The sequence below is a fragment of the Prevotella sp. P6B4 genome, from assembly GCF_000619985.1.
Taxonomy (GTDB): domain Bacteria; phylum Bacteroidota; class Bacteroidia; order Bacteroidales; family Bacteroidaceae; genus Prevotella.
The window spans coordinates 57,672-115,342 of record NZ_JHVE01000002.1 but is presented as its reverse complement, the minus strand read 5'-3'; the positions used below and the strand labels follow the sequence as shown (position 1 = coordinate 115,342).

The 57,671-nt window shown below is 46.9% G+C and carries 40 protein-coding genes and 1 tRNA gene (2 of these 41 cut by a window edge); 19 read left to right on the top strand and 22 right to left on the bottom strand.

The genetic code is table 11. The features are described from left to right. The 4 genes in view from T491_RS15460 to T491_RS0101655 are tightly spaced (at most 58 nt apart) and all read right to left on the bottom strand, a layout consistent with a single transcriptional unit that may run on beyond the window. A protein-coding gene (locus T491_RS15460; protein WP_051522913.1) for a starch-binding protein crosses the window boundary here: on the bottom strand, positions 1-130 show its beginning. The gene continues 980 nt to the left of window position 1, outside the view; the window shows 130 of its 1,110 coding nt (coding positions 1-130); it begins with the start codon at positions 128-130; its stop codon lies off the left edge, out of view. A gap of 34 nt (positions 131-164) precedes the next feature. Then, positions 165-1,979, bottom strand: coding sequence for a RagB/SusD family nutrient uptake outer membrane protein (locus T491_RS0101665; RefSeq protein ID WP_028902337.1), 1,815 nt, complete (start codon positions 1,977-1,979; stop codon positions 165-167). A 19-nt stretch (positions 1,980-1,998) separates the two neighbouring features. Next, complete coding sequence (locus T491_RS0101660; RefSeq protein WP_028902336.1) at positions 1,999-4,947, bottom strand: SusC/RagA family TonB-linked outer membrane protein; 2,949 nt, start codon at positions 4,945-4,947, stop codon at positions 1,999-2,001. A 58-nt stretch (positions 4,948-5,005) separates the two neighbouring features. Beyond that, positions 5,006-6,997: a glycoside hydrolase family 97 protein gene (locus tag T491_RS0101655; protein ID WP_028902335.1), complete on the bottom strand. Its 1,992-nt coding sequence runs from the start codon at positions 6,995-6,997 to the stop codon at positions 5,006-5,008. 269 nt (positions 6,998-7,266) lie between these two features. Here T491_RS0101655 and T491_RS0101650 point away from each other — a divergent pair, with 269 nt between their 5' ends. After that, entirely contained in the window at positions 7,267-8,874 is a 1,608-nt protein-coding gene (locus T491_RS0101650; protein WP_028902334.1) for a DUF6377 domain-containing protein, read from the top strand. 7 nt (positions 8,875-8,881) lie between these two features. Here T491_RS0101650 and T491_RS15455 read toward each other — a convergent pair whose 3' ends face one another. The 7 genes from T491_RS15455 to T491_RS0101615 form a co-directional block, all read right to left on the bottom strand. Continuing rightward, a complete protein-coding gene (locus T491_RS15455; RefSeq protein ID WP_231480156.1) occupies positions 8,882-11,752 on the bottom strand; it encodes a TonB-dependent receptor in 2,871 nt (956 codons plus the stop codon). A 42-nt stretch (positions 11,753-11,794) separates the two neighbouring features. After that, on the bottom strand, positions 11,795-12,328 hold the full coding sequence (locus T491_RS0101640; protein ID WP_028902333.1) for an ATP-binding protein: 534 nt from the start codon (positions 12,326-12,328) through the stop codon (positions 11,795-11,797). Positions 12,329-12,341: 13 nt separating this feature from the next. Further along, positions 12,342-14,888, bottom strand: a complete 2,547-nt coding sequence (locus T491_RS0101635) for a glycoside hydrolase family 9 protein (protein WP_028902332.1) — start codon at positions 14,886-14,888, stop codon at positions 12,342-12,344. A gap of 35 nt (positions 14,889-14,923) precedes the next feature. Continuing rightward, positions 14,924-15,922, bottom strand: a complete 999-nt coding sequence (locus T491_RS0101630) for a LacI family DNA-binding transcriptional regulator (RefSeq protein WP_033149220.1) — start codon at positions 15,920-15,922, stop codon at positions 14,924-14,926. A 330-nt stretch (positions 15,923-16,252) separates the two neighbouring features. Further along, complete coding sequence (locus T491_RS16875) at positions 16,253-18,352, bottom strand: PP2C family protein-serine/threonine phosphatase (RefSeq protein ID WP_051522912.1); 2,100 nt, start codon at positions 18,350-18,352, stop codon at positions 16,253-16,255. Between the two features lie 23 nt (positions 18,353-18,375). Further along, positions 18,376-19,881: a succinate CoA transferase gene (locus tag T491_RS0101620; RefSeq protein WP_028902329.1), complete on the bottom strand. Its 1,506-nt coding sequence runs from the start codon at positions 19,879-19,881 to the stop codon at positions 18,376-18,378. Between the two features lie 82 nt (positions 19,882-19,963). Then, positions 19,964-20,611, bottom strand: a complete 648-nt coding sequence (locus T491_RS0101615) for a hemolysin III family protein (RefSeq protein WP_033149267.1) — start codon at positions 20,609-20,611, stop codon at positions 19,964-19,966. A gap of 211 nt (positions 20,612-20,822) precedes the next feature. On the opposite strand from T491_RS0101615, the gene T491_RS0101610 reads away from it, so the two are divergent. The 13 genes from T491_RS0101610 to T491_RS15430 all read left to right on the top strand — a co-directional run bounded on the left by T491_RS0101610 (position 20,823) and on the right by T491_RS15430 (position 33,889). Then, positions 20,823-21,443, top strand: coding sequence for a hypothetical protein (locus tag T491_RS0101610; RefSeq protein ID WP_028902327.1), 621 nt, complete (start codon positions 20,823-20,825; stop codon positions 21,441-21,443). Positions 21,444-21,453: 10 nt separating this feature from the next. Then, positions 21,454-22,356: a hypothetical protein gene (locus tag T491_RS15450; protein ID WP_155949988.1), complete on the top strand. Its 903-nt coding sequence runs from the start codon at positions 21,454-21,456 to the stop codon at positions 22,354-22,356. Between the two features lie 13 nt (positions 22,357-22,369). Then, a complete protein-coding gene (locus T491_RS16870; RefSeq protein ID WP_051522910.1) occupies positions 22,370-25,012 on the top strand; it encodes a hypothetical protein in 2,643 nt (880 codons plus the stop codon). Positions 25,013-25,024: 12 nt separating this feature from the next. Next, positions 25,025-26,233 carry a hypothetical protein gene (locus T491_RS0101595; protein WP_028902326.1) on the top strand — a complete coding sequence of 403 codons (1,209 nt, stop codon included), beginning with the start codon at positions 25,025-25,027 and terminating at the stop codon, positions 26,231-26,233. After that, positions 26,230-26,874 (top strand): hypothetical protein, encoded by a 645-nt coding sequence (locus T491_RS0101590; protein WP_028902325.1) that lies wholly within the window; start codon positions 26,230-26,232, stop codon positions 26,872-26,874. Before T491_RS0101595 ends, T491_RS0101590 begins: the two co-directional genes overlap by 4 nt. Before the next feature lie 142 nt (positions 26,875-27,016). After that, positions 27,017-28,672 (top strand): transporter substrate-binding domain-containing protein, encoded by a 1,656-nt coding sequence (locus T491_RS0101585; RefSeq protein ID WP_197018771.1) that lies wholly within the window; start codon positions 27,017-27,019, stop codon positions 28,670-28,672. Between the two features lie 263 nt (positions 28,673-28,935). Then, positions 28,936-30,204: a site-specific integrase gene (locus T491_RS0101580; RefSeq protein WP_028902323.1), complete on the top strand. Its 1,269-nt coding sequence runs from the start codon at positions 28,936-28,938 to the stop codon at positions 30,202-30,204. Between the two features lie 3 nt (positions 30,205-30,207). Further along, positions 30,208-30,591: a hypothetical protein gene (locus tag T491_RS0101575; protein WP_028902322.1), complete on the top strand. Its 384-nt coding sequence runs from the start codon at positions 30,208-30,210 to the stop codon at positions 30,589-30,591. A 6-nt stretch (positions 30,592-30,597) separates the two neighbouring features. Beyond that, the gene (locus T491_RS0101570) at positions 30,598-31,239 is read left to right on the top strand and encodes a hypothetical protein (RefSeq protein ID WP_028902321.1); all 642 of its coding nucleotides are present in this window, start codon (positions 30,598-30,600) and stop codon (positions 31,237-31,239) included. A gap of 93 nt (positions 31,240-31,332) precedes the next feature. Continuing rightward, positions 31,333-31,719 carry a helix-turn-helix domain-containing protein gene (locus tag T491_RS0101565; RefSeq protein ID WP_231480155.1) on the top strand — a complete coding sequence of 129 codons (387 nt, stop codon included), beginning with the start codon at positions 31,333-31,335 and terminating at the stop codon, positions 31,717-31,719. Then, the gene (locus tag T491_RS0101560; protein ID WP_028902319.1) at positions 31,716-32,243 is read left to right on the top strand and encodes a hypothetical protein; all 528 of its coding nucleotides are present in this window, start codon (positions 31,716-31,718) and stop codon (positions 32,241-32,243) included. Before T491_RS0101565 ends, T491_RS0101560 begins: the two co-directional genes overlap by 4 nt. A 21-nt stretch (positions 32,244-32,264) precedes the next feature. Further along, positions 32,265-33,230 carry a hypothetical protein gene (locus tag T491_RS0101555; RefSeq protein ID WP_028902318.1) on the top strand — a complete coding sequence of 322 codons (966 nt, stop codon included), beginning with the start codon at positions 32,265-32,267 and terminating at the stop codon, positions 33,228-33,230. Positions 33,231-33,568: 338 nt separating this feature from the next. Next, complete coding sequence (locus tag T491_RS15430) at positions 33,569-33,889, top strand: hypothetical protein (RefSeq protein ID WP_051522909.1); 321 nt, start codon at positions 33,569-33,571, stop codon at positions 33,887-33,889. A 297-nt stretch (positions 33,890-34,186) separates the two neighbouring features. Here the strand turns inward: T491_RS15430 and T491_RS0101540 are convergent. Then, positions 34,187-34,271 (bottom strand) — tRNA-Leu (locus tag T491_RS0101540). A gap of 154 nt (positions 34,272-34,425) precedes the next feature. Between T491_RS0101540 and T491_RS0101535 the strand changes: the two genes are divergently transcribed. Then, positions 34,426-35,523 carry a mannose-1-phosphate guanylyltransferase gene (locus T491_RS0101535; protein WP_028902316.1) on the top strand — a complete coding sequence of 366 codons (1,098 nt, stop codon included), beginning with the start codon at positions 34,426-34,428 and terminating at the stop codon, positions 35,521-35,523. On the opposite strand, the gene T491_RS0101530 is transcribed toward T491_RS0101535, so the two are convergent. The 4 genes from T491_RS0101530 to T491_RS0101515 form a co-directional block, all read right to left on the bottom strand. Next, on the bottom strand, positions 35,524-35,916 hold the full coding sequence (locus tag T491_RS0101530) for an HIT family protein (RefSeq protein WP_028902315.1): 393 nt from the start codon (positions 35,914-35,916) through the stop codon (positions 35,524-35,526). A gap of 40 nt (positions 35,917-35,956) precedes the next feature. After that, positions 35,957-36,424 (bottom strand): transcription elongation factor GreA, encoded by a 468-nt coding sequence (gene greA / locus T491_RS0101525; protein WP_028902314.1) that lies wholly within the window; start codon positions 36,422-36,424, stop codon positions 35,957-35,959. A gap of 150 nt (positions 36,425-36,574) precedes the next feature. After that, on the bottom strand, positions 36,575-37,531 hold the full coding sequence (locus tag T491_RS0101520; protein WP_028902313.1) for a phosphatase PAP2 family protein: 957 nt from the start codon (positions 37,529-37,531) through the stop codon (positions 36,575-36,577). Further along, positions 37,522-38,517, bottom strand: a complete 996-nt coding sequence (locus tag T491_RS0101515) for an NAD(P)-dependent oxidoreductase (protein WP_028902312.1) — start codon at positions 38,515-38,517, stop codon at positions 37,522-37,524. Before T491_RS0101515 ends, T491_RS0101520 begins: the two co-directional genes overlap by 10 nt. Before the next feature lie 106 nt (positions 38,518-38,623). On the opposite strand from T491_RS0101515, the gene rnr reads away from it, so the two are divergent. The 4 genes from rnr (at position 38,624) to pulA (ending at position 47,717) form a co-directional block, all read left to right on the top strand. Beyond that, on the top strand, positions 38,624-40,765 hold the full coding sequence (rnr, locus tag T491_RS0101510; protein ID WP_028902311.1) for a ribonuclease R: 2,142 nt from the start codon (positions 38,624-38,626) through the stop codon (positions 40,763-40,765). Positions 40,766-40,888: 123 nt separating this feature from the next. Then, positions 40,889-43,582, top strand: coding sequence for a 4-alpha-glucanotransferase (locus tag T491_RS0101505; protein ID WP_028902310.1), 2,694 nt, complete (start codon positions 40,889-40,891; stop codon positions 43,580-43,582). A gap of 4 nt (positions 43,583-43,586) precedes the next feature. Further along, entirely contained in the window at positions 43,587-45,800 is a 2,214-nt protein-coding gene (locus T491_RS0101500; protein WP_028902309.1) for a glycoside hydrolase family 97 protein, read from the top strand. A 12-nt stretch (positions 45,801-45,812) separates the two neighbouring features. Continuing rightward, complete coding sequence (pulA, locus tag T491_RS0101495) at positions 45,813-47,717, top strand: type I pullulanase (protein WP_036915088.1); 1,905 nt, start codon at positions 45,813-45,815, stop codon at positions 47,715-47,717. Between the two features lie 14 nt (positions 47,718-47,731). Here the strand turns inward: pulA and T491_RS17985 are convergent, their stop codons facing one another. The 6 genes in view from T491_RS17985 to T491_RS17310 are tightly spaced (at most 30 nt apart) and all read right to left on the bottom strand, a layout consistent with a single transcriptional unit that may run on beyond the window. Further along, positions 47,732-49,504: an alpha/beta hydrolase gene (locus T491_RS17985; protein WP_231480154.1), complete on the bottom strand. Its 1,773-nt coding sequence runs from the start codon at positions 49,502-49,504 to the stop codon at positions 47,732-47,734. Beyond that, positions 49,501-50,688 (bottom strand): hypothetical protein, encoded by a 1,188-nt coding sequence (locus T491_RS15420; protein WP_051522908.1) that lies wholly within the window; start codon positions 50,686-50,688, stop codon positions 49,501-49,503. Before T491_RS15420 ends, T491_RS17985 begins: the two co-directional genes overlap by 4 nt. After that, positions 50,685-52,178: a carboxylesterase/lipase family protein gene (locus tag T491_RS0101475; RefSeq protein ID WP_028902307.1), complete on the bottom strand. Its 1,494-nt coding sequence runs from the start codon at positions 52,176-52,178 to the stop codon at positions 50,685-50,687. The genes T491_RS15420 and T491_RS0101475 overlap by 4 nt, the downstream gene beginning before the upstream one ends. Positions 52,179-52,208: 30 nt before the next feature. Then, positions 52,209-54,362 (bottom strand): TIM-barrel domain-containing protein, encoded by a 2,154-nt coding sequence (locus T491_RS0101470; protein WP_036915086.1) that lies wholly within the window; start codon positions 54,360-54,362, stop codon positions 52,209-52,211. A 15-nt stretch (positions 54,363-54,377) separates the two neighbouring features. Beyond that, positions 54,378-56,276 (bottom strand): alpha/beta hydrolase-fold protein, encoded by a 1,899-nt coding sequence (locus T491_RS16865; RefSeq protein ID WP_081773194.1) that lies wholly within the window; start codon positions 56,274-56,276, stop codon positions 54,378-54,380. A gap of 26 nt (positions 56,277-56,302) precedes the next feature. Further along, positions 56,303-57,671 carry the 3' portion of a sialate O-acetylesterase gene (locus T491_RS17310; RefSeq protein ID WP_081773193.1) on the bottom strand. It continues 383 nt past the right edge of the window, so the window shows 1,369 of its 1,752 coding nt (coding positions 384-1,752); its start codon lies beyond the right edge, outside the window; the stop codon is at positions 56,303-56,305.

Here is a 57,671-nt window from a genome sequence, read left to right as displayed (position 1 = left end):
TACGGTCGGCACGCGTTTCAAACTGCTGACGCTCGTGGTCAAACACGATGTCCTCATTGCTTGAGCAACTGCTCATCAGGCCAGAAAAGGCCAGCAGCGCCAGTAACAGACTATATATTTTCTTGTTCATAATTATCAATTGTCAATTATCAATTACAAATTACTTAATAGTTCGGGTTCTGAATCAGGCCCGGATTGACAGAGATGGCTGTCTGAGGCAATGGATACCACTCGTATTTGCGGTCGCGCTTAGCCGGCAGGTCGATACCATCCTCGGTAGCACGACCCCAGAACCACCACTGACCCTGCGTAAACTTATCAAAGCGACGCAGATCGGTACGACGGCGGTTGCCCTCGCCCAGATACTCCTTACCCCACTCTGAAAGCATCCAGTCCATATCGAAACTGTCGAAACCTGGACCAGGAACACTCAGTGCGGCAGTACGGTCAGCGCTTTTATAATAACGGGCACGTACGACATCTACATAGCTCTTAGCCTCGGCGCTGTTACCCTTGCGCATCTCGCACTCGGCCACATTATAGTATGCCTCGGCCAGACGGAACTGCACATCGTCGATGCTCTTGAAGCCGCCGTTCTCGTCGTTAGGATAGAGCGGATACTTGACCAGACGTACACCAGAGTTGGTCTCGCCCCAACGAGGACTCATCACCGGCTCCAGGTCGCGCCCCTGATTCAGGAAGGTACCCAACTGGTCGACAAACACTAGGTCCTGACCATCGCGGTCGGCATCGGCCTTCAGCACATCGCCTGTACCGAAGTTAGCACGCATGACACCCTTGAGGAACATGCCGGGACCGTGGGTCTTGGTAGCTGCATCGTAGGTATAGTTCTGCTTACGGATGTCGCGATCGTCGAAACGCTCGTAGGGAGCGCCCAGCTTATCGCCATAGTCTAAGAAGCACTTAGCACCGATAGAACCGCCTGTTGACTGAACTGTACCCGAGTTATCGAACGAAGGAACCAAGCATACGCAGTTCCAGGCACCAATGCCATCGTAGCTCTGTCCGAAGTAGTCGGCATAGCCATACCACATGCCCACCATGGTGCGCACGTTAGAGATGGCATTAGCTGCACCCTGTCCATCTTCAGCAGCCAATGCGAAGATCACCTCAGGACTCTTGACATTATCCATAGAATAGAGGTTACGATAATTATCGTCAATCGCATAGTCACCATAGACACCATTGATAATCTCCTTGGAAAGTGCCTCACACTCATCAAAATGCTTCTCGCCGATAAACACCTCGGCATTGAGCAGCAGACGCGCCTTGAGCAGACGGTTCATGGCCTGATTGGCACGATTCACCATCGAGTGGTTAGCATCGTCCTTAGCCAAAGCGCTCACAGTCTCATCGAGTTCGGTAGCAATGAAATCGTAAATCATCTTGCACGATGTATCCCAATCGGGATCGGCAGAGCCTGGTACCACGCTGCTGGCAGACGTGTTCAATGGCAGAGCACCACCCCAGAGCTCGAAGATACAATAATAGTTCCAGGCACGGATGGTACGGACCTCGGCTACATACTGTGCCAACTGTGCATCGGTCATGCCAAGCGCAGAGGCGTTCAGGCCTTCAAGGTCGCTCAACAAGAGGTTTGCCAGTCCGATAGCCGTCCAGGCACCATTCCAGGCATTGTTGATAATCGTAGACTCAGATGTCCAGTTGTGCCAAGAGAGTACGGTCTTCATGGCCTCATCCCAGCCCCACAGTCCACCATTCCATACACGCCAGGTGATCTGGTCGGATGGGTATTCTGAGAGATGGAAGAAGTTCTCACCAGCCAAGGTCTGTGAGGTCTGGCCATAGATGGCAGCCACAGCACCCTTTACACTGGCCTCATTCTGGTAATAGACACCGGCGTCGATACGGTCGTACACCTTCTCGTCGAGGTCGGTACATGCCGTAAGCCCCATACCCAGTGCCATCGCTAATATGCTATTCTTTATTGCTTTCATAATAATTATCAGTTTTCAATTAGTGGAAACGAAGTGTAACGCCCAGACTTACCTGAGTGGCCTGTGGATAGGCACTGTTAGAATCGATACCAGGAGTGATACCTGTTGAGGTGACGATAGAAGGATCGTTGCCCTTGTAGCCTGTCAATGTGAAGACATTCTTGGCAGTAAGGTAAACACGCAGGCTCTCAACCAGTTGACGGTTCTTAGGAGCGTAGGTATAGCCCAAGGTCACATTGTCGAGCTTAACGTAATCGCCCTTTTCGAGGAAGTAGCTGGAGATGATACCACCACTTGAGTTCACATCGGCATAGTCGGTATAGGCCGTACGCAGCACATTATCAGTACCAGCACCCTTCAAACCCATGCCATACTTGCGCATATTGAAAATCTCGTAGCCAAGTGCACTGCGGAAGAGCAGACTCAGATCCCATTTCTTATAGGTGAACGAGTTGCTCCACGACAGGAAGTGCTTAGGAGCACCATTGCCGATAGTACGTTTGTAAGAAGGATCGGCCTGAGCGGCAGGCACTTTATTACCATCGTTATCGTAGATGAGCAGCAAGCCGTTCTCATCGATGCCGGCATGCTCATAGCCATAGAACTGACCTATCTTGCCACCCTCCTCCACACGGAAGAAATACTCGCTGGTGCCAGGACCGGGCTTCTGATACAAATCGAGATAAGCCATCTGATAGGCATCACTCGAAAGCTTGGTCAGCTTGGTATCACCCATGCTCCAGTTAACACCAGTGGTCCACTTAAAGGCCTTCTTGGCAATCACATCGTAGTCGAGAGCCACCTCGATACCGGTATTCTTGGTAGTACCTACATTCACCAGGATGGTGTTGTAGATGAATGGAGGCTGGGGAGCGGTGTAGTTGTAGAGCAGATCCTGCGAACGACGGTCGAAATACTCTATGCTACCACGCAGACGACTCTTCAATGCCACGAAATCAATACCCACATTGAATGCCGTTGATTTCTCCCAAGCCAGATCGGGGTTAGCATTCAGCGATGGTGCATAACCGTTAATCCACTGATTGTCGATGAGATAAGCGCCACGAGTACTATAGGTAGCGATACTCTGATAGGCATTAAAGTCGGAACGACCTGTCACACCATAGCTCACACGGGGTTTCAAGCTCTGGAAGGTCTGCTGCAAGCTCTGTGCAAACGGTGTATTGACGATTTCCCATGCCAGTGAGGCTGATGGGAAGCTACCCCACTTCTTGTTGGCACCGAACTTAGTGCTACCCTCACGGCGCATAGAGGCCGAGGCATAGATCATATCGTTGAAATTATAATTCACACGTCCGAAGAAACCGATCAGTGTTGATTCGGATGAACCAGCCCAGAGGTTAGCCTTACCATCGCGCAGGTAGCTACCGTTACCAATGCCATGATACGACAGGGCATCGTAGACAAAGCCCATATTCTCGTTACCGCTCTGCTCCCACATACTACGCTCCCATGAATAGCCAAGCACTGCCTTTAGCTGATGGTGCTTGAGGGTCATGGTGTAGTTGATGAGGTACTCCAAGCGGTTGGTCCACCACTTCTGGTAGTTGATGCGGGCACGACCATCATAGCCGTTCCAGTACGACTCACTTGAGGTGGAGGGGGTGTAGAAGTTCTCCTTTAGATCGTTGTACTGCAGAGCGTAACTCAACGATGTGTTCAGATTGTGCTGCTCCAACTGCAGGATATTCAGCTTTACATCTGCATTACCCAGAAGGTAGATACGATCGCCCTGACTTACGTTCTCCTTCAGGTCGTTCACCGGGTTATGGATATCTGTAGGAGAGTTGGGCTGATAGTAAGTGCCATCAGGATTCTTTACCGGGATAGTAGGATTCATGGTGAGGGCAGTATCAAACAGACCATCGTTACCCCACTTCTCATGTACCTTACGGGCAGAAAGTGATGAGTTGAACTGCAAACGGTTGTTGAGCACACGCTGCTCGCCAACAAAGCGACCACCGTACTCCTCACGACCGGATACAATATCCAAGCCATTACCTTTCTTATAATTAACCGACAGACCGAAATAGCCGTTCTTGGTGGAAGAATCGAGAGAGATATACTGATTCAGACTGTAGCTGACAGGGCGCGTAATCTCGCCCCACCAATCGGTATCAGCACCATAGTCCTGACCACGACGTGAACGACGGAACTCATCGGTAGAGAGAATATCCACACGGGGTTTCTGAATATTGAGAGCAATATAGCTGTCGTAGGTTACGTTGGTGACACCAGCCGAACCCGAACCTTTCTTGGTTGTAACCAGAATCACACCATTAGCACCACGGGTACCATAGATGGCAGCAGAACCAGCATCCTTCAGTACGGTGATTGACTCAACATCCTGCGTAGCAATGTTACGCAGATCGCCACCAGCGATACCATCAATCACAACCAGTGGACCGTTGCTGGCTGTCAACGAACCAGCACCACGCACCTGGATATCGGTCATGGCATTAGGGTTGGCATCAGCTGTGGCAGCCACATTCAGACCTGCCACCTTACCGGCAATCAGCGCCATGGGGTCGCTGGCTGCACCCTGATTGAACTGGTCCTTACTGATCTGAACCACAGAGCTCGAGATCTCTTTCTTAGCCATCGAACCATAACCTACAACGACCACTTCGTTCAACTGAGCCACATCCTCCTTCAGCGTAATCTCCATACCATTCTTGGCAGGCTGCTCCTGAGGATTGTAACCGATGTAGGTGAACACCAACGTTGCGCCGGCCTGACATTTCAGGCTGAACTTTCCGTCGAAGTCTGTCACTGTACCGTTTGATGTTCCTTTGACTACAACCGAGGCGCCAATTACGGCGTCGCCCGTTTCATCCTTCACATGACCATTAATGGTGGTCTGTGCCGAAACATCCAAGGCGAAAAACATTACCGCCAGCAACATGAGCAGGCGATAACAAAGATTTTTCTTTCTTTTCATCTTCATTGGTTTTGTTAAAATTAGAGTTATAGAAAAATAGTTACTGTTTCAGATCATCAACCTTTTAAAGCTTTTCAATCCTAATGGCAACACCACCGCTACGAGCCAGTCGCAGGTGTAAGGTATCGCCTTTAGTCACTGTGATCTGGCGTATTGTCATCTCGTAAGGATGACGTTCAAAGTCGGCCTCAGGACCATCCTCATAGATGACTGCACGATAAGTGGTGGCTTCGTCCAGGAAATCGAGCACGACATCCAGATGGCGCGCTTCCTCGTTAGTGATACTACCGATAAACCACCTGTCGCCGCCACGCTCCTTTCGGGCTATGGTGATATACTTACCAATCTCGCCATTAGGCACCAATGTACGACTCCAGGTTGTAGGACAACTCTCGATAAAACTGAGTGCCGGCTGACCTTCGTAATTCTCGATGGCATCGGCCGCCATCTGCAGCGGACTGTAGATGACAACAAACTCGCCCAGCTGCTTGGCCAGCGTAGAGTGCGGATGTGTACCCGGCACAATCTCAGAGAAATTGAAGATGGCGGGGGTAAAATCGGTAGGACCAGCCAATCCACGGGTAAATGGTAGCGTAACAGTATGTGATGGCGGATTACCGCCACGACGGTCCCAGGCATTATATTCCTGACCACGAACACCCTCTTGCGTCATCAGGTTGGGCCAGGTGCGCTGGATACCTGTGGGCATAGCAGGCTCGTGGTTATCAATCATGATATGGTGCTTGGCAGCGCATTCTATCACACGACGGTAATGACGGATGCCATACTGCGACTTAGCCAGTTCCTTACCATCAAAATAGCGTCCCACGTAACCTGTCTTCACGGCACGAATGCCCAATCGCTCAAACCAGCTGAAAGCCTGCTCCATCTGGTTCTCCAACAGTGTGGCATTACCCCAGGTCTCTGTATGACCGATAAAGCGCACACCTTTCTGCAAGCCATAGCGAGTTACCTCGTCCATATCAAAATCAGGGTACGACTCCAGATAGCTGATCTTCTCGCCCTGTCCCCAACCTGGATTCCAGCCCTCGGCCAGTACACCACTGAAGCCATGACGGGCAGCAAAGTCCATGTAGCGTTTCACATTCTCGGTTGTAGCACCATGTGTGGGACCCAGCTCCCAGGTATTCTGCTTTTTATGGATGCTCCACCAGATACCGATGTATCGACCTGGCTCTATCCATGACATATCTTTAATTTGCGATGGTTCATTCAGATTCAGCATCAGGTTCGAGGTCAACAAACCACCAGCCGTCCTACTGATAATCATAGTGCGCCAAGGACTCTTCAGCTCACCCTGTGCATAGACCTTTACACCATTACGCCAAGGGGTGAGGGCCGTAAGCAGACGCACTGCACCGCCATCGCCAAAACGTGGTGTGAGGTTGATACTGGCGCAATCCTCAAGCGCAGCTTCGTGGATGGCCAGAAAAAGATCCTTCTCATACTCTATAGTAAGCGGTGTACAAACAGTATCCTTCTTACTCAGCAGGTCCTTCTTGTATATACCCTCGAAATACTCAGTGTGGTTTGAAGGAATAGACCATGCTTGGGCATCGTGCGACAGAGTCAACTCTGTCAGTTCATCCATGATCTGATATGCCTGTCCTTTACGACTATCTGGAAGAATATAGCGGAAACCAAAACCATCATTGAAAACACGGAATACCACCAGCATAGGATGTCCTGTCTTCTCACGGAAACTAACAGTCAACTCGTTGTAGTGGTTACGAGTAGTTTCGCATTCACCCCATGGCTGTGTCCAAGTCTCATCTTTTGAGGAACGGACCACTTTCCCCATCTTGGCATGGGCTCCCAACTCTCCATCAGCAATCAAGTAGCCTAAGTGAGACGGTGCAACAAGCGGCTTGCCTTCGTAGTCAACCATATAAAATGGACGATGGTTCTTCACACCGACGGTGACTATCACAGCACCGTCGGGCGAAGACACCTTAACATTCTCAGCGTTACCTGCTGTAACACCAAACAGTACGAAACCAACTAATATAACAAATCTAACAACTAACTTTTGCATAGTTTTGGAATTTTTGCGGCAAAGGTATGGATAACTATCAACCCTTCCAAGCGCAACTAACAAATATCTAAACCGATAAAAATGCAATACACTCATAATCAAAGATATACATTTTACACTCTTCTTAAAAATCTAAATCAAATCAACCCAAAATCAGCACAAAACAGCCTATTCTATTTGGTTCTTTCAGAATATTTTTATAACTTTGCCCCAGCGTTTTACAAGAACATTACTAACTTATGATAAGACGATTGCTTATTTTGATCCTAATGGTTTACGCGACAGACATTTCTGCCCAACGGACAAGTAACCAGCAGCTCTACCAGACACTTGATAGTCTGATAGCCAACTACGATCAGCTCACCGCTGAGAAAGAACATCGTGTAGCCGACATCAAAGAAGGGGTAAAAGGCATTAACCTCACACCTGAACAGCAATACGATCTGAACCAACGTCTCTATGATGAATATGTGGCCTATAAGTTTGACTCAGCTTTCTTTTATATCGATAAGAACGTGAAAGCACTCAGCGGTTCAAAAGACAAAGACCGTTTTGCTTCCAGTGCCGTCCGTATGGCACATATCCTGGCCGTGACAGGCCTCTTTGACCGTGCCCGCAGGTTACTTGACCAAGTGAATCCGGATTCCATCAGTGACCAACAGAAAATAGCCTATTATAACCAACAAAGCGAACTGAACATCTATCGGACAGAGATGGCACAATTCACACCTTACGTGCATGACTATATACAAAGAGCACAATACTACCGACAGTTGGTGATAAAGATAGCACCTGAGGACAGCTATGACCACATATTCAATCAAGCAACCTACACATGCGAGGAGGGAGATATTGACCAAGCCATCCAGATGCTTGAAGGCTATCTGCCCAAGCTACAGGAAGGCACACGTTCCTATAGCATCGTCACCAGTACACTGGCCTTTTTCTACCAAGCCAAACAGATGTACGAGCAACAGGAGCGATATCTGCTTCTGAGCGCCATCAGCGATGAACGGAGTGCCATCAGGGAAAACAATTCACTACGTTTGTTAGCCGAAATACTGATGGCACGTGGCGATAATGACAATGCTTACCGCTATCTCTATCAAGCCATCAGCGAGGCCCGGTTCTATGGCAGTCGCATTCGTATGATGCAAGTAAGTCACATGGCCCCACAGATATTACAGTTATATGATACAGAACGTGCGCAGACGCAACGGCGTACTACGCTCCTTCTCATCGTGATATCCATCATCTCTCTTTTTCTTGTAGGCATCTTCATCTACACCCTTATACTCTATCGGAAGAAGCATGCTGCGGGATTACAGATTATTGAGATGAACAAAATGCTGGCAAAGCACACTGAAGAGATTGAGAGTGTGAACACACAGATGAAAGAGGCCAACCGCATCAAAGAGGAGTATATCGGACGATTCCTTGAACTGAACAGTATGCTCCTTTCAGACACAGAACAACGGTTGAAGCAACTGAACCGACTGGCCAGAGAGCACAAACTGGAAGAACTGTATGCAGAACTAAAAACTATGGAACCTGTGAATAAGGGAATTCGCACGTTCCATAGTCATTTCGATACAGCCTTTCTTAATATCTATCCCCACTTTATCAGCGAGGTCAACAAACTGCTGACTGACAGCAACCAGTTTACCATAGAGAGTAATGCCACGCCAACCAAACGGTTGACGACGGAACTACGCATTCTGGCCCTGATACGCCTTGATATCACAGACAATCAGGAGATTGCCGACATTCTCCGATCCAGTATCACGACCATCTACACCTATCGGTCAAAACTCAAATCAAAAGCTATCAATAAAGATTCCTTTGAAGATGACGTCAGGCGGATAGCCACCTACTGATAACGGTCTATCTCCGCCAACCACCACGGTAGCCACCACGGTTATCGCGGCCACCCCACTTCTTATCGTAACGTCCATCGGTGTCAATCTTTCCACCGAACATATTGATACGATAACGCACATGAAGCATGGCATACGAGTTGATGCTGTTATAACGGGTATCGCTGCGGCCTGTGGCGTTGACCCAGCGCTCATAGTTGCTCTGCTGGCCTAACAGATCATAGAAATTCAATGCTACAATGAGCGATTTTGACTTCAGAAAAGCCTTAGACACCTGTCCATTCCAAAGAAACTCGTTGGTGTTCATCGACGAGTCGTTATAACCTCGACGACTGCGCTCATGAAAGTTACTGCTGATTTCAAATCCTGACGGCAGTCGAACCAGGAACTGTCCACCATAATTGAATTGCCAGGTATCGAGATTGGCAGTAGGTTGCAGTTCATTACGCGAGTGCTGATAATTGAGCTGACCATCCAGGGAAATCTCCAGCCAGTCATTGCGATAGCCCAGCGAGAGTCGCTCGTTCAGATTAGTAGTGCGAGTGGTGTTTTTGGCTGCATCGGCCTTATCCTGAGCCACATAACTCACCAGATTATTATAGCGAACACGCGTATCGGCACCTACATTCCAATGAGCAGTACTGTCGAGCGCAGTATTAAAGGTGACACCAGCATTCACATTCCAGTTGCCATTGATGTTCTCCGGACGGGTTTCGCTACCACCTGTTTCCGGGTTATAGCGGACCATGTTAGAGATGGCATTGCGGACATGACGATAATTGGCATAGACCACGATGCTACGCTTATAGCGGACAATATAGTTATTATAGTAACCATTAAGCGAGTTGGTGAACTGTGGTTTCAAACCAGGATTACCCTTAGTGATATAGAGTGGATTGGAGTCGTCGGTGATGTCGAGCAGCTGCGTCATCTCTGGCTGACGGGTATCACCACGATAATGTAACCACAGATTACTCTGATCGCTGAACTTATAATGGAAATCGAATGTCGGTGTGAGATTTGTTACCTGACGCACAGTATCTACATAGACACCACGATAGTTCTGAATAAAGTTTGAGTGCTGCGGCTGAACCAGGAAACCGATGTTATAATCATACTTCTCCTCATGGTGACGCAGATTAACACGCATATTGTGAGTATAGTTCTTATACTCTGAATAACGACTGAGATCACGCTCAAGATAGTTATCGAGCGTAGGATAGACGCTATGAAGCCAAGGATCCCAGGTGCGATACTCAGGGGTAACATCCGCAAAGATATTCTGTGGCAAATCACTAAAGTCGTAAGTCAGACGGTCGCTCTTGTTCCGGCTATATCGCAGTTCGTAACTTAACTGCAGATGTGCTCCCTTCCACAGCGGTTCGCTATACGAAGTACGTACCACATAGTCGTAATTGTCGGTCGGTGTGGTATTATAGCGAGCCGTATAGTATGTAGAATCATTTCCATATTGATCCTGTTTACGGAAAAGACGGACCTCATTGTCGCTCACATTCTGGCTTTCGCTATTGCCAACACTGCCTTCCAAGCGCAAGATGATATTGCGCCCGCGTGAATTCAATCGACGATACAACTGCATCATAGCCCAGGCGTTTTTGTTCTCGCTATAGGTCAGATTGGCATTCAGATTATGGTTTATCAGATAGGGGCCAAGCGATGAGAGCTGATTCAGAGGATCGGCTACATACAGATAAGGGTCGGCATCGAAAGTTGCTGCTACCGACTGGGTTGTTCCATCGTTGGTACCATAGCTGCCGTTGGCACGAACAAGGATATTAGTCAGACTATCGGGTTTCCACTCAAAGCGCATATTACCCCACCAGTTGTTGCTACGGGTGTAATTGGCAGTAAGGGTATTTGAAAAGGTACTACCCTCGCTATAGAAATCCTCCTTAGCATTCTCGGTTTGATTATCGCCACCGCGATGGTTCCAGCGGATGCTGGCATCGAATTTTACGGTATCGTTATCGAAGTTGAAATTAGAGCCCAACATCTTCCGGGCATTCAGTCCACGGCGATTCCACCAACCTGCATTCTCTTCTTTATTATTGAAATTGCCTAATAAGACAAAGCGTACCTTATCAGTGAACATACTTCCCATTCCACGTGAAGCATAGCGGTGCTTGGTTCCACCAGCCAAGTCGAGGTTGGTCATAAAGCCACGGTTCATACCTTTCTTTATTGAGAAGTCTAACACCGTTTCTTTCTCACCGTCTTCGATACCTGTAATACGGGCCTGATCACTCTGCTGGTCATAGAACTTCATGTTCTGAATGATATTAACGGGTATATTCTTCAGAGCCGTCTCTACATCGCCCAACATAAACTCTTTGCCATCAATCAGGATTTTCTTGACCTCCTTGCCATTGATGGTGATATTACCATCCTCATCGACCTCGGCACCGGGGATACGCTTAATCAGTTCCTCGATAGGCGAACCTTCAGGTGTACGATATGCCTCGGGATTATAGACAAGTGTGTCTTTCTTTACAATAACTTGTGCAGCACGACCTGTTATCACAGCCTCTTGCAGCATAATACTCTCAGACTCCATCAACAGATTGCCGATATCCTGATTCTCGTTACGTCGTAAGGTAATCTCTCGTTCGATGGTGAGATATCCCACCGACGATATCCGCAATCTGTAGGTGCCATTACGAGGAGCCACAATAAAAAAATTCCCATGGTCATTACTAACCGTTCCGCCAACAAAAGTACTATCAGAGGCGGTAAAAAGCTGGATGGTAGCCTGCATCATGGGTTCTTTCAATTCTGCATCAAGTAACTGGCCACGTACAGTAAGTTTACGATCCTCTGGTTCAGGCTGTGCCCAAGTAGAGAGGAAAAACTGGATCATTAAAAATATAAAAAATAGTTTTTTGTATTGCATATTGTTTTGTTAAAATGGGACAAAGATGGTATCGCGTTTGTCAAATGGAATGCCCATGCCCGTATCAGCAATGGCAAACTGAACGTGCGTCTCGTTCTTGCTGACGGATAGCTTAATGAAACCCTCAGAAGTGAACCGACAGGGAATGAAAGCCGATTTGCGCTCATCTGCCTCAACGATATAGCTGCTAAGCGGACCATCATTATCAGCAGAGACAACTAATTGGGCATGGGAAAGCGACTGGATAAAACTCTCAAAATATCGATTCTCCTTGATCAGTCGTTCTACCAGTTTCTGGTCAACTGCAAAAGTGCGATGTTCGAGAAAGGCCGTCATTTCTGCCTGTCGAAGTGTATTATCTATCCTCAGAGCAGTATTCTCGAGTGCCTGCATGGTGGTTTCGATAGTTTCGGCTATCACCACCTGTTGCGAAAAACGGACTAACAGGAAGATGACTACCCCATAGATTACAATAACAAATCCAGCCACCCAAAGTGTGAGCTGGGTGGTGAATGAACTGCGGATTCTATGGAATAAAGTCATTGATACAGCACACTTATTTAGGAGTGACAATATTTTTAAAGGATGAACCAAAGATGACATACTGTGTATTGCCGGCAATGGTACCCTCGTTCTGGCCCCAAAGGAATGGCCAGTCATCATAGTTCTCAAAATGATCGGGTTTGCGGAACAGTAAGCCAGGAGCCACATTACCAGGAATAAACGAGAAGTCGGCACGGTTGTTCCCGTAGAACACCTGCTTAGGACGAGCAGCTCCTACAACAGCCACAAACGAATAGTTATGATAAGGATGACAGCCGTAAAGCCAATTGGCGACACGATACACTTCGTCCTTTCTGACAATATCGGGGAAGTAAATATGAGCGTAGTTGACGGTGATACCGAAATTAAGCACCATGTTGACTCCAGCCCAGTTACCCAAGCCGATGGGTACGCCATAAGGATTCTGCTGATCGAAACTCTTGATATAAGCATTGTACTTTTCTACGTAGGGACGCAACTTCTTTTTGTAGGCCTCGTTCATATAGCGCACAGCATCAAGAGCGGTCTGCATACTAAATGCCACGTTGTGGTCGAGCGCCTTCCATATCTGTTTCTCAAAGCTAACAAGATACTGTTTCTCCCCAGTAGCGCCATAGAGTTGGAGATTAGTGGCCATATCACCCTGTTCTCCTCCACCCAGCCAACTGAAGTCAGCCTCCATCTGGCTATCGGTTGCAGTTTTCTTAAGCAGTTCATCTGCTTCCTTCTTCAAACGCTTCGATTGGGCGAGCGCACGTGCCGCGAGCTCATCATTATAGCCCTTCAGGGCATGACTGGCGGCAGCAAACATGGTGGCTGCACGCTGATCGAGTTGAGGACTGCGGGTGGTGAAAGCCCACATATCATCGGGCGTTCCACTCCGTTTTCCATCGGCCGACACCTCATAGGGTTTCAGACTCGGATCGTAATGCAAGCCATCGGTAATCGAGGCCGCATCACCCAGATGATGATAATTATCCAGTACCGAATTAGAAAGTGTAGAAGCCATATGCCCAATCTGTTCTGCCTGAGCCACAAGGTTCAGTGTACCATGCTCTATAAACTGCAGGATATCGGGCACTCCATCAGGACGATGCAAATCCACATAGCGCTGCTGCTGGCTGACGAAGGTCTCATCGCGCTGAGGTTTGAAAAGCTCCCAAGTGCGGATAAAATTCTGTACCACATTGATGTTCGAACCTGTTTCTATGTCAAAGTCTCCAGCATCAAAGAATCCACCGACATTCAGTCCAGGAATCAGTTCCAAAGGCTTGTATTTGGTATCAGTGGTCTCACCCTGTCGGTGCAAATCGAAGTGATCGCTTGGTGGTGCCTGCAGATAGCCTTCCTTAAAGGGTTCGCCATGCCAGGTACGATAGCCCTCATTCACGTACATGTGGTTCATGTGGATAGGAACCCATACATCAGTAGTCGCATCAGTAATCTTATCATAAACGTGCTTATCGATAAGGAAATCATTACTTCGAGTGTTACCATACTGAATATAGTACACTCCTGGCTGACATACTGATGAGAAATCGAACTTCACATAATTATATTTATAATAAGGTCCCCAGTTCTTGACTTCCCCAACAAAGGCCTGTTCCGTTGTACCATCGTCCTTCATACGCATCAGAACTGCAGATGATTCGGGATGATCGTTCTTATCCAATTCGATAACAGCCACCTTGGGCTGTTCTGGGGTATAGCCTACTTGCGAGAAACCGATGTTGGGCTCACGAATCCAACCAGGAATAGCATAAGGTTCTACCAGCCACGTAACAACCTTTCCAGTTTTTCCCGAAGGCAACTCACTACGCAGGACATACCACCCATTCTGGGCAAGAACACGTCCATCGTACAATTTAAGTTCTGCATCACTACTGCTGATACTGACCATACGCTCAGGCTGGTCGGTAGCAAGCGTTATCTGATGACCTGTCTCTATCGGCAACGGATCAATAAAGCAATCGGTACCACGATCATCGTACGTCTTAAATCCCTTAAACTGGCGTGGTTTCTCGTTATTCGGACGGGTTATGGTCTGACTGGTTGCATAACGAGGCAGACGTCCCAACCGGCCATCTACACGATATGTCTTCAACCAATACTGAGAGGGCAGGAATTCCAAGTTAAAACCTGCCTCACCAGCCAACTTCTCTGGCACAGGCTTATCAAGCCAAACGGCGATTTCTACGGCACGCCCCTTGGCGGTCACTACTACCCTACTATCGAAATCGTAGTCGTCATAGCGCATCACAACCTCTATACTTCCCTTCTCACGATCCACCTTGCGGGCAATAATCTTGGGAACCAGATCCCATTGCTCTGGAGTGTTATTCAGGCGGACTGCACCTCCCTGAACGGTCCGGACTCCATGATGGATAATCTCTATTCCCGAATTCTTCTCATCATTGAAACCTCCATTGAAATCATTGCTGAAAACCAAGACGTTGACCCCTTGTCTTTCAAAATACTCACGATCGTTCAGTTTCAGGCCCTGTGCCTGTAGAAACACAGGTACAGTAAGCAGCGTTAATAGTGATAATAAGTTCTTCATAAACCCAGCGTTTTCTATTTTATTATTCTGATTGTTTATCGGGTGCTGTCTCTAACTTCAAAACGCGCTTTCACAATGACATGCTGTACACAAGTATCACCATTCATCTGATCGAACAGTAACTTGAAGGCTTTCAGACCTATCTCCTTCTGATTCTGCTTCACAAATGACACACGGGGCGATGCAACATCCGACACCCAGTCGCTCATATAGCCAATGATTGAAACGTCTTCAGGAATACGCAAACCTCTACTCTCTACAGCCTTCATAGCCGACGTGACCAATAAGCCGTGAGTAGCGATAATTGCATCAGGAGGTTCGGGTAAATCCAGCAGTTCCAATGTATCGGTCAATCCGGAGTTATAGCTAAAATAGTTACATTTCACCAGGTTCTTTCTGACGGGTATATTCCGTTCATGCAGCGCTTCAAGATAGCCATGCTTGCGATCAGAAGTTTGCTTCAGTTTGTTAGGGCCACCCAAAAAAGCAATCCTTTGAGCCCCTCTGTCAACAAGATAGTTGGTGATCTTACGAGCGGAATCAGCATCGTTGATAACGACCGACGAAATATCTATATCCGCATCTCTATCAAACAAGACAACTGGCATATGTATCTTTCTCAATCGCTGTATATGGGCATAGTCGGTTGTCTCTTGCGACAAACACATGATAATGCCTTCTACATGCATATTTACCAACAACTCCAAACAGTATTTCTCGTTTTCGTATTTATCATCCGTATCAGTAATAATGCACATGTAGCCTTCTTTTCGGGCCTCAGCCTCGATACGCTTCACGATATGGGCAAAATGATTGAACGAAACATCAGGCACAATGATACCTATCGTTCTTGTTGTATCATAACGAAGACTAACGGCAAATGGATTAGGACGATAGCCCTGTTCTTTGGCCAAATGCAGGATTTTTTGACGAAGTTCGGTACTGACTCCCTCCAAACCGCGTAATGCACGCGATACGGTAGAGACGTTTACTCCTAATAAATTAGCGATTTCCCGCTGTGATATCCGTTTCATCTGTAATATAGTTTTGTTAGCTCTACAAAAGTAACATTTTTACTCAAAAACAGAACGCAACAATCAGGAAAATGTTGCGCAACGGGTTGCGTAAATTACTAATTATAACGCCACCAACTTTCACAAGTCAATGGCGCTACTTCACTACTGTATTCAATGATATGCAATATAAATACGCTATACTGTAGTATCATCAAACGGGCAATATCTAATATTCCTGTGTTGTAATCGTGCTACAAATTAAAGAAAAAAAAGCGAAACCAGGAATACATATGTACAAAAAATATACCGCAACGCGTTGCGGTATATTTCCTATATTTTAAGGTAAACTTATCCAACCTTCAGACACATCATGGTCAAGTCATCGTTAGGATCAGCTCCCTTACGGTGCTCCTCAACCTGACGTTTCAAGGTCTCAACCACCTGCATGGCATTAACAAATTTCGTTTCACGAAGCACATCAAGCATATGGTCGTCACCAAAACGAACCAAATCAGGATTCTCAGCTTCGTTCAGGCCATCGGTATAGATAAAGAGCGGTTTACCCTTGATGCTATCAATGCACTCGCCTTCGTACTCAATCCCCTGCCACAAACCGATAGGCGCATTTGGAATCATCTTGAGGAAGTTACCACCATCAGCATCACCTCCAAGTACTGGAGGATTATGACCTGCATTACAGAAATCGAGACGACCTGTAGTCAAATCCACCAGACCAATAAACATGGTGATAAACATGCCGTTCTCGTTATTCTCGGTCAACTCGTCGTTGATACGATTACATATCTCTGCAGGAGAATAGTGATGTTTTGCCATAGCACGGAACAGACGGATAACCTGTGCCATGAAGAGCGAAGCAGGTACACCCTTACCCGATACATCGCCGATAGCAAAGTAGAGATGATCCTTCTCCATGAAATAGTCGTAGAGGTCACCTCCGACTTCCTTAGCAGGAGTCATCGACGCAAAGAGATCCAATCCCTCGCTTTCCAAATTGGCTGCAGGAATCATCGACATCTGGATGTCGCGCGCGATACGAAGCTCACTCTCAATACGTTCACGGGCTGTTGTCGCCTCCTCCAGCTGTCCATAGGCTTCCTGCAACAGATTGAACGCCTTACGCTTATGAATCACATAGAAGCCCAAGAAACCTGCCAACAGAACAAAACCAATACCGAGGCTGATAAGACGCTGACGGAACATCTCGTGTCCACGTTTCTCTATCTCCCACTGACTGCGCTGCAGCTCCTCCTCCTTCTGATGGGTCTCGTAGATAGTAGCCATTTCGGCTGTATCATCACGCTTTGACCAAACCAAAGCCGAATCATATGCATTGCAGATCTGTGTAGCCACATATAAGGCAGAATCTCTATGACCTGCACCAATATTAGCACGATACTTCGGAATGAGATACATGCTGATATTATCAAGTGTCATCTTCATGCCACGGAATTTTATCCAATGGTCGAGTGTACGGAAGTTCTTGGCAGCCTCATCATAACGATGCGCTATCATCAGATAGTCATTAGCATCCAATTGTCCCTGTTCAGTTTGAGCATAATCTGTTTTCAGGAAGCCTGCGAAAGCTGCTTCTGCCTCTGCATGACGACCTGCGTCATAAGAAGTCAGGGCATTGAACAAACGGATACGCGCACGATAGCGATCACAGAAATCAGCGTCAGCATCCGGACGCAAGCGATAAACATAGAGCAACGAATCGGTGCGATCATTCCACTTCTTACCCTCTTTATAATGTTGGGTATTAAGACAGGCTACTGTGATATTGTTAACACCGAGAATAGCTGAACGGATACGCGAACCATTGGTATCTTTCTTCGAAATTGAAGTCAAATAGTGATTAAAGGCATTCTCATAACTCTGCGCAGCATCCTTGTCGTGACCAAGATACATCTGTGCTGAGCCAATCACGTAATAGAGCACAGCCAAATCACGAGACTGAGCCTTATCACGTCCCTCCAATTTTTCAACGGCAGGCATAGCCACACGCAAGGTTGCTTCATAGTCGTTCTTAACAGAAAGCGATTGAGCAAGAGTTCTTGCCGCACGGCTATAGGGAATCAAATCCTTATCGTCCAAATGCTCAACGCTCAGCGCCTTCTTATAATAGACCTCAGCTTCGCCTTTTCTTTTCTGGCTATTCAAGGCCGAACCACGCAAATAGTTAGCTCTGACCATGCTGATATCTCCTGTTTTCTCCAAACTGTCTGCCAAGAAGAACTTGCGATCATAGTCTTTCGCGTTTTCAGCTTTTAAGACCATGCTGTCAATCAGATTCATCTTCACTGAGTCCTTAGCAGAGTTCTTGCCACTACCTTTCCAAGAGCGGTCATCCTTACTTCCACACGAAGCAACGAAGGCGATTACCAGGAGGACAGCTATCCCTAAACACCATTGTTTCAGTTTTCCCATTACCTTTTGTTATTTTTATTCTTTTATTTTAAATATTCAGCAAAGTCTGTCAGTTTCATGTCGCCCTTACGAGCCAGTGTGTCATGCATGGCAAATGCAGCTGTGAGGTTGTGTCGTGTTTGTCCCATCTTAGATATCTTAAGGTAATCCCACAACAGCTGTTTATAATCGGGGTGTGCACAGTTCTCAATGATACACTCGGCACGTTGTGCGGGGCTCTTACCACGAAGGTCGGCAACACCCTGTTCAGTAACGATGATATTGACATCATGCTCCGAAGAGTCCTGATGGCTAACGAAGGGCACGATAGAACTGATGACGCCACCCTTAGCGATGGAAGGACAAGTGAAAATCGAGAGATAGGCGTTACGGATAAAGTCGCCGCTACCACCGATACCATTCATCATCTTCACGCCGCTGATATGGGTCGAGTTCACATTTCCATAGAGGTCGGCTTCGATAGCTGTATTAATAGCAATCACACCCAGTCGACGTATCACCTCGGGTGAGTTTGAAATCTCACTCTGGCGCAGTGTCAGGTGCTGCTTCATATAGTCCATATTGTCGTAAACCTGCATCAAACACTCGTTCGATACTGTCAGTGAACAAGCAGAAGCATCTTTTACACGACCGTTCAGCATCATCTCGATGACTGAGTTCTGAATAACCTCGGTATAGATATTGAAGTTCGGTACATGTTTGTCCTCACCCAAAGCACCCAAAATAGCATTTGCTGTAGAACCCACACCGCTCTGGAGAGGCAAGAACTCCTTGGGGATACGACCTTTGTGCATTTCTTCTACCAAGAACTCTGCAGTCAGGAAACCAATCTTATCGGTTACTGGGTCACTATCCTTGAAAGCACGAGCCTCGTCAGGGATGTTACACTCTACCACACCGACCACTTTGTCCTTGGGGATTGACACATAAGGAACACCGATACGATCGTTTACCTTTTCAATCATGATAGGCTTGCGGTAAGGAGGATCCAATGGTTCATATACGTCGTGAATAAACTTGGCATTAGGATTATGGAAAGCATTCAATTCCAAAATTACCTTTTTGGCCAAACGAGCTGCTGTGGGAGAGATACCGCCGGCAGCAGTCAGGTATACATGATAATCGTTACCTACTTCTTCAATATCACAGACTTCGAGGATGGCCCAGTCCACATCGCCATAAAATCCATAACGAAGCTCCTGTGCCATATGACTCAGATGAAGATCGTTATAAGGAATCTCACCCAAATTAACGTGCTTACGGAAATCAGGGTTTGTGGTATAAGGAGCACGATACTTGATCGCCTGAGCATTAGCCAGATCTCCATCAGTACTCTGTCCAGTTGAAGCACCAGTAAAAATACCCACTTTAAACTCGCGACCAGCCTCGTGTTCGGCAACCGCAATCTTAGCTAGTTCTTTTGTTGTTGCTTTAGCCACACCTGCAGGTGTAAAGCCACTCATAGCGATATTCTCGCCATTCTTAATCAGCGCTGCAGCCTCGGCAGCAGTCAAACGTGTATACGACATAATAGACCAAAATTTGCAAATTTGGGTGCAAATTTACATCATTTTGGCGAAACCACCAAAAAAACGGCTCAACTTTTAACCATTATAAGTACTCCATCAACACATCCCACACGGCAATGATGTGACAAACACTGCCTGCGAGCACAAAAAAGTGGAATACGGAATGCATATATTTGGTCTTATTCAAAGAATAAAAAACGGCGCCAGTGATGTAGCTAACACCTTCGGCAACAATCCAAATAACAGCTGCCGTCGACACCGAATCAATCAAAGGTTTGAAGGCAACAAGCACACTTAATCCCATGCCGACAAAGCAGAATGTTTCAACATTGGAATGCTCCTTTAAATGGATAAAACTGATGATTGTACCAGCAATGGCACAAGCCCATACAAAGCAGAACAGCCCCCATCCCCAATAGCCTTGTTCACGAAGTGCTACCAGCGTGAGAGGTGAATACGAGCCGGCAATATGCCAGTAAATAGCGGCATGATCCCATTTTCTGAGGCGCTCCTTCCACTTGGAATGATGTTTTATCGAATGATAGAGTGTAGAAGCAATGTATGACCCCAGCATACCAAACAAATAGAGAATGACGCCCCAGCGAGCCCAATTGTTATCGGTCTGAAAACACCAAATAAGAAAAATAATGCCAAACACCACACCCAGCAGGATGCCCCCGCCGTGCGATGACGCATTCCATATTTCTTCTTTTTTTGTATATCTTATCATAACACTATCTAATGAGATGGTACAAAGATAGTAACTTAAATTGAGACTTAAAGCCATTTTGCAACTTTTTTTAACTTTACACGGAAAAAAAAGGCGAATTATTTGGAACTTTCGGATATTTTTCATATTTTTGCCCCACGTATTGACCCCAAACTCAAAATATTACGAGACAAGATAATTCAGTTATTCACAACTTAAACAATTTCTAATTATGAAAGCTATTAAGATTTTCGCAGCATTATTCATGCTGTTTGCCGTATCGGCAAGTGTAGGTGCTCAGAACCTGAGCAAGGCTGACCAGAAGCTGCTCAAGAAATCTGTAAAAGAGTACAAGTCACAAGGATGGCAGGTCAACCCTGGTCAGTTACCTCTGGAGACTCAGGTTACAAAGGCATTTGAGGCCAGACTGGAAAGAGATTCTTCTGGCGGCGAGGCATGGATCACTGGTGAAGGCCGTAGCATAGGTACCATTTATGATGCTGCCAGAACTCAAGCCCTATCATTCTCAAGAGGCGAAATAGCCAACAAGTTGACAACCCAAGTATCAACAACTATTTCTGAAGACCTAGCCAACGAACAATATGGCAACGACGAGGCTGAATCTGTTGCTAAGACTATCATGGCCCGTGAAGGTCGTAGCGTCGATCAGTCTATCAAGCGCCCCATCACTCTAATGGAATGCTTCCGTAAATTGTCAAACGGAAATACTGAAGTTCTGATTATCCAGGCTATTTCGTCAGAAAATGTTGAAAAACTGGCCAAAGCCGCTCTTCAGAGAGCACGTCGCGACAATTTGCTGAAAGATGTCGAGAAACTTAAGAATCAGGAATAAATAACAGTATATGAAGCAATTACTCATACTGATCACCATATTCTCCTGGGCGCTATGCAGTAGCGCTCAGGAGAAAGGTAAAGTGAAAACGGTCGAGGCCAGTTATCTCTATGAGATACCCGCCAACCTTTCACTTGAACAAGCCAAACGTATTGCCCTTGTCAAGGCGCAGAATGACGCCATCGAGAGCGAGTTCGGCCTCACTGTGGGAAGTGTCAATGTGACTGGCGTAACGAACATCAACGGTCAGTCGAGTACATCATTCCACTCCATGACAAGTGATCAGGTAAGAGGTGTATGGCTGGGCGATGTGAATGAGCCGAAATTCGAGCGCGTAATGGAAAACGGCCGCGATTTTCTGAAGGTGACCGTCAAAGGCAAGATCAGAGAATTGGTTGCCGCCGGCGTAGAATTCGACGCCAAACCCCTTCGCCGGCATCCTGACAAGGGAGACGAAGCCACCACGTTCAAAAGCGGCGACGACTTCTACCTATATTTTCAATCACCAGTCGATGGCTATCTGACAGTGTTCCTGTTTGATATCCAGAGTAATCAAGTTTTCAGCTTGCTTCCCTATCAAAGTTCAGGCAAGGGGTCGTTTGCCATCACTCATGACAAAGAATATTATCTATTCTCTGAAACTAAAGCTGGACCAGAAGATGGTGCTGTTGACGAACTAACATTAACCTGTGCCGATGAAAATACAGAAGAATACAACGACCTTTACGTCATCTTCTCACCTAACAACTATGCAAAAATCAGTTCTAAGGTAGGTCAGCAGAAACTGACTGACACCTTGATTATTCCAAGTTCATTAAGTTACAAGGAATTTAATGCCTGGCTGACAAAATATCAGCAGAAGGACGAACAGATGCAGGTAAAGCGCATCCCTATTCGAATAGAAAATAACTAAAACAATAAAAGATATGAAAAAGCTTTCGTTCACCTTACTCATCATGATGCTACTCATTGGCTTGGCCGAAGCACAGGCCCAGAGACCGCAAAGACAACAAACCCAGCACCAGCGGGGCAGCCTGAGACAGCAGGTCAACAGCCGTCAGAAGCTGAATTACGACGATTTCGTAAAGGAAACCAACCGCAAGTACGAGGCTTTCCGCGACAGCGTGAACAAGAAGTATGCCGCCTTCATGGAAAAAGCTTGGAAGGATTTTGACATCGAAAAAGCTGTCGACCACCCAAAGGAGGACGATATCAAGCCTATTGAATACGATAAAAACCAAGATGAAGACTATCTTGAGGAGCTCCGTCAACAAGAAGAGGAGCAGAAATTGGCCGAAGAGCAACAGAAACGCGAAGCCGAACAAAAGAAACTCTTAGAAGAGCAGAAAAAGCACGAAGAGGAACAAGCCCGACTCGCTGCAGAGAAGAAGAAGCAGGAAGAAGAGCTAGCACGACTTGCTGCTGAGAAGAAAAAACAAGAGGAAGAGTTAGCTCGACTAGCAGCCGAAAAAAAGAAACAGGAAGATATCTTAGCCAAGTTAGCTGCCGAAAAGAAGAAGCAGGAAGAAAAGCAGGCCCAATTGGCAGCTAAGAAGAAACAACAGGAGGAAGAACAAGCCCGTTTGGCCGCCGAGAAGAAAGCCCGCGAAGAAGAACAAGCCCGCTTAGCTGCCGAGAAGAAAGCTCAGCAGGAGGAAAAGGCCCGTATTGCGGCTGAGAAGAAAAAACAAGAGGAGGAACAAGCCAAGCTATTAGCTGAGAAGAAGAAACAAGAGCAAGAGTTAAAGCGCTTGGCCGACCTGAAAAAGAAACAGGAGGAGCAGCAAAAGGAACTGGAGAAACAGCAGAAGAAAGCCGAGTTGGCCAAACTGTTAGCAGAGAAGAAGAAGCAAGAAGAGCAGGAGCGTCAGGCTCTCGCCAAACAGAAGGAGCAAGAGCGTCAGCAGCAATTGTTGGCCGAGAAACAGCGCAAACAAGAAGAACAAGCCCGACTTCTGGAAGAAAAACAGAAGAAACAAGAAGAGAAGGCTCGTCTGTTAGAGGAAAAGCGCAAACAACAAGAGGAGAAAGCACGCCTATTGAGCGAACAGAAGCGCCAACAGGAAGAAGAGCAGGCTCGTTTAGCTGCCGAAAAGAAAAAGCAGGAAGAGGAGCAGGCCCGCATAGCCGCTGAAAAGAAAAAGCAGGAAGAAGAACAGGCTCGCATAGCTGCCGAAAAGAAAAAGCAAGAAGAGGAGCAGGCCCGCATAGCTGCCGAAAAGAAAAAGCAGGAAGAGCAGGCCCGTCTGCTGGCAGAGAAGAAACGTCAGCAGGAAGAAAAGACCCGCTTGTTAGCTGAGAAAAAGAAGCAACAAGAGGAGAAGGCCCGTCAGCTGGCTGAGCAAAAAAAGAAACAGATAGAAAAGAAGAGTAAGCCTATCGAGGCTGTTGTAGTACCCGTGGTTGTTGAAGTAAAGCCACAGCCAAAGCCTCAGCAGCCTATCGTCGAGAACGACGAAGCCACAGCCACCAGCAGCTTTGAGTTCTACGGTACCCCAATGAAGGTTCGCTGGGGTAACGCCAAGCAGTTCAAACTGAAGGGCACCGGCAAAAAAGAGCTTTCAAATGCCTTCCTTGAACTCACAGCCAAGGGGTATAACAACCTCGTACACGACTGTTTGGAGCTCCGCAAAGAATACAAGCTATGTGACTGGGCATATTATAAAATGTTACAGAACATCTCAGAAGAGGCTTGCGGGAAAGGCACTAACGAGGCTGTATTCATGCAGGGGGTACTCATGAACCAGTCGGGATATCAGATCCGCTTTGCCCTCGAGGAGGGTAACAAAATGCATCTCATGACCAGTATGGATGGTTTCCCCTACGATCGCAACTACCTGATTTCGGATGGTAAGATATTCCATCTGATGGATGGTTGCAAAGCCAAGACACTGACCGTTTGCGATGCAGCCTTCCCTGGCGAACAGAAGATGGGGTTAGGCATTGCCGAACAGCCCGAATTGAAAAAGAATCTGGGTGAGCAGCGTACCGTCATCTCACGCTTTGTAAACGTAAAAGCTGACATGCAGCTCAATAAAAACCTGATAGATTTCTACAACGACTACCCCACGTCGTACGACGGTAAGGACATGATGACTCGCTGGGCTTACTACGCCAACACCCCAGTAGCTCCTGAAATCAGCGAGAAAGTTTACCCACAACTCAAGCAGCAGTTGGGTACTCTACCCAAACTCAGAGCTGCCAACATGTTACTCAATTGGGTTCAGATGGGACTCACCTATGGTTACGACGACAAGGTTTGGGGTCACGACCGCGCCTTCTTTGCAGAGGAGACACTTTTCTATCCATTCTGCGACTGTGAAGATCGCGCTATCCTGTACACCCACTTAGTGCGCGACCTGCTCGACCTCGACGCAGTATTGGTTTACTACCCAGGCCATCTCTACACCGCCATTTGTTTCAATAACGAAGAGGTTGCAGGCGATTACATTATGGTCAACGGCAGAAAGTTCACCGTGGCCGATCCTACTTATTACAATGCCAACGTGGGGAAGACCATGAGTAAGATGGACAACTCCAAGGCAAAAGTCATCCTTTTGAAGCGATAAACCCAACAGCCCATGAAGGCCATTTGGAAATGCATAACGAGCTGGATACACCAGCATCTGCACCTTGTCACACTCTCCGTGCTCACGAGCACTGTCATTATCATCTTCACTTACGTGATGGGCAACTCAGGCTATCCTCTGCCGGGTGAGACTGGTGCACTCAAACAAATTACCGACTACAAGAAATTCCTCGGTATACAGATTGGTCAGATCCCCGACAGCGTTCTGATGATTAACGTGTGCTACGACAAGATGCTTGTCCCCTACACCGAGAACGAGGTTCCTGTAGGTAATACCATCATTACAGATCGCGGCAAGTTACTGGAGTTTCTCACCAAAGCTAAGGCTGCCAACAACTATCGTTACATCTTTATGGATGTATTCTTCGAGGAAGGCATGGAGACTGAATACGACTCGGCACTCTTCAGCACCATCCTATCGATGGACCGCTTGGTCATCCCAAAGCACAAAGGGGCAGTCATGTGCGACAGCAACCTTTACAGGAAGGCCTCAAATGCCGACTATGCCACTACATGGCAGGCACTCTCTTTCTCGCGTTATCAATACATACACGACGATGATGAGTCGGTAGCCCTCAAGATCTATCAGGACCGTTGCGGCTCAACTATCAAGCGGCACTGGGGCGGACTATGGTATACCGACAACGGACGCCTATGTCAGAATAGTGCTACGCTTCTGCTACCTATCCGTGTGACAGGCAGTCTGCTTGACGAGGAAGGGCAAGCACGCGAACGCAACTATATCTATCTGAGCGCCGACATGCTCGACCTCGACGAGATGGGCGTAATGTCGGTGAGCGAACAAATAGACGACAAACTGGTTATCATCGGCGACTTCAAGAGTGATGTTCATTCCACATTCCTTGGTCCACAGCCAGGCTCCAGCATTCTGTTCAATGGCTACATTGCCCTGACTCAAGGCGCCCATCTTGTCAACTGGACCTACATGGCAATCCTGTTTGTCATCTACATTATCATTGGTCTATTCTATCTCTCGGGACACTCATTCTCATCAATGGTCATGAATCCCTGGCTCAGCATCGTGCTATCGTTTGCCAGTACAGCCACAGTGTTCCTGATTATCGCTTTGGTAGCCAGCTGGTTCGACTTAGCATTCAACATGTGGGTTCCTACCACTGTCTACTCTCTCTACGACACATTTATGCAGAAGTATAACATCTATAAAAACAAGAAGAAATGAAAAGATTACTCTTACTCACATGTCTGGCCTCGTGGCTCAGCTACGCCAGCGCCGACAACTACAAGGTGCTCTTCATCAACGATGCTTCACTCACCTATAATAACGGCAAGAAAGTGAAAGTGGGCGACACCTTCAGTGATGTGAACGCCATTAAGTGGGCAAAGGACAAACAGGCCGTGAAGGTTTTCAACCTCACAACCAAGAAACAGATGCTCATGCTGGGCAAACAGTACATACGCAAAACAGGTATGGAGGCACTCATCAGTAGTAAGCGGCTGTCGACTAACGACTTTATGGATACCAGCGATGCACCTAAGACTATCTATGAGAAGTTGGGTAGCGTTTTTGAAAGCCAATACGACCTGCTCGATTCTATCGAGTTACCTGCCGAGGTAGAACTGAATGAAAAGTGCTATTTCCAGGCTACCTATAAGTATGGCGACACCATGCTCACCAAGAAGCTGAAAAGCAAGAATGGCAACACGGTGATTCTCGACAAATCGATTTTTGAAGTCGATGGTCGCATGCTGGGACCTCGCGATGTCACCCTATCTATTGAATACGTAAACACCGACTCGGGCCTGCCCATCTTTGTAAAGGACGGCATCGAAGTTACATACATCCCTGACGTCATCGAATAAAGCGTGCGAGAAATGAAATAAATGTGCTGCACGCGATATTGCCTGTAGCACATTTTACATTTTATCTTAGAAATTTGAGACTTCCAATTTTTATTCTTATCTTTGCACCCGAAACGAGAGAGAGAAAGGAATGACCATTCACATGACGAATAGCAAACTAACTACCCATCGGCTGATACTACTATTAGCTATCAGCGTCTCTACTTTGGTTGCCCATGCAGCCAAAGATCAGAAATACACATTCAAGCAGCCCATAACCATAGGCCTTGATGCCAACTATGCCCCCCTACAATCAGTGGGGCGTGATGGGAAACCACGTGGCTACGATGTTGACTTTACCCACGAACTGATGAGTCGTCTCGGGTTAAAGTTCTATTACGTGCCCGCATTGTGGGGAAAGGTTGCGTCCGACGTACTGAACGGTGAGACAGATCTGGCCATGATGGTCTATTCGCCTTATCGCAAAGACAGCATCCACTACTCCCACCCCATCTTCCGTCTGTATTATCAGGTGGTATATCGTAAGTCAGATTACAAAAAATTTGACTTCCGTAACCTGAAAGGCAAGACTCTTGCCTTTCTCAATTCACGTCCCATTACAGAGTTGATTAAACGTGAAGGCGGCAAAAGCGTGCGTGTCTACGACTTAAACGAGGCTTTTCAGAATCTGGCCATCGGCAAATACGATGCCATCATCTGCTATAGTTACCAAGCCAAGTACTTTATTCAGCATTACCACCTGAACCAACTACAGGCCGAAGAAATCTCCATGCAGCCACGCGAATACTGCTATGTAAGCCACAATAAAGAACTGATTGACGCCATCGATCAGGAGCTGGACAGAATGGAGGCCGCAGGCATTATCGACAGCATCTATGGCGACAACTTCAAACATAGCGTAGAAACACGTGTTCCCCAGTGGATGTGGTATCTGCTGTTTGCTGTAGGAACTCTGTTCCTAATTCTCTACACAGGTATGATGTATCGTTCTCGCCGCAAATTAAAGTTGACCAATGCGATGCTCGAAACCAACTATAAGATTTTGGAAATGAGCCATGAGGAACTGCTTGAAACTAACCACCAACTGATTGCAGCCAGTGAGAAAGCCGAGGAATCAGCCAAGATGAAACAAAACTTCATCAAGCAGATATCTCACGAGATACGTACACCTCTGAACATTCTGAGCGGCTTCACTCAAGTTATCACCACACCCGACATGGACCTGAGCAACGAAGAAAAAAAACAAATAGGTCATAATATCATTGAAAACACCAATCGTATCACCCGTTTGGTTAACCGTATGCTGGAACTGAGCGAGGCTGGAAGCCGCAGTGTGATAGAGCGCAACGACGAGACAACAGCGGCAGACATAGCCCGAAGCGCTGTCAGCACCAGTTGCATAAGCGACGCTCAAGGTCTATCATTCAATATGAACATAACACCCAAGGCCGAGACCATCAGAATCAAGACTAATATAGAATCGGCAGTTAGTGCACTAAGCTGTCTGCTGGATAACGCACAAAAATACACCACAAAATCGTCAGAAAGACGAGCATCGCTCAATGTCAGAGTGACACCCGAAAATATAGAGTTCGCCGTTGAAGATACCGGAATAGGCGTACCTGCCGAAGAGGCCGAACATATTTTTGAGGAGTTTGTACAGCTTGACGACTATTATGACGGTACAGGTATCGGACTCAGCGTGGCGCGCAGTCTGGCGCGCCGCATGGGGGGCGATGTGGTACTCGACACCACATACTCACCCGGTGCCCGGTTCATTCTCACACTTCCGAGATAAGAAAAGTGCTGCTGATATAAAACCAACAGCACTTATTGCTTTTGAAGAATCTTGGTACCCAGACCCGATACACAACCCTGCAAAAATCTGAAAAAATGAGAAACAAAAAGTATTGATTTTCAGCGTTTTACATTTTCAATGTTTTCACTTAGTTTCTCCAAGGTGTACTATTTTAGATTATTTAGTACACCTTATAGTACACCTTTTGAAAATATTTTTTAACTTTGCACCAGAAAAAGAAACCAAAAGATAAAAAGTTAGTTATGGCAAAGTTAGAAAACAAGACCAAAGACAACCCAAGGTTAGAGCAAAGGTTGTTATCAGACGGACAAATAAGCCTCTATCTGGAGTATTACTTAGGTAGAGAAAGCGAGCCTGTATTGGATGAGTTTGGCGATCCTGTATTGTATGAGAGTGGCAGGATGGCAGGCACGCCCAAATTTAAGGTTAAGCATATCAGAAGAAAAGAAAACCTAAATTTATATTTGGTTGCAAAGCCCAAAAGCCCGATAGACAGAAACCACAACAAAGAAACCCTATTATTAGCAAAGAAGATAAGACAGGAGAAAGAACAAGAGCTTCTGGAACAAGAAAACGGCTATAGGTTACAGAAGAAAGTCAAGATCAACTTTTTGGAGTATTTCCAAGAGTATCTGGATGCATACACCAAGAAAGATGTTAGAATGATACAGATGGCCTTACAGCGTTTTAAGGACTTTCTAAGAGATACACCAGAGTACACCCGATACCAAGCAGAGATAAGACCAGAACAGATAAATAGTGAAATGGTTGAGGCTTTCACAGAGTATCTGCAGAGTAGGAGTAGTGGAGAGGGGGCTAAAAGCATTTATCAGCGTTTTAAGAAAGTGTTTAAGAGTTGTGCAACAAAGTGCAATATAAACTACCAAAGGCCTTTTGTTGATAGCGAGGGGAAAACCATATCAATAATGGTGGATGAGGGCGTTTTGGTTAAGGACTTTCTAAGCCCAGAAGAAGAAAAGCAGCTGATGGAAACCCACTATACAGGGGAAAACAAAGAGATCAGAAACGCTTTTATCTTTTGCCTGTACACAGGTATGCGCTTTTGTGATATTAAAGAGTTGACCTTTGGAAACTTTGACTTTGCCAACAGAGTGCTAATTTATGAACAGAACAAGACCAAAGGACACAGCAAACACAGCAGCGTTTCTTTACCCCTTACAGATGGCCTGTTGGCTTTGATTGCTGACAAGATGGAGGCGGCAGAGAAAAACGCCTTAGTGTTTGATCTACCAAGCCATACAATGTGCCTTAAAGCCCTAAGGCGATGGACTAAGAGAGCGGGGATTGATAAACATATAACGTGGCATTGTGCAAGGCACTCTTTTGGTACTAATATGGCAGCTACAGCAGCCCAGAAAGGCTTTAGTGTGAGAGTTGTACAAGAAATGATGGGACACAGCAACCTAAGATATACAGAACGCTATACAAGGGTTGTAGATGAACAGAAAAAGCAGGCGATGGCAGAACTTAGCAAACTGATGGAGGGTTAAGGTATGGAGAAAAAGCAACAAGTTAGCTACCCTGCAGATCTGGATCTAAGCAAATATGAGGTTAGATTTTGGGTTGATGGTGATTGTATGGATGCACCAGAGGCACCAATAAGGCTAAAAGATGGGCAAAAGCTAAAAGTACACGACTTAGAGTGTGATGATGGCGTTTTCCATATCTACAGGCATATCGAGGAAATGAGAGGAAAGGTGTGTGCAATTATATCAAAGCAAAATGGAAAGCGGTATTGTGTGGTAAAAGAGGTTGTAGGGCTTGATGAGTTAACAGGCTGTTTGAGGTTGGCTTTTTATAACCCCAAGAAAACCGATGTTTACTTAAAAATGGATGCAATAGAGAGAGTGTATATTGTGGATGGAGTAGCAGAATAGGGAACGATGAAAGAGTTTATAAAAGAGTTAGAACTATTGCCACAAGATCGACAAAAGGCAATTAGAGAGGGGTTACAAAGCCAGATTGTAGCCCAAGCGGTATTTGTGAGAGATGAGCAGCCCACAAAGTTTTTGGCTTATATCGATGAAGAAATAGCAAAGGCCGATGCAAGTATGCTTAAGATGGTACAAGAAAGCAGCCAAGAGGGTGCAGAGTTGGGTGCTATATCTGAAATATATATATGGAATAAGGAAAGGAAAAAGGCACTAATAAAATTGAGGGATGGAAAGCGAACAGAGCCAGAACAAACAGCCCCAGAGCCTCAACAAACAAAACCAGAGGTATTAAACAATGATAAGGCAAAAGAGTTGTTTAAAAGGGCAATAAGCAAGGGGCTTATTAGCACAGATGGGGACAAATACAAATGGAACGATACAGCAAGCCTGTATGGCTATTTTGTGGATAAAACAAGCGATTTCCTCAATATAAGACCAAGTAATAATAGAGTGCCTTGGATAAAGTATAAGGAAATAATTTCAAATCACTCTGAATTACTTGCTACAGCAAAGCAAGCAGTAAACGACTACAAAAACAAGGAACTAAACCCGCCAGAGGGCGATGACAAAGTAAATGATATTTGCAGATAATTTGCACCCTTACATTTCCTAATGTCGGTATAATGTAAGGGTGTTTTGTTTCCTTTTACCTCTATCTTTGCAGCAGATTTACGACCCGATGGGATGGAGTACAAGCCCCAGATGGTTGAGATCTATGGCAAAGATAGGGGTGGACTTGTACACACCTCTGGAAAGCCTCAACCTCAATATAAAAGAGTTATGACAGAGGAATTGAAAGAGGTGGCCGACCTCATAACGGCAAACACAATTTTTTGCACTAAAGAGGTGCTAACAAGTGATGAGGCTGCAAGATATTTGGGCGTTTCAAAATCTTGTTTGTATAAGTGGACTATGGGCAGACAGATCCCCCACTTTAAAAGCCCTACAGGGAAAATGTGCTTTTTCAATAGAAAAGAAATAGAGGCGTGGATGCAGAGCCAGAGGGTTGCAACCAATGACGAATTGGAACAGCAAGCCCAAACAATAACAAGGAAAGGAGGCAAGAAATGAACACCCCAAACATACGCTATTATGCCAAATTAGTGAACACAACCCAGAATGGCAAGAAAACGCCCAAATTCACGATCATAAAGCAGGCAGGCTATTATCCCCCAATGGATCAATTAAAAGGGCGTGATGGGCAAATTTCAATGTATTTAATGGAGAAACTGAAAGAGGGTGAAAATGTACCATCGATGAGGCTGCAGGCTATTAAAAGCCTAAACTTTACAGGACTTAAAGAGTACTTTGTGGATGGCAAATTAAGCGGGGTTGCATACGGCTACCCTCTGGATAAGCCCACCTACAGCAAAGACAATAGGCAAAACCCTTTCTTTGAATACAAAGAAGATGGCTTTTTATTCTTGATACACCAAAACGAGCAAGCCCCAGAGAGCCAAACACCCAATAGTATAGAGTTGGTTGTATTGGAGGGTGCAAAGGTACTGATAAGCGCCTATTGTAAACAGCTGTTGATGGGTGGTTTTAAAGAGGCTTTGGAGGCTTTGAGAAAGCAGGCACAAAAAGCGTTATAATGTGTATGATGTACCCAAAATTTGGTAACAAAGAAATATATGGAGGCTGGCTATGATAAAGTAAAACTCTGGATAGATCGGACTATAGTAGGGGGACAGTACCCCACTATAGCCAACTATCTGGATAGTGCCAAACTGCAAACAGATATTCAAACAGGCGAGGTAAAAACCTTTGGTTGTATTGAGGGGCTGAAAGTATCTATTTCTGCAGGCGGTTTGTCTGTTATCGGTAGTTTGCCAAAGTTTCTGTTTGGTAGCAACGTTTACCCCTTAAATAAACGTACTGCAGCCCAAGCGCTTGAAAAGTTGGCCGATGCATTACACATACAGGTAAGTGAGGCTGATGTAACAGGCATTGAGTTTGGCGCCAACTACCTTATGAAACACCCTGTAGCGGAATACCTTTCAAAATTAGGGACTATGCCAAGATTTGACAGGCTGCAAGTATCAACAAACTCTATACGCTATGGAGGTAAAGGCAAGCAGCAACCCAAAGTGTTTGCTTTCTATGACAAAATAGCAGATGCAGCAACAAAGAGGATGGAATACCCAGAGGATCTTGAAAACCTATTGAGATATGAAACAAGACTAAATGGGCGTTTGCCTTATCAGTTATCAGTCCCAGAGGTTAAAGCCTCAACGCTGACAGAGCCAGACTTTTACAGAAAGATGGTTAAGTACTACCAAGATAGTTATTTTTCAATATCCAAGTTAAACCAAATAAAAACAGATGTTATGAGCGAGATTAAAAGCCCCAAAGATGCATTTGATGTATTAGTAGCAAGATTGATAAGCCAAACAGATCCAAGCCAGATAGAGGGCTTTTTGGATGAGTTGAAACAAGCGGGTGTGTTTGCCGACAGAAAGAACTACAGCCGATTAAAAGCAAAAATCCAAGAGGTAGCCCACAAAGCCAATATTACTATTTCAGATGATCTAATAAAAGAGTTAGATGATGAGATAAAAAATAGTGGTGCTTATGTATGAGTGTGCAATATCAAAAACAGCCTTTTGTCTTATAGTAAGGTGTAGTTTGTTACCAAAATTTGGTATCATTTAAAAAAAGTGTGCATTTAAATTATTTAAAAATGAATATCCAAGAGAATACCCAAGTAACAGCAGATAGTGAGTTAATAGAGTTTTGCCAATGGTACAAAAAGCACTTTGGTAAATCAGAAAGTTATGAGAGTGCAATGATAACTTGTTTGTGTGGGCGCTTTCATACATACCCTAAGGAGGCCAAGAAACTGATGGATCGGTTAAAGAGCCTTGATTTGTTGAGCCAGAAAAGAAATATAGTTTATCTAAAGTAGATTAAAGTAGATATGAGTAGAGCAAAAGGAACGCCCAAGACAGGCGGCAGGCAGGCGGGAACGCCTAACAAGGTATCTGGATCATTGAAAGAGTTTATTGCAGACCTGTTAAACGAAGACAGAGAGCAGATGAAAGAGGACTTAAAAGCGATGAGGCCAAAAGAAAGGGTTGCAGCGTATCTTAGTATGATGCAGTATGTAATACCAAAGCAACAGGCGGTTAGTGCTGATGTGGATTTAGGAGGTATCTGTAAGGATCTTGTTATAACACACGTATCAAGAAACCCAAAAGATGATATATTTCCAAGTAGTGAGAGCGAGGTGGATTTGTAACGAGATCCAAGAGGGTGCAATATTGAGGAATTAAAAATAATAGCCAGAGTTGAGCGGAGAAACAATATTTTTATTAAATTTGCACACGATAAGTTGTAACTAACTTATCTTTTGGTTTGGGGTGTGGCTGCAGGGATGCACTTACACCCTTTTTTTTGTTGAGGCTAACCCCTTAAAAGTACACTTTAAAAACACTTAGTACACTTTTAGTACACCTTGAAAGCAATTTTTAGAAAATAAAAAACGCTGCAAGTTATTGACCTACAGCGCTTTGCTTTAAGAGATACTTTTATCTCTTGGTACCCAGACCCGGGATCGAACCGGGATGGATTGCTCCACTGGTGTTTGAGACCAGCGCGTCTACCGATTCCGCCATCTGGGCTTGACATTTCAAGTCATTAATCTCCTAAAGCGGGTGCAAAGATACGACTTTTATTTGAATTACCAAAAGAAAATGAAAAAAAACTCTGTTTTTCTTGTTTACATCATATATTTTTCGTATCTTTGCTGATAGAATTATGCTAAAATCCTAATGAATGGAAATAACTGATCAGAAAAATTACTGCGTGATTCTCGCCGGGGGTCGCGGTCAACGATTGTGGCCCGTCAGCAGAGAACAGCGCCCCAAACAGTTTCTCGACCTGTTTGGCACTGGTCGCACCCTGTTACAATCGACGTGGGACCGTTTTGAGAAGCTACTCCCCAAAGAGAATATTCTTGTTTGTACATGCGCTGAATATCAAGATTTGGTAAAACAGCAGCTACCAAAGTTGAGCGACCATAACCTCATCGTAGAACCCATACACCGCAATACGGCGCCCAGTGTAGCATGGGCATCCATGCGTATACATCATCAGGACCCTAACGCCAACATCATCGTTTCGCCTAGTGACCAGTTGGTACTCAACGAGTCTTCGTTTGCCAACAGTATTAATGTAGGCATCGGTTATGTATCGGAGAATCATGTACTACTGGCTATGGGCGTAAAACCCACACGCCCAGAACCAGGCTATGGCTACATCCAGTTAGGCGATCTGAGTTGTAAGCCCGATGTGTACAAAGTAAAATCGTTTACCGAGAAACCCGAACGTGATTTCGCACGCATGTTTATGGAAAGCGGCGAATTCTACTGGAACACCGGTATCTTCATTTCAAGTGCCTTCCATCTACTGGACACCTTCGAGAAAGTTTTTCCACCAGTGTTACGCGAACTGCGTTATGAAGTACAGGAATACACTTATGAAACCGAGATGAAGTATGTAGCCGAGAACTATCCTCGTTACCCCAACCTATCTCTCGACTACGCAATATTAGAGCAAAGTGAGAACAACGTATTCGTCATGAAATGCGACTTCGGATGGGCCGATTTAGGTACCTGGCACGCTATCTATGAAGTGATGCACAAAGTAAGCGACGATAACGTAGTTATGGATTCAGAGGTGATATTGGAAGATTGCAAAAACAACATTATCAAACTCCCAAAAGGAAAAATAGGCGTTTTTAATGGTTTAGAAGGATACATTGTAGCCGAAGAAGATGGAGTCCTGCTTATCTGCAAGAAAAGTGACAACTCTTCGATGGTAAAGAAATATGTCAATGAAGTAAGGATTAAATACGGCGATGAGTTTGTGTGATCACACAAACTCACCACGTATTTTTTCAGCAATAGCCTTGAATTGCTCTTCAGTAAGCTTCAATTTTTCACGACGAAAATCAACATCAGCCTCACTCTGCATAGGGATGAGGTGGATGTGTGCATGAGGGACTTCAAGTCCGAGCACCACTTGAGCAACTTTCTTACAAGGGAAAGCCTTCTTGATAGCCTGTGCCACACGTTTAGCAAACACCTGATAACGAGCCAACTCGTCGTCAGCCATATCGTAGATATAATCGACCTCACGTCGGGGAATCACCAGAGTGTGACCCTCAACCAGCGGATTAATGTCGAGAAATGCGTAGAACTCTTCGTTCTCAGCACATTTGTAGCTGGGAATCTCACCAGCAGCAATCTTGCTAAAGATATCCATAACTATTCACTATTCGTTATTCACTGTTCACTTAACCAACTTAACCAACACTAATCTTGTCGATACGCAGCTTTATGGTACCACGTGGAATCTTCACTTCAACCTCGTCGCCTACCTTATGGTTCAACAAACCCTGAGCAATAGGAGTCTGAATAGATATTTTACCCTCACGCAAGTTTGCCTCACTCTCGCTCACGATAGTATAGGTCATCTTGGCCTTGTTGGTCATATTAGTCATCTCTACTTTCGAGAGAATCTGCACAGAGTCGGTACTCAGTCGACTGGTATCTACCACCTTGGCATCGGCGATAGTCATCTTCAACTGATTGATTTTATCCTCGAGATGAGCCTGAGCTTCCTTGGCAGCATCATACTCTGAATTTTCACTCAAATCACCCTTCTCACGGGCCTCAGCAATAGCTGCCGAAGCCTTAGGGCGCTCAATTGCCTCTAAACGATGTAATTCGGCTATCAGTTTATCGTAGCCGTCTTGTGACATGTATGCCATAATATATACAATTTTACTATTTATAATTTTACCATTCTACTTGGACTCAACAAAAAAGAAAGAATCCCGACTCACACAGTGTCGGAATCCTCGGTTATATCATGTCTTATCCTTACTATATCGGTTGCAAAGATAAGTAATTAATTTGAATTAAACAAATTTTTTCGAGAAAAAAAGTAAAACTGCATAGATAACCACGGCGGAAATCCAACCACCGATCACATCGACTGCATAGTGCGCCTGGATATAGACGGTAGCAAAACACATCAACACATAGAACGGCAGAATGGTATAAATAAGTTTGCGGTTACGGGCATGCCAGGCCAACAGCAACAGGATGGTGGTCACGCCCACATGACTGCTGGGGAAAGCGGCCGTTGGACGCTCACCGGCAGCATGGGCACTGGCCACACACTGATAGAAAAAGCCGTCTTTCCAGCCAGGGATGGGCAACGCCTCACTATGCGTCGCGAAATAGTCACCTACGTTAGGGAAATGGCCTTGAGCGATCTCTCCCACGCCTGCTGCCAGATAGTAGTACTGCGGTCCGGTGACAGGCAGGAACACGAAGATGACGTAGTAGAGCATGAACGCTGCCAGAATGATGAACGCCACACGGGTAAACTCCTGATAGCGGTACAGAAAATAATAGAATGTCACCAAGGCTATCAATGGGTAATACGACGCATAGCCCAGATGCATCAATTCACTGAAGACGCCATTCGACACCTTCTGCGAGAAGAGCAATGCCGGCTGACAATGGAAAAGCTGTTGTTCCATACCTGCAAACACATGGTCGAGATTATGGAACATGCGGTTGATCTCGTAGGTATCGGGATACCACCACGACAGCAGCGCCAGTTGCAGACAGACGCGGAACAGCATGGTGAGACGACAGGGCACCAGTCTGTACACCCCCCAGAGGGCCAGTGTAGAGGCCACCACACGACCACGTCCCCAGAGCATCGACTCCGGATTCTCCAACTTGGTATAGGTGAGCAGCATCACCAGCAGTGTGAGTGCCAGATAGGCCATCACTGCCCATTCAAATGCCAGGAGTCCTTTACGGGGTTTCCGTTCTATCTCGAAAAGTTTCTTTACAACCATTTGTTATCCTGATACCATTTAATCGTTTCCTTCACGCCACGCGACAAATCGTACTCGGGCTTGTAGCCTAATTCATCAATAGCAGGCTGAATGTCGCACCGCCAATTGCGCTGTCGTAATATATTATACTTATCGTTATTTAGTGCCGTTACCTTACCCGTCATTCGGCCTACATATTCACCGAAGAAAGTCACTACTCGGAGCACCCAGATGGGCGCTTTGATACGAATCCACCATGGACGTCCTAACGCTTCGTGAATCAAATTGCTAAAAGTCTCGCTCTGATACACATTGCCGTCGCTTAAGAAATACTTACGACCGTTCTGTCCTTTTTCCAGCGCCAGAAAAATGGCCTGAACCACATCCTTCACATACACAAAAGTTATGTCCTGACGCTTATAACCCACCGCAAAATCAGAGTGTTGCTTGATACTCTTGGCCATGATGAAGTAATCCTTCTCGCGAGGACCGTATACACCAGTGGGACGCACTATTATATAAGGTACGCGCGAGCCCAGTTGTTCCAGATACTGCTCGGCAGCCAGTTTACTGCGACCATAGGCTGTATTGGGTTGAGGTGTATCAGTCTCACGGATTTCCTCGTAAGGCTGCTGTTCCTTGATGGCACCGAAAATACTCAGACTACTCACAAACACAAATCGTTTCAGCGGCATACCCACTTCAAGAAGTGATTCGACCAGGTTCTTGGTTCCCTCGGTATTGATACGTAAAAAATCCTGCTTATGCAGACACTTGGTAACCCCTGCCGCATGAACCACGTAATCGAAATTCGTATCCCGTAGCTGCTCCACGAGTTGGGCTTTCGACGAGAGATTGAGTTCAATGAAATGAATCCGCTCATCCTGCAGATAGGCCTTCGAGCTGCTACGACGCACTGCAGCCCAGGTTTCGAACCCACGCCTAACAGCCTCTTCGACTATAAACGAGCCAATAAAACCACTCGCACCCGTGATCAGTATCTTCATATTTTCAGAAATTTGCGTGCAAAGTTACAATTTTTTTTGTAATCCGTATAATCCGTGCCTTTTTTTTCTTATCTTTGCAGTCGAAAGAAACTAATAATAACAAGCTATGGGTAAAAAGAAAGGTGGAAAACGACTGGGTAAGAAGCAGGTGAGCGAGCTATTACAGAACCTGTTCCAGCATAATCCAAACGAAACATTTTCATTCAAACAAATATTCAAGGTATTGAAATTCGATACCCATCCACTCAAAATGCTTGCCATCGACGTGATGGAAGAAATGGCATGGGATGACTTCCTACTTAAGGTAAGCGACAACTCCTACAGGCTGAACCTAAAGACACAGGTACAGGAGGGTGTATTCCACCGCAAAGCTAATGGTCGCAACTCGTTTGTTCCCGAAGATGGCGGTACACCAGTATTCGTAGCAGAGCGCAACTCTATGTCGGCCATGGACGGCGATCGTGTCAAGGTTTCACTGATGGCTCGTCGCGACAAGCACATCAAGGAGGCGATGGTCATTGAAATTGTAAAACGCGCCCATGATACCATCGTAGGAAAACTGCGCGTTGAGAAAGATATAGCCTTCCTTGTCACGCCCGACTCAACATTCGTTCACGATATCATTATCCCTAAACGCAAGCTGAAAGGTGGCAAGACCGACGATAAAGCAGTGGTCAAAGTTATCCAATGGCCTGATCAGGACCACAAGAACATCATCGGTTCGGTTGTCGACATTTTAGGAAAGACAGGCGAGAACAACGCTGAGATGCACGCCATCTTAGCGCAGTACAACCTCCCCTACAAATACCCGAAGAACGTAGAGGAAGCTGCCGAAAAGATTGAAGCCACTATCACCCCTGAAGAAATCGCACGCCGCGAAGATTTCCGCAACGTATTCACCTGCACCATCGACCCGAAGGATGCTAAAGATTTCGACGATGCCCTGAGTATCAGGAATACCGACAAAGGTCTTTGGGAAGTCGGTGTCCATATTGCCGATGTATCACATTATGTGAAGGAAGGTTCCACCATCGATAAGGAGGCTTATGCTCGTGCCACCAGTATTTATCTGGTTGACCGTACCATTCCGATGCTACCCGAGCGTTTATGTAACTTTATCTGCTCGCTACGACCTGACGAAGAGAAGCTATGTTACAGCGTCATCTTCAAATTAGACGACGAAGCCAACATCAAGGACTGGCACCTGGCTCATACCGTCATTAAGAGTGACCGTCGATATGCCTACGAAGAAGTGCAGCAGATTATCGAAGAAGGAAAAGGCGAGAACGCAGAAATGTTGCTCAAACTCGATGCGCTGGCCAAGAAACTCCGCGAAGCTCGATTTAAGAACGGTAGTGTAAAATTTGACCGTGAGGAGCTGCACTTCGACATCGATGAAACGGGCAAGCCCATCCGCGCATACTTCAAGGTATCAAAGGATGCCAACAAATTGATTGAAGAATTCATGTTGCTGGCCAACAAAACCGTTGCCGAGTCTATCGGACGTGTAAAGAAGGGCATCAAAGCCAAGACGCTCCCCTACCGCATTCACGACCAGCCCGATCCACAGAAGCTTGAGAACTTGCGTGAGTTCGTAGCAAAATTCGGATACAAGGTAAAAACCGCTGGCACCAAAGGCGCCATTACCAAATCATTAAACGCGCTGATGACACAAGCCGAAGGCACCCGCGAGCAGAATGCCATAGAAACGGTAGCACTACGCGCCATGATGAAGGCGAAATACAGTGTACATAATATCGGACACTATGGATTGGCGTTCGACTACTACACACACTTCACTTCCCCCATCCGTCGTTATCCCGACATGATGGTGCATCGTCTGCTCACTAAGTATCAGGATGGTGCCCGCTCGGCCAATAAAGACAAATACGAGGAGTTTTGTGAGCACTGTAGCGACATGGAGCAGATCAGTCAGAATGCCGAGCGCGACTCTATTAAATATAAGATGGTAGAGTTTATGGCCGACAAGATTGGCAACACCTACGATGCCCATATCAGTGGCATCCAGTCGTATGGTATTTACGCCCAGATTGATGAGACCCACTGCGAAGGTATGATTCCCATCCGCGACCTTGGTAATGACTACTACGATTTCGATGAGAAAAACTACATGATTATCGGTAGGCGTCATCATACTAAATATCAGTTGGGTGATCCCATCCGCATCCAAGTAGCAAGAGCCAATTTGGAACGCAAACAGTTGGATTTCACCCTTGCCGACGATTAACGACATATCGCACAGGTCACCATGCAATCGTTTGCATCGAGAAACCATCAAATACACACCCGTTTGGAAACACCGAACGGGTTATTTTCGTACTTTTGCCAAAAATAACTAAAGACAATTGGTATGAAGATCAATTTCAACCTCGAGTACCAGACAACCTTCGGAGAGGAACTGGCACTGAACATCCTAACGGATGGCAAGACGGAACAGCACAAGATGACGACCCTTGACGGGTTGCACTGGATGTGCGAGATGAGTAAGGCGGTGAAAACCAGCGCCCACATCGACTATTATTATACGTTGATGCGTGGTGAGCAGGAACTGCGACATGAGTGGTTGGTGATTCCACACCGTTTGGAATTTGCTGCTGCACGAGGCGCCAAGTACACTGTCTACGACCACTGGCTTGATATTCCAGAGGACTCGTACATGTATTCTACCGCCTTCACAGAGTGTATCGCAGCCCGACAGCAAAAGCTCAGCGCGCAGACCACATACAGCAAGACTGTACGCTTGAAGGTACGAGCTCCACAATTGCGCAACAACGAGCGCCTGGCCCTCATTGGCGGCGGTGAAGCCTTAGGCTGCTGGGAGGCCAAGCGTGCCATCGATATGGTTGAGCACGAGAACAACGAGTGGGTCATCAGTCTGGATGCCGACAAACTGTCAAGCACATTCGAGTTTAAATTTGTTTCTCTTGGCCAAGAATTTGACAACGCTCCACTTTGGGAGAATGGCATGAACCGTACCATCGCCTTGCCACCAATGGAATCGGGCGAAGTTGTGGTCTACGAGCTCTCGCAGGCTTACTTCCCTGTCTATCCCTGGAAAGGTGCAGGAACTGTTATCCCCATCTTCTCACTGCGTTCTGAAGGCAGTTTCGGCGTAGGCGACTTCGGCGACCTGAAAATGATGATTGACTGGTGTGATAAAACCAAGCAACGTGTGCTGCAGGTATTACCCATCAACGACACCAACATCACCCATACTTGGCAGGACTCATATCCATATAATTCTATCAGCATCTACGCTTTGCATCCACAATATACCGATCTGCGACAGTTGCCACAGCTCAAGGACGAGAAGTTACGCAAAGAGTACGAGGTCCTTCAAAAGACTCTCAACGCCCTGCCACAAATAGATTATGAGCGCGTGAACAATGCCAAGATGGACTATCTGCGTGCCATCTATGTTCAGGAGGGAGCAAAAATCATGAAGACCGCAGCTTTCAAGCAGTTCTTCGAGCAGAATAAGGAATGGCTGGTACCATATGCTGCCTTCTGTTATTATCGTGATCTCTATGGCACAGCCACGTTCCAAGACTGGCCCGATCACCACACATTGCCCGAGAAAGAACGCGAGGCTATGAGCAAGTCGACCACAAAACTCTATAAAGAGGTGGCTTTCTGGTACTTCGTACAGTTCAATCTCGACCAGCAGATGCATGCAGCCCATGCATATGCCCGAGAGAAACGCGTCGTGCTGAAAGGCGATATCCCCATCGGCATCAGCCGCGATGGTGTAGAGGCATGGGTAGAACCCAAATATTTCAACTTGAACGGACAGGCTGGTGCCCCACCTGATGCCTTCTCGGCCAACGGTCAGAACTGGGGATTCCCCACCTACAACTGGGATACCATGCTCGAAGATGGCTGCTCATGGTGGGTTCGCCGATTCCGTAAGATGTCAGAGTACTTCGATGCCTACCGTATCGACCACGTCTTAGGATTCTTCCGTATCTGGGAGATTCCTATCGACGCCGTTCACGGACTATTAGGGCAATTCTCACCTTCACTCGGCATGACCCGCGAGGAGATTGAGGCCTATGGACTGCATTTCCAAGAAGAGCTATTCACCAAGCCATTCATTGCCGACTGGACGCTGGCACGTATATTCGGCGAACAGGCACAATATGTAAAGGAGACATTCCTGAATCACGCCCACGACGACATCTGGCAGATGAAGCCCGCATTCGATACCCAGCGCAAGGTTGAAGCCTGGTACAAAGAGCATGCTGTCGAAGGAAGTGATATAACCGCATTAGCCAACATGCGCGACGGTCTCTACGCACTTATCAGTGATGTACTCTTTGTGCGTGACCGCAAAAACGACGATAAGTTCCACCCAAGAATCGGTGTACAGAACGACTTCATCTATGAGGCTTTATGGGACAACGACAAAGCCGTGTTCAATCGTTTGTACAACGACTACTTCTATCGTCGCAACAACCAGTTCTGGTACACCGAAGCGATGAAGAAACTGCCTCGTCTGACGCAGGCCACCCGTATGCTGGTTTGTGCCGAAGATCTTGGCATGGTACCCGACTGTGTTCCTTGGGTGATGAACGAGCTGCGCATATTGAGTCTGGAAATCCAGTCGATGCCAAAAGATCCTACAACCCGTTTCGGCAAGTTGAAGCACAACCCATACCGTTCTGTCGACACCATATCAACACACGATATGTCGACCCTGCGCCAATGGTGGGATGAAGATGAAGAACAGACACAGAGTTATTACAACTCGATGCTCCATCGTGGTGGTGCCGCACCTCATCCACTGCCAGGCTGGTTGGCTAAGGATATTGTGAGCCGCCATCTCACCTCACCCTCAATGCTCTGTCTGCTCTCATTACAGGATTGGCTGAGTATTGATGAGAATCTGCGACTCCCCGACCAGAACGCTGAGCGCATCAACATCCCAGCCAACCCACGTCACTACTGGCGTTACCGCATGCATCTGAGCATAGAGCAGTTGCTGCAGGCCGATCGTTTCAACGAAGAAATCAGCACATTAATTATTCAAAGCGGAAGAAAATAATAAAATGAAAAAGTTACTCTTATCTCTGGCTTTGCTGCCTATAATGGCCATTGCCGGCAACGTAAAATCGCCTAACGGCCATATCGAATTAAAGTTTTCGGTAGATAACACAGGACGTCCCGTCTACGAGATGACCTACAAAGGGCGCCCTGTCATCAAGCCTTCGCATCTCGGATTGGAATTGGCCAAGGACCATCACGCCTCAAAGTGGCCCAAAGAAACCGACTTGATGGACGGCTTTGCTATCGCCAAGGAGGAAACCTCAACATTCGACGAGACTTGGCAACCTGTCTGGGGTGAAACAAAAAATATCCGTAACCACTACAACGAACTCGCAGCTACGTTATCACAGCCTGCTACCAAACGTCAGATAGTGATTCGTTTCCGTGTGTACGATGATGGTATCGGATTCCGTTACGAGTTCCCTCAGCAACAAGAGCTCAACTATTTCCTCATTCAAGAAGAGCGCACAGAGTTTGCCATGGCCGGTGACCATACTGCCTGGTGGCTGCCTGGTGATTATGACACACAAGAGCAGGTGACTCAAGAGACCAAACTCTCGGGCATCCGTGCACGTTTCAGGAAGGCTGTCAACTGGCACAACTCATCGGTAGCCGTATTCTCTGAGACGGGTGTACAGACCTCCCTCCAAATGAAGAGCGACGACGGTCTCTATATCAACATCCACGAAGCAGCCTGTCAGGACTATGCCACTATGCATCTCGAACTGGTTGATGCTGAAACCAAACAACTCTCACAGGAATTGAAAGGTTTTTCAAATGCCTATACCCCCAACCCAGCGCCTTCACGTTTCCCACTGCCGAAGCCATTCACCTTCGTCAGTCATCTGACACCTGATGCCACCGGACTGAAGGGTGCCATGCAGACACCTTGTGAGACACCCTGGCGCACGGTGATGGTATCCGACGATGCTCGCGACATGTTATCAAACAACCTGATTTTGAACTTGAATGAACCATGTAAGATAGAGGACACCTCATGGATTCACCCCACTAAATACTGTGGAGTATGGTGGGAGATGATTGTTGGCAAGAGCAGTTGGAACTACACTGACGATTTTCCCAGCATCAAACTCGACCAGATCGACTGGACGAAAGTCAAGCCCAACGGTCGTCACGCAGCCAATAATGAGAAGGTTAAGCGTTATATCGACTTTGCCGCCAAAAACGGCCTCGATGAAGTTCTTGTAGAAGGATGGAACGTAGGTTGGGAAGACTGGGCTAACATGTGGAAACGCGATGTTTTCGATTTCGTAACTCCCTATCCCGACTTCGATATCAAGATGCTGAACGACTATGCCCACTCAAAAGGTGTCAAACTGCTAATGCACCACGAGACATCGAGTTCAACCCAGAACTACGAGCGACACATCAAAGAGGCCTTCGAACTCATGAACAAATACGGCTACGACGCTGTGAAGACAGGTTATGTTGGTGATATCATTCCACGAGGTGATCATCACTATTCACAGTCGATGAACAATCACTACCTCTACGTGATTAAGGAAGCTGCCAACCACCATATCATGGTGAACTCACACGAAGCTACCCGTCCTACCGGTCTCTGTCGTACATGGCCTAACCTCGTAGGAGGTGAGAGTGCCCGTGGTACCGAGTATGAAGCTTTCGGCGGTTCTAACCCCGACCACACCTGTATCCTGCCCTTCACCCGCTTGCAGGGTGGACCAATGGATTACACGCCAGGTATTTTTGTAACAAAGCTGAAAGAGTGGAGCAATAATGACTCATGGGCACGCATCACACTTGCAGGCTCATTAGCACTCTATCTGACAATGTACTCGCCACTCCAGATGGCAGCCGACTTGCCCGAAAATTATGAGAAGTACGATGATGCTTTCCAATTCATCCGTGATGTAGCTTGCGACTGGGACGAGAGTATCTATCTGGAAGCAGAACCAGCCGACTACATTACTGTAGCCCGTAAGGCCAAGGGAACCGACAACTGGTTCATTGGTGGCAAATGCGATGAGAACGGGCACAAGACCCAGATAAAACTTGATTTCCTGGATAAAGGTAAGAAGTACGACTGTACCATCTATGCCGATGCTAAGGATGCACACTACGAAAAGAATCCTCAGGCTTACACCATCACAAAGCGTGTCGTCAAGAAGGGCGATGTTCTAAAGGTGACCGAAGCCCCTGGAGGTGGATTTGCTGTATCACTGATGGCAAAATAAAAAACAAAACGCATGAAAAAGTTGATTTTCGCAGGATTGTTGTCTATGCTACTGTCTCAACAGGCAGTAGCACAGACTTTCAAGGAGGTTGACTACACTCCTAAAGAAACCAAGTTTCAGTTATTTGCCCCCAACAACGCCAAGCAGATTACCGTTCGCATCTATAAAGACGGACTGGGTGGTAAGGCTATCAAAACCGCCAAAATGCAGAAGACGGGCAACGAGTGTTGGACTGCGACCATCAAGGGCGACCTGATGGGTAAGTTCTATACCTTCGATATAGGCAAAGGCGAGTGCGCAGGTATTTTCGCCAAAGCTGTTGGCGTCAATGGTCTGCGCGGCGCCATCATCAATCTGGCGAAAACCAATCCTGAAGGATGGGACAAAGACCAGCATCCCGTGCTGAAATCCCCCGCCGACCTGGTTATCTACGAGATGCACCACCGCGATTTCTCAATCAACCGCAAGGATGCCAAATATCCTGGTAAGTTCATGGCATTGACTGAGCCATGGGCTATCAAACATCTCAAGAAATTAGGTATCAACGCCATCCACATCCTGCCCAGCTACGATTACGGTTCAGTTGATGAAACTCGCCTGAGCGACCATAAGTACAATTGGGGCTACGATCCAGTGAACTACAATGTACCCGAGGGCGGCTATGCTACAGATCCCTATCAACCAGAGGTTCGTATCAATGAGTTCAAGCAGATGGTACAGGCTCTGCACAAGGCAGGCATCCGTGTGATTCTCGACGTGGTCTACAACCACACCTACGACATCGAGCACTCCAACTTCCAGCGCACCTATCCCGACTATTTCTATCGCAAGACTAACGATGGTCAGTATAGCAATGGCAGCGGTTGCGGCAACGAAACCGCCTCTGACAAACCGATGATGCGCCAGTTTATGATAGAGAGTGTGAAATACTGGATCAACGAATATCATATCGACGGATTCCGTTTCGACCTGATGGGTGTCCACGACATCCAGACAATGAACGAGATTCGTAAGGCTGTAGATGCCATCGACCCCAGTCTGTTTATCTATGGTGAAGGATGGAGTGCAGGAAGTTGCGCCTATCCACAAGAGGAATTGGCCATGAAAGCCAACATCACAGAGATGCCCGGCATCGCTGCCTTCAGCGACGAGATACGCGATGCACTGCGCGGTCCGTTCAGCGACGATACTAAACCAGCATTCTTAGCTGGACTACCTGGTAACAAAGAGAGCATCAAATTCGGAATTACTGGTGCTATCTGCCATCCTCAGGTAGATATGACCAAAGTGAATTACAGTCAGAAGCCCTGGGCCATAGAACCTACACAGATGATCAGCTACGTCAGTTGCCACGATGATATGTGCTTAGTCGATCGCCTACGTTCCAGCATACCTGGCATCAGTACCGAGGAACTCATCAAGCTCGACTTGCTGGCTCAGACAACAGTATTCACCTCGCAGGGTGTTCCCTTTATGCTCTGTGGTGAAGAGTTGCTGCGTAATAAAAAAGGAGTACACAACAGTTTCGAATCACCCGACAGCATCAACCAGTTGCACTGGGAGAATCTCAAACGGTATCCACAAGTATTCAATTACTATAGGCAACTCATTCAGCTCCGCAAGCATCACCCAGCCTTCCGTTTAGGCAATGCCGACTTGGTACGCAAGCATCTGGAGTTTATCGACACCCCTGAGAGTACAGTGGCATTCCGTCTAAAGAACTATGCTGGGCGCGACGATTGGCGTAATATCATCGTGATACTTAATAGCAGTAAGGAGCCTGTAGAGATTACCATCCCTGACGGCAGATACACTGTCGTATGCTGCGATGGCAACATTAACGAGAACGGCCTCGGCACCATCACAGGCACCAAGACCATTGTCGATCCTCAGTCGGCTTTAATCCTTCACGATTAAAACCTACCGATAAACTATTTAAATTTTGCGTTCCTCTCGATAGTCCAACCCTGGCGCTTCGAGAGGTCGCATTTTTTTCCTTTAAACATCTTGGCACCCTGCTTGTCACCTTTCAACTGCCAGTCGAGCCATGCCAAAGCAACCACCGTAAACTCACCACCATGAGGCTGACGGTAAGTACCGCCATGACCTACGGGATAGTTAACAGCGCATGCAGGAACATGCTTGATGCGGTGGAAGTCGTCCATACCGTTTTCGTAGGCAATATCTTCCTTGCCGCCTAACATATACATGATAGGCGTGTGAATCTCCTGCAATTTCTCCTTCGGAGGCATGGGCATACCACCTACAGCCTGAGCCGCATTCTGCTGGTTAAACAGTCCACTGTTACAGATCATCAGTGCCTTGATACGTGGATCTGCGCAATTAAATAAGGTCTGCAAGCCACCACATGACATACCCGACACACAGATATTCTTCACGTCAATCTTCTGATAGAAGGGTGATTCCGGATCTGCATTCTGTGCAAAAGCCCAGTCAATAGACTCTATCTGTTGTTCCGATCTCGACATAGGTCCTTTATACCATTCGTCGGTCATCGGGATGATTCCTGTAGCCAGCACTAGATAGCCGTGCGAGGCAATTTCATTGAGGAAGTTCATGTGTTCGAATGGTGAATTGGCACAAGCACCGTTACCCCATACCAACACAGGCAACGGATGCTGGGCATCGAACTGCGACAGATCCTGCGGACAGAATACCGTGTGTTCCTCCAGTCCTGGCACTTCTTTCATGATAGCCTTATAAGCGCCTGTTCCACCTTCCTCGATGATACGCGACTGCAATCTGACATCCTGCAGGAAGCTGACCATCTTTTTGAGATTGGCCTCAGTGTACATAGCAGGTCCGCCATGATTGCCTTCTGGCACAAAGGTTGCCTCTGTCTTCACACCCGAAGCCTTCAACAACTCATAGAACTTCTTGCCCTGACAGCAAGGCACTACGTTATCCTTCTCACCATGGAAGATGATGACTGGTGGATCATAACTGTCGATATAGCTGGTAGCACTCAGACTGAGGTATTTATCCGGTTCCTTGTCCAATTTTGAATTGAGTAGTACATCCTCCGGGCTGTTCTCTCCCATCGTCATATGCTCGCCGCAATCCATGGCTGTCAGGTCGATTGGTCCCGACCAGTCGCAAGCAGCATTCACCTCACTGCTCTCGCCCAGGAATTTTCCTACCTTACCTTCCAGATCAATATCCACCGATCCCACTTTAGTATGCTTCACACCGCTGGTAGTAGCAGTTATAGATGCCAGATGACCTCCAGAAGAGAAGCCGCTGGTAGCGATAAACGAGGTGTCGAACTTGTATTTCTTAGCCTCGCCACGTACAAAACGGATGACGGCACGGACATCATGAATCTGAGCAGGCCACTTTGCATCCATACTTGAACGGTGATTCGGGCAAACCACAGCATAGCCTGCGTCTAACAGACTCTTCACAATCGTACCTAAATCGGCCATACCCTTACTGCTATTACTGAACCAGGCACTACCATAAATATGAACTACCACAGGATAAGCCGCTTTTTCCTGCTTAGGCAGATAGATGTCGCAGGTGTGATAAGCCTGATCATCACCTGCATAGTTCACATCTTTCCATTCCTGCGATGTTTCCAACTTCACCTGAGGCACCTGTAATCCCCCAAATCCGCCTGCCGGTTGCCCCATGGCCACAGCCGACAAACAGCACATACATACTGATAATAGTTGTTTCTTCATTTTATTAATGTTTTAGAATATATTCGGATATCATGTGTGTTAGTGTCTTTCCCTAACAGGAATTTATCGATAAAGGCAAGCACCTCGGGCCATTGGCATTCGGGCAGTTGACAATGTCCATGACCACCAACAACACTCCATCCCATACGGTCGACAATACCAAAACGCTCCCACACCTTCTTGGCAGCCTTCGCCGACACCAGCATCGCCTCATCAGCCAGCCACTTATAGTCAGGATTGCCCAATAGTAACAAGGCACGCGGACAAACTAGCGCACAGAGCTCATGCTGATCATAAGGCAGTTGATACACGCTATCACCATGAAAGTTCTCGCGCTGACTCTCCAAGAACCAATGGTAGTCGGTCTTGTCAATGTTCTCCACGCTGTCCTGCAGATGCGAGATACGCCAGGCTGCAGCACCACCTCCACCAGGTTCTTGTGCGATAGTCAATGCCACACGTTCATCGAAAGCACCACAGTAAAGAGCCATCTTTCCCGCATACGAGCAACCGGTCACACCGATACGCTTGGTATCAATCTTTGTCACCTCTGGTCCTAGCTGTTCCAAACCGTCAATCAAACGACTGAAGCCCCACGCCCACTCACTATAGGCACCGTTATCCTTCAGCTGTGGATAGAGGCGATCAAAATGATGTTCACCACGCTCATGATGTTTCCCCCACTGACCATAGTCGTTCACCTGCTTCTCGTGGAAGTTCATCGTAGCAATAGGACGGTCCACAAACAACTGACGAGGTAATGAAATCATACTCGAACCAATCATCAAGGCATAAGGTGCTTTTCCCGTCTTAGGATAATTAATCTCCGAACGCAGGGTGAGCGTTTCGCCATTCACTGTCACATCCACAATCAGCGTATCGCCGCTCATGCGGGCCTTCACACTTTCCTTTTTCACAGCAGGTTTCTCGCCTATACCATAATGCTGTATCAACGCAGCAATCTCACTACGTCTGCGAGACCAGTCGTTGAAGCCATTCACACCTTTCAACGGATCAGGTAGTTCCTTGATTACTGGTAACTGTTGAGCTTCGGGCATCGCAGGCTTTGCAAAGGCCGCACCGGTATGTTCAACCGGATAAGCCAAAGGAAGCTGGCTACCCGTCTGGGCCTGCGCCCAGAGGGTAGCACAGCACAATACAATAGTTGATAAAAGTTGTTTCATTTGGTTGGCAGTATTGGCTCTCCCATCTCAGATGCCTCGGCATCCTTTTCGTCGAGCTTAAACAGCATAAAGTTTGGTTTCTCAGCAGTGCAAGGTTCCCATACACCATCCTTCTCTCCATTAGGGTTACTGAACTTAGCGAAGTTGGTCCAGGCAGTCAGCATTTTCTCAGAGAGATCCCAGTCCCCCTGAGTCCAAGGACGCCAGCAGTGCTCCAGACTCTTGAAGACAAACCACAGGTCACTGGAATGAAAGGCTCCCTTCAGACGATTGGTAATCTCAGGGTGCTTACCATCGTCTGGCAGAGGACGTGCGAACTCATAGGCCCAAGCCTTCTTACCCTGGGCTTCACGAACCTTGCAGAACTCAGCAATGCCAGGCGCCATCGAGCCCATATCGTTCATCGTATAACCAATCATATAAGGCACGTCGGCAATCTCACCGGTACGAGCAGCCTCATCAAAGCTCTTGAGTGATACGTAACCATCCACAATAGGACGCTCCATCACATAGACATCACTCTTATTTACCATATTATATATAGTAGCCACACTATAGATGACCTCAGTCGATGCGGCACGCAATTTCTTCAGATCAGTGAGTCCAGCCCAGTCCATTACCTTCTTGGTCTCTGCCTCAGCCTCTTTCAGCGTGGGATTATAGGTAAAGAACTTAGCCATCGGAGTAGCAGGTTTAGCAGCTTCGCCATCTTTTGAAGGGATGTTCAGACCACCACCACTCATAATCACGGCTTTGTGGAACAAGCCGCGAGCCAACGGGCTCTCACAGAGCGTACGGACGCTACCAGCACCAGCACTCTGACCGAAGATGGTTACATTATCCGGATCGCCACCAAACTGGGCAATATTCTCTTTGATCCATTTCAACGACTGGATCTGGTCCAGGATGCCATAATTCCCCGACACCCCATGAGGGCTCTCAGCCGAGAGTTCACCATAAGGCATGAAACCAAAGATACCTAAACGGTAGTTGATGGTGACAAGCACCACATCCTTCAGGGCCCATGCCTTACCATCAAACTCTGGTTCTGTTCCCCAGCCTTCACGATAGCCACCACCGTGTATCCACAGGGCTACAGGCAGTTTCTTATCTGCTTTCCCTGGAGCCTTGGTAAACACATTCAGATACAGACAGTCCTCACTGTAGGGAGCCTCATCGCCGTAGCCCCACTCCGAGGTATAGAAACCAGGATAATGAACAGCCTGATAGCCTGGGTGTCCGAACTTATCACATGTTCTAACACCTTCCCAGGCCACAACGGGCTGTGGTTCTTTCCAACGCAGGTCACCAATAGGTGCTGCTGCATAAGGGATTCCCTTATAGGCATAATAGGTATCATGGTCAGGGCTATCAATCTTGACACCTTGAATCTGACCTCCCTCAACGGTTAAGATAGGAGATTCCTCCTGCTGAACTTGCTGGCACCCCATGAGGGCTACGAGTGCAACAAATAAAAATGATTTTTTCATAAATAGTTAGGTAATTGATTTTGTTATTGTTTATTTAGGAAGTTGAAATCCAGCACGGATAAACACAGGGATATAGGCCTTAGTCACTGTGGTGTTGACATACTGTCCGCCATCATAATGCTGACCTGTACGATAGTCGTACCAACCACCCTCATGCTTTGGCAGATAGGTACGCCAAGTAGTCACACCGGGTTCTGTCACAGGACTGATGAGCAGGGCTGGTCCGAACATATATTCATATTTCTGTTTGAGTGCCTCGGCATCATTAGTAAAGTCGAACACCAGCGGTCGCATCAAGGTACCGCCTCGCTCAGATACTTGTCGTGCACATTGCTTAATATAAGGCATGAGACGATAGCGTTCTTTCAGACAGGCTGCAATCACTTCTTGAGCCTCTGGTCCATAATTCCAGGGTTCGGTATTACTCATATAACCATGTACACGCATCAATGGCAGATAGACACTGGTCTCAATCCAGCGTAGCATCCGCTCGATATAGGCGCTGTCAGTGTACTGGTTTTGCGGACGGAAGAATCCACCAGCATCATAGGTCCACCAAGGAATGCCAGCAGCCTGCATACCCAAGCCAGCGGTAATCTGTCTTCGGAAAGTCTCCCAGTCATTACCTACATCACCACTCCACATGGCAGAGCCATAACGCTGGATGCCCGCGAAACCACAACGAGTCAGAATCATCGGTTCCTTGCCAGCCTGCTTCAATCCTTCGCTCACCGTTTTGTTAACCAAGAGCGGATAGACATTTCTCACCTGCTCACCCGTCCATTGACCTTTGTTCACACGACGTCCTGCCAGATCATCATTCTCTGGTTCGGTAGCATCCTGCCACCAGGCATCAATACCTAAAGGCAACAGACGCTCCTTGAAGTTCTTCCAATAGGCAGCTGCAGCTTCTGGACTAAAGAAGTCAATCCAGTCGGTACCGGGGATATAGTACCCGTCGGTCTCCATCTGCTTTCCCACTTCCGAGTGTTTGTCAATCTTCGACCAAACGCTGACCATCAGTTTCATCCCCATCTGATGCAGACTGTCGGTCAACGCTTTGGGGTCAGGATAGAACTCCTCATCAAACTGCATCGAGTTCCACCCGTATTTGCCCCAATACTGCCAGTCCTGTACCATCACGCTCACAGGCAACTGCTCCTGACGGAAACGGTTGGCAGTCTGCAGTATCTCATCCGATGAATGGAAGCGCTCCCTGCAGTGGATATATCCCAACGCCCAGTCCGGCATCTGCGGACACTCACCTGTCAGTTGGCGATAGGTAGCTATAATCTCATCGGGTGTACCTACAAACACGGTATAATCCACAGCATCGGCTACAGGTGAACGGAACACTGTTTCATCCTTCACCTGATGATAATAGAGCACAGGCTGATCATCCTTTGTCAGTTCGGCAGATAACTGATGACGCCCTTTCTTCAAGTGTACGATCTTCGAAGCTGTAGGCGGCAACCAGAGGTTCTGCATCTCTATAACAGGCTGTCCGTCAATCATCAGGTTATGGCGACGTGCCATCTTCTGACCAACATCCAACAACAAGGCGTAGTCGCCTGTCACGCTGATATCAATGGCAGCCTCGAAGATATGACGCTCTCTGACTTCACGCTTACCACCTTCTGTCGAGGTTACATCCACCACCTCCTTTTCTCCTGCACCAGCACGCTTTACCAGTTTGACGCTCTGATCGCTGGGATTAAACTCCGTTAGGCCGTAATTATTCCACAGAATGCCATAGCCCTTGTTCGAGATGAGCATAGGAATACTGATCTGCGTGTTCACCTGAGTGAGTCGACGTGAGAGGCCACGCACGTTGCTGTAGCCATCCTGGAACTGTCCAAGTCCGAACAGGCATTCATCCTTTGGCGAATGGATGGTAAGCGTAGCTACACCTGACTGCCACTGATGATTAGTGGCACGGAACACGGTCTTTCCTGCCTGATTCTGGATGGTCACCTCGTGTCCTCTCACCTTAACCTTCACATCAGCCTGCTTCAACTGGTCATGTTTCACATAGATCCAATCAGGCAGCTGACTCTTACTACCACATTGCACACGTACAGCATTTGGGGCAACATACCGCACCTCTATCTGCTGTGCTACCACCGTCATGCCGATAGTCAGCATCACGATGGTAGAGAAAAACTTTTTATTAACTATTCGCATTCTGTTTTTATTTTATTACATATCAGGACCACCACCAAATCCGCCTCCCATTCCGGGGAACTGAGGATCGGGTTGTTTCTTCACTTCAAGCAGTAGCTTCACCAATGCACGTCGGCGCTGGGTCCATGTAGGATAATCGTCAGCCTTCAACACATTCATCTTCATGCCAGGCATCCGCATCCCTCCCATCTGTTGACTCAGATCGGTCTTACTCACAGTAATCATGCAAGGTTTCGCATGGTCATCAGCTATCAGTCTATCAGTTATGGCATCGGCGCCACCTACCTTGAACCAACTCTCAACCGACTCGCTATCAGGCGCTACCAACTGAATGAAAGCAGGCAACACGCCCATCTGCATCTTGGGCGAGATATAGATAGCCATATCTCTCTGGAGGTCATAACCCACACGACCATGTTCTATCTCACCTTGCGAGGCAAAGTTAAAGGGCGATTTGGGATTATCAGCAACACTGTATTTGAAGCCAGCATCAGGCGATATGTACATATTGCTGGGATCGGTCACCTGCATATCGTCAACAACGAAACAATACTTGAAGGTATCAAACAGGTACTCATTCATCTTCACACTCCATACGCCATCACTGTCGCGCTCCATAGTCATGTTCTCTGGCAACATCTCGCACTCCAGTTCTACCTTCTTGGCATGAGGTGCCTTGAAACGGAAGATGATACCATCTTCAGTATATTCCGGCGAGATGATGGGACGGGGGAAGAGTCGCGCCATCACACCAGCCGTAAACTGCTGTTCCTTACCTGTCTTGGCAGGAGCTGGCTCACCGTTCTTCATAGCTTCCTCTGAGGCTTTCTTGTTGAAAAGCAGTGGCAAGGTCTTGGTCAGGAAATACTTGGCATTCATCCAAGTATGACCGAACTTATCATTGGTAAACTCCTTCACACTACGGATTCCCTTGGTGTCGAGGAATTCCATATAGTCACGAGCATTGCCATACAGAAAATCATCGGTACCCACACCCAACCAGAACAGACGGATCTTCTTGTTGGTGTCCTCTGCCTGATCGTAGACACCAGCAATATCAGTTGACGTAAACGAGCTATAACTACACAGATACGAGAACTTGTCAAGATTACTCAAGCCATTAAACAAAGCCTGGTTGCCACCACGTGAGAAACCACCAATGGCACGATGCTCCTTATTGTTGATGGTGCGATAGTTCTTTTCGATATAGGGCATCAAGTCGTTAATTAGGTCCTTACTGAACACATCGCCTCCGAAACGAGTCTGTGGCGCCCCGTTGGCAGCAGGTGCAGCCAACAGTTTGGTTGGATTACCATAAGGCAACACGATAATCATTTCCTTGGCTGCCTTCTGAGCCAACAGATTGTCGAGAATATAGTTCACACGTCCTACCTTATAATAGACTTCTTCAGTATCGGTAGTACCACTAATCAGATAGAACACGGGATATTTCTTCTCGCGGTTCATCATGTAGTTGGGTGGCAGATAGACAATGGCAGTATTCGTGCCACCTAAGCTCTTTGAGTAATAATGGATATACTCCATGCTGCCATGGGGCACGTCTTTGATGTCATGAGGCAGTCCGTCTTTCGATTTGATTTCCAGCAGACTGTTCTTAAACCCCTCGTTGGGGAAATACTGTGGATTGTCCGGGTCCATGATACTCACTCCGTCAACGATGAAGCAATAGGGATACATGTCAGGAGCCGCTGGACCTAAGGTTACGGTCCAGAGCCCCGTCTTGGCATCTTTCTGCATTGGCTTGCGCCCGGCAAACTGTACATCTACCAGCACCTCTTTGGCCTGGTCGTTCTTGTACTGAAATGTCACCGTGCCATCCTCATGACAGATAGTGCCTGCGTTTGCCTGCAAGCAACAGGTCAGCAGCAACGAGATTACGGTTTTTGTTTTCATAAGTTTTTAGTTTTGATTGTTATTGCTCAGTCTTTTATAAACACTTTCTTGCCATCTTTGATATAGAGTCCCTTGCGAGGGTTCTTCACGGCACAGCCATTCAGATCGTAGCAAGTAGCCTCGGCTTTCCGGATGCGAGGACGACTGATTTCTGAGGTCAATTCAAATTCACCGATAGTCATCGTCTGTCCCATATAGCCAATCACCGCCCAGTCAGCGATATTATCCGATTCGAAGCCTCCATTAGGAACCAACTCGGTGCTGCCGCCTTTTTCCTCACAGGTCACATCATCAAAATACACCTGACCACCGATTTTACCGAAAGCAAACTGAAGACGGTCGATGGTATAATTAGCATTGAATTCCCAGGTAAACTCCTTGAACTCCGAAGTCAGCTGATAGCTGGCCTCATATTGCACGGCCTTACTGTTATTCCAATCATCACGCTCCGGACTTGCAGTCCACAGGGGCCATAATGCACAGTCGCCAGGATTATCAGCCTTGATGCGCGCTTTCACCACATAGGTCTTACCTGTCGTCATCGGCGTTGTCAAGGTGCAGTGCAACTGCTTGTCCCACGGGTTACTGCCTGCCGTACCATTATCTACTACCAATACATGGTTAGGGCCTTTGTCTGAAACCTCCACGTTGACAGCCATCTGGTGCAGCGTACCCATAAAGTCGGTATAGCTAACTGTTATCACACCTTTCTTAGCTACGGTGCCACTTACCACACCATTTGTAATAGTAAAGTCGGTGCTGCTAAAGGTCACCTCATTGGTCAGATTCTCTCGATGGCCATCAGCAAACTCTCCCCAGATGGTCAGTGCCTTGCTACCGCCTATCCTGATTTGCAGATCGCCAGGATTCTCTAACGTCTTTAAGGTCGTCAGGTTCTTCATATTATCAGGCATCGTATAGTCGGCAGCCTTCTGAGCCTGAAGTCCTAATACCTTCAGGGCCTCATAGGCATAACGCTTTCCGAATGTGCGATAGCCGGCGGCAGAGAAATGCCAGGCATCATCACCATTACCAGGAATACCTACCGAGCTTACCACATGTCCTGTGGGGATGACTGTTGGAATCTGTGCCACCACAGCGTTGTGTCCAGCACATCCTCCACCCATGTCGGCCTGTTCGGTCTCACCCACAAACAGAGGTACATCAGCAGCCTGCAATCCTAAGTCGGTCAGCATATCCTGATAAATCTTCTTCACCTTATTGGGCCAGTTAGGATCGCCACAGTTCGAACAGCCCTGATGTAGCAGAATGCCTTTGATGACACCTACCTGCTGGGCTTTCTTCGCCATCTCTATCAGCCGTCCATAAGGATTCCCGCCATAATGCATATTCGACAGGGTAGCCCACCAGGCATCAGGATTTTCTGTCAGTGTC

What these genes read in the sequence shown, in the direction of transcription:
- T491_RS0101630 (WP_033149220.1), bottom strand. Translation starts at nt 15,922, where the DNA reads ATGAAACGGATATCACAGCGGGAAATCGCTAATTTATTAGGAGTAAAC.
- T491_RS0101570 (WP_028902321.1), top strand. Translation starts at nt 30,598, where the DNA reads ATGAAAGAGTTTATAAAAGAGTTAGAACTATTGCCACAAGATCGACAA.
- T491_RS0101665 (WP_028902337.1), bottom strand. Translation starts at nt 1,979, where the DNA reads ATGAAAGCAATAAAGAATAGCATATTAGCGATGGCACTGGGTATGGGG.
- T491_RS0101575 (WP_028902322.1), top strand. Translation starts at nt 30,208, where the DNA reads ATGGAGAAAAAGCAACAAGTTAGCTACCCTGCAGATCTGGATCTAAGC.
- pulA (WP_036915088.1), top strand. Translation starts at nt 45,813, where the DNA reads ATGAAAAAGTTGATTTTCGCAGGATTGTTGTCTATGCTACTGTCTCAA.
- T491_RS0101565 (WP_231480155.1), top strand. Translation starts at nt 31,333, where the DNA reads ATGGAGTACAAGCCCCAGATGGTTGAGATCTATGGCAAAGATAGGGGT.
- T491_RS0101590 (WP_028902325.1), top strand. Translation starts at nt 26,230, where the DNA reads ATGAAAAGATTACTCTTACTCACATGTCTGGCCTCGTGGCTCAGCTAC.
- T491_RS0101515 (WP_028902312.1), bottom strand. Translation starts at nt 38,517, where the DNA reads ATGAAGATACTGATCACGGGTGCGAGTGGTTTTATTGGCTCGTTTATA.
- T491_RS0101560 (WP_028902319.1), top strand. Translation starts at nt 31,716, where the DNA reads ATGAACACCCCAAACATACGCTATTATGCCAAATTAGTGAACACAACC.
- T491_RS0101620 (WP_028902329.1), bottom strand. Translation starts at nt 19,881, where the DNA reads ATGTCGTATACACGTTTGACTGCTGCCGAGGCTGCAGCGCTGATTAAG.
- greA (WP_028902314.1), bottom strand. Translation starts at nt 36,424, where the DNA reads ATGGCATACATGTCACAAGACGGCTACGATAAACTGATAGCCGAATTA.
- T491_RS15430 (WP_051522909.1), top strand. Translation starts at nt 33,569, where the DNA reads ATGAGTAGAGCAAAAGGAACGCCCAAGACAGGCGGCAGGCAGGCGGGA.
- T491_RS0101475 (WP_028902307.1), bottom strand. Translation starts at nt 52,178, where the DNA reads ATGAAAAAATCATTTTTATTTGTTGCACTCGTAGCCCTCATGGGGTGC.
- T491_RS0101595 (WP_028902326.1), top strand. Translation starts at nt 25,025, where the DNA reads ATGAAGGCCATTTGGAAATGCATAACGAGCTGGATACACCAGCATCTG.
- T491_RS0101580 (WP_028902323.1), top strand. Translation starts at nt 28,936, where the DNA reads ATGGCAAAGTTAGAAAACAAGACCAAAGACAACCCAAGGTTAGAGCAA.
- T491_RS0101640 (WP_028902333.1), bottom strand. Translation starts at nt 12,328, where the DNA reads ATGACTTTATTCCATAGAATCCGCAGTTCATTCACCACCCAGCTCACA.
- T491_RS0101585 (WP_197018771.1), top strand. Translation starts at nt 27,017, where the DNA reads ATGACGAATAGCAAACTAACTACCCATCGGCTGATACTACTATTAGCT.
- T491_RS16865 (WP_081773194.1), bottom strand. Translation starts at nt 56,276, where the DNA reads ATGAAAACAAAAACCGTAATCTCGTTGCTGCTGACCTGTTGCTTGCAG.
- T491_RS15455 (WP_231480156.1), bottom strand. Translation starts at nt 11,752, where the DNA reads ATGATCCAGTTTTTCCTCTCTACTTGGGCACAGCCTGAACCAGAGGAT.
- T491_RS15450 (WP_155949988.1), top strand. Translation starts at nt 21,454, where the DNA reads ATGAAGCAATTACTCATACTGATCACCATATTCTCCTGGGCGCTATGC.
- T491_RS0101655 (WP_028902335.1), bottom strand. Translation starts at nt 6,997, where the DNA reads ATGCAAAAGTTAGTTGTTAGATTTGTTATATTAGTTGGTTTCGTACTG.
- T491_RS0101500 (WP_028902309.1), top strand. Translation starts at nt 43,587, where the DNA reads ATGAAAAAGTTACTCTTATCTCTGGCTTTGCTGCCTATAATGGCCATT.
- T491_RS0101635 (WP_028902332.1), bottom strand. Translation starts at nt 14,888, where the DNA reads ATGAAGAACTTATTATCACTATTAACGCTGCTTACTGTACCTGTGTTT.
- T491_RS0101530 (WP_028902315.1), bottom strand. Translation starts at nt 35,916, where the DNA reads ATGGATATCTTTAGCAAGATTGCTGCTGGTGAGATTCCCAGCTACAAA.
- T491_RS16870 (WP_051522910.1), top strand. Translation starts at nt 22,370, where the DNA reads ATGAAAAAGCTTTCGTTCACCTTACTCATCATGATGCTACTCATTGGC.
- T491_RS0101505 (WP_028902310.1), top strand. Translation starts at nt 40,889, where the DNA reads ATGAAGATCAATTTCAACCTCGAGTACCAGACAACCTTCGGAGAGGAA.
- T491_RS0101660 (WP_028902336.1), bottom strand. Translation starts at nt 4,947, where the DNA reads ATGAAGATGAAAAGAAAGAAAAATCTTTGTTATCGCCTGCTCATGTTG.
- T491_RS0101615 (WP_033149267.1), bottom strand. Translation starts at nt 20,611, where the DNA reads ATGATAAGATATACAAAAAAAGAAGAAATATGGAATGCGTCATCGCAC.
- T491_RS0101470 (WP_036915086.1), bottom strand. Translation starts at nt 54,362, where the DNA reads ATGCGAATAGTTAATAAAAAGTTTTTCTCTACCATCGTGATGCTGACT.
- T491_RS16875 (WP_051522912.1), bottom strand. Translation starts at nt 18,352, where the DNA reads ATGGGAAAACTGAAACAATGGTGTTTAGGGATAGCTGTCCTCCTGGTA.
- T491_RS17985 (WP_231480154.1), bottom strand. Translation starts at nt 49,504, where the DNA reads ATGAAGAAACAACTATTATCAGTATGTATGTGCTGTTTGTCGGCTGTG.
- T491_RS15420 (WP_051522908.1), bottom strand. Translation starts at nt 50,688, where the DNA reads ATGAAACAACTTTTATCAACTATTGTATTGTGCTGTGCTACCCTCTGG.
- T491_RS0101650 (WP_028902334.1), top strand. Translation starts at nt 7,267, where the DNA reads ATGGTTTACGCGACAGACATTTCTGCCCAACGGACAAGTAACCAGCAG.
- rnr (WP_028902311.1), top strand. Translation starts at nt 38,624, where the DNA reads ATGGGTAAAAAGAAAGGTGGAAAACGACTGGGTAAGAAGCAGGTGAGC.
- T491_RS0101535 (WP_028902316.1), top strand. Translation starts at nt 34,426, where the DNA reads ATGGAAATAACTGATCAGAAAAATTACTGCGTGATTCTCGCCGGGGGT.
- T491_RS0101610 (WP_028902327.1), top strand. Translation starts at nt 20,823, where the DNA reads ATGAAAGCTATTAAGATTTTCGCAGCATTATTCATGCTGTTTGCCGTA.
- T491_RS0101520 (WP_028902313.1), bottom strand. Translation starts at nt 37,531, where the DNA reads ATGGTTGTAAAGAAACTTTTCGAGATAGAACGGAAACCCCGTAAAGGA.